This is a genomic window from Paenibacillus sp. FSL E2-0151 (assembly GCF_037993015.1).
GTDB lineage: Bacteria > Bacillota > Bacilli > Paenibacillales > Paenibacillaceae > Paenibacillus > Paenibacillus amylolyticus.
Map to the genome: position 1 here is coordinate 3,166,945 of NZ_CP150308.1, position 57,671 is coordinate 3,224,615.

Here is a 57,671-nt window from a genome sequence, read left to right on the forward strand (position 1 = left end):
CACGGGTCTGATTACTTCAATCTTCGTGAAGCGGGTCAAAGTTGGAGCTCAAGCTGGACAACAAGGTCCTATGCATTAATCCAATAACTAACAATAACAATTTGATATTGTATCTGAGCGATGTGTCCCTTAACTTTAAGGACGCGTCGCTTTTTTGCGTATTTATTCTATCTATTTTGGTGTTGACGTGAAATGGGTTACAGCCTTTAGAGTGTAAATGTAGCCGGAATACGGCGATTTAAAGAATGAATTTCAGAGCAAATACTTCATGTTCCGGCAAAATTGTATATGTTCATACTAATATAAAAGGGTAATATAGAATGTAATAGTACAATTTTGAACCAATTCGAAAACGGTTTATATTTTATTTTTAATCAAGGAGACTTCATTATGATCATCATCAATCCCATTGGTAATAACATTGAACAGATGCTGTTGCACTACGAAAAAAACGGCCATCTCACTCTACAGGCATCGCTTATTAGTAATAGCTCGGTTGTATATAGATTGCAAGACTATTGTCTCAAGGTATATGCTTCACGGGCAAGATTGGATGGGGAGATGGAAAGTGAGGCACTTAGGGCATTGCAGAGTAATCCTTATGCACCCAAATTGTATGCGTATTCACCAGGTGAGTACACCCTGACAGAGTGGATTGAAGCATTCAAACTGAAAGAGTACCGTGTAACCTATGGACACATTCCTCCCAACTTGATATACGATATGTTTACGACGGAACTTCAGCAGATTCATGCTGGATATTGGGACTGGGATGTCATCCGATATGAGAATTTGCTCTGGACCAAGACAGGTGATGTGAAGAGAACGAACTTTTGGTTGTGTGAGCCTGTAAAATCCAGACGTGAGAACTTATATAACCAGGTTATTCGAAGAATTGATAACATCTACAATGGCGATCGAACCGAAATGGAGGCGATGAAACAGTACTTTTATCGTCACCAGTTGACTTCATTAGAGATCGAACAAGCTTTCAGTGATTTCAGGTCCCAACGGCCAAGACTGGCGATAGCACAATAAATCACATAAAAGAAACCCCAAAGATATTAGAGAATCTTTGGGGTTTCTTTTATGATATAACATAGTCTTACTTTAGCAGAGTGTACGTTACTTCTTTACCAGGGCCAATATCTCATCCGCAACGATATCAGGGCGATATTGATGGATGTAATGATCGGTATCTTTAATGGTTACCTGTTTAGAATCATCTGACCAAGATTTGAATTCTAATTGTGATTTATCCCATTCGGGTTCACTTGCACCAAGGTAATCAGCCGTCAGTATGGTGAGTGGAAACGGTAAGGTTTGCTTGTGATCTACAACCACTTTGGCATTGGCAGCTATTTCACGTAATTCATCCAACGTGTTCACATTACCATAGTTGTGCAACAACGCAGTTGTATCCAATTTTTTCAGATCATCGGGTACAAGTTTCAGTTCATTACGATTGGCATTAGAAGTTTCGACAACCATGTCAGATTGCATGGAGAGGCGGAATAGTCCGGTTTGGATACGGAATTTATTCGCAAAACCACCAATTGTGTCTGCCAAAGAGTCATCGTCATTCGAATAATATTCGGGGCTTCCGCCATCAATCATGACGATACCCTTGACGAGATCAGGGTATTTTTGTGCGAAACGGATGGTTTCCAGCGAGCCGAGTGAATGTCCAACCAATACATAAGGTGGCTTCTGTCCAGATACCTGCAACAACTCGTGTAATTCTTCAGCTACGGTATCGACATCACGTTTCTTATTGGTCTGATCGCTATATCCATAGCCAAATCGGTCATATACAGCGAATTTTGTGTTGGGAGCAAGCTTTTCATATAATGGATAATAATCTACATAGGGATTAGCGGTCCCCCAGCCAGAGGCGAGTACGACTGTTACATCGCCTTCTCCACCAGTATATAGATGCATATTGTCTCCATGGACTTCGTACAGCTTACCAGGGGGGACGAGTGTTTTGGCATCCTGCCTTAAACCCACTTGTTGGTAGATCACGCCAGTACCCAGAAGCAACAGAACTATCGCCAGGTCGAATATCAAAAACTTAACTAATCTTTTGCGCCATTTCTTCATGTTCTCTCACATACTCTCCATGTATTTTCTCTATCATATATGCCCAATCTTATAGGAGAGAAAACAGAGTCTTAATTCTATCTTAATTGAGTTTATTTCCGATCATGGGGAATGGGCGTGTTCTAGTGAAAATTGTATATCAACGGCCAATGAATTAATATATAGCTACGATATGAATAGTTCTCATCCAAATATTGAATCACAGATTGATTATATAGAACAGAAGGTATGTATAATGACAAAATACGAAAATCAGCTCCCGACATCAGCAGGCATGAACTTCAAGTCCCTGATCAGTATATTGAGAGATTCCATGCGTGGCAATGTCCAGCGGAGGCCAGTGGGCGTAATGCCCATGGAGATATGTGAACCCGCTGAAACCTTCAGTGCATCCGATAATCCACAGGTTACATGGTTCGGACATTCGGCTTTTTTACTCGAAATTGAAGGGCACAGATTACTCTTTGATCCGATGCTGGGCAATCGTCCATCCCCCGTATCCTGGGTGGGCACCAAACGTTACAGCACCAATCTACCGATTCAACCGGAGGATTTCCCAACGCTGGATGCAATCATTATATCGCATGACCATTATGATCATCTGGATTATAACTCCATCCGCAGATTGAAGGATAAAACAAAGCGATTTATCGTACCGCTTGGCGTCCGTCGTCGGCTGATTCAACTGGGTGTGCCTTCGGAACAGATTACCGAGCATAACTGGTGGGATGAGTTATCGTTCAAAGGTTTAACATTGGCTTGTACGCCAGCAAGACATTTCTCGGGCAGAGGATTATTCGACCGTAATTCTACCTTATGGTGTTCGTGGGTTATCGCTGGACAACATACAAAGGTGTTCTTTAGTGGTGACAGTGGATACGGTCCTCATTTCAAGGAAATTGGCAGTAAATACGGTCCATTTGACCTCACCTTGATGGAATGTGGGCAATATGACGAGCGGTGGTCCAACATTCACATGATGCCGGAAGAGACGGTGCAAGCGCATTTGGATGTAAAGGGGAAGTTGCTTATCCCGATTCATTGGGCCGCATTTACGCTGGCCTATCATGCCTGGAATGAACCGGTTGAACGAATCACGAAGGCTGCACATGCTTTGAAAGTTAAGATTGCAACTCCCAAAATCGGCGAGAAGGTTGTGCTTCATACGGAGGAATACCCTACACATCCATGGTGGAGACCGGAATTAGGATAAATAAAATAAAAGCGTTCAGCTCATCAAATGAGTGGACGCTTTTTCTATTGCATTTTACATCAGGATTGATAATGCACTGTAAATTAACAACACACCCATGACGATATTAACAGGACGCTCGTATCTTAATAAAAAGCTCTGGAATAACATGCCACCAAACGCCCAGGTCATATTGGCACTAATACCAATGAAGGTGAGCAGCAAGGAAAATACAATTAATTGTACATGGGACTGCCCAAGAGGCAGAACAAAAACGGATATGGCAGTAAGTCCATACAGAATGACTTTGGGATTGATGAATTGCAGGGTGAACCCAAATAGAAATGAATAATGATTGACCTTGTTTTCTTGCGCATCTGCAGGTTTACTTCGCATGATTTTGATCGCCAGATAGAGCATGTACACACACCCTAACACGTTCAATACGGGTGCGATCCTGGGAATATATTGATGAAGAATAAGATTGAAATAACTGGACAGAAACATAATTAGCAGGCAGCCGGCTGCAACTCCACTAATAAACGGAAGGGTCTTGCGGAACCCCTGATTTCTGGCATGCGTCATGGAAATGATGTTGTTGGGTCCGGGTGTAAATGAAGCGATGATTGCATAGGTCACTAAAGGTATAATGTTCATGGTTCCTCCACGTCTTCTTAGTTGTGTGATATAATGACCTCAAATGTACGTTATAGCGTACGGTCTTTATCATTGTACAACATGTACGTTATATAGCACAACAAAATTATGAAATGAGGAGGATGGATTTTTGAAAAACATTAATAGTATTCTTGCTCAGAACCTGAAACAGCTTAGGGAACAAAGAAAACTCAGTCTGGACAAGGTCGCCGAAATGTCTGGTATTAGCAAGACCATGCTTGGTCAGATTGAACGTGGTGAATCCAATCCATCCATTGCAACCGTATGGAAGATTGCTAATGGCCTGAAAACTTCCTTTACTGCTTTGATTCACGAGCCGAAGTCAGATACAACCGTTGTAACGGGGGATGATATTCAAGTATTGATGGAGGATGAGGGAAGGGTTCGGATTTATCCGCATTTCCCTTTCGAAGAAGGACGCCGCTTTGAAATATATATGATGGAGATGGACCCCAAGTCTGAGTTGAAAGCTGAACCGCATATCGAAGGTACGGAAGAGTTTATTACGGTCTTTGAAGGTGAAGTTACGATTAGAGTAGGGGCGGAAGATTATACGGTGAGTTCAGGGGAGTCGATCCGTTTTGGAGCGGACAAGCCTCACGCCTACGTTAACTCCGGTGCTAAGACGAACAAATTCAACATGGTCATTCATTATTCGAAGTGAGATGCAAAGATCCATCTGTGAATGTAACGAACGATGAACGAATAAATGCATACATGAAAGGAATGACAATAAAGCAACCTGATGTAATGAACTGCAACTCCCTCGTTAGTCGTGTCTCACAAAGGGTTCAGTTCAAAACATTGGCTGCTTTATTGATGTGTGCACTATGGAGCCCCCAACCTCTAGCGAAGGGGACTCTAACTTATGGTTTTTCTTTGGCCTGACGCTGTATTTCCTTGGCTGTAAATGCTTTATCATACACTCTTACGTTATCCAGACTGCCTTTGTAGAACGGATCAGACGCATAACGACTCTTGCCTACATAAGCTTCCGTTACCTGCAGATCTTTCGGGTTAAAAGTAATCTCAGAGCTGCTTGCAACCGATGTACCATTCACATACAGAGTACCCACATCACCCTGAAGGGTTACAGCGACATGAACCCACTCTTTGGAAGGCAGTGGATTTGCTGCAATCAGGCTCTGATCCCGTCCCTCATTATGAATGGTGAATTGTAATGCTCCATTATGCTGGGAGGGCGTGAGGAACATATGCCTCGTTAAACCATTTCCAAAGTCGAAAATACGCTGCCAGGACCCGCCGCCATCCCAATTGACCCAGGCGCTAAACGTGAAATCCGTTGTATCTGTAATGAGTCCAGGTAACTGAATGTAACTGTCTGTCCCATTGAATGTAGCAGCCTGATTTTTGCCACTAGCAGCAGAACTGACCACGTTAAAGGCTTGTCCGTGATATTCGTTTTTGCTGTAATCCTGTGCGACTTTGCCAATTTTCTTGTGTTCAAAAGTATACTCCCCGAGCAATGGGCTTACCGCTTGCTGTGGAATGATAACGTTAAACGTTTTGGAGCTTACCGCAGTTCCTTTACGAATCGTTGCGGTTAATTTCACTTTGGCATCGCCCTTACCGGCGCGAGGTCGCTGTACTACACCTGTAGTGGATAGAACCGAAGCATTGGAGCTTTTCCACGTAATCTCTGCATCACTTGTTCCCTTGGTAGGCAGAGACAGATTGAAGAACACGTGATCCGTATTGCTAATGCTCAGGTCCTTTTGCACCGCATCTACAATGTCCTGATCACTCCGTTCAACACTTTGACTTCCCCAGATGGCTATCCCGGTGGAGGAGAGGGCGCTAAAGGTCAGAACCGTACTTTGAGATTCCGAATTCCATTCATGTGTGAAAACGCCTTTGTACACAACGTTATTCGATGTGATCTGAACCTTGTTGTCTGCACCAAGACTCCATGTTCCTGTCACGGCACCATGAATCTGCCCATCTGCCGTGAACTGAACGGTCTGGGATGGCTTGATGTCCGCCGTGATGTCCTTACCATGATTCACCCATTGGTACTGACCGGCGATCTCCTGAGTTGTCAGTTGCGTGGTATCTTCTCCCAAAGCCGCATAGCGATATGGAGAAACAACGGGCCAACCATCTGCATTCATATGCATCTCATGTACGCGAACTTCATGCTCTTCGCCACGCCCTGGAAAGCGGGTATGGAAGATGAGAAATTGTTTGCCAGTCTCCGGATCAACATAAGCAGAGTTATGCCCTGGCGATACATAGCCGCTACCTAGGCCTGTGCCCGGATCACCGATCTGTCTCTCGAACAGGAAGTTCCCCATCAATTTGACTCCAAAAGGCTCAATAGAACGATCATCAAACAATGGTTTATCCTTGTCCGCCTTAACGTTGATCATATCGTTTCCTTCCGCATCGAGGAAAGGTCCATCCGGTGTTTGGGAGCGAGCAACGCGAATGTTGTATCCTCCATCAGCACCTAGCCCACCGTAAGACAGGTACAGATAATAATAATCAGTTTCGGGACTGTAGAGCATATAAGGGGCTTCAATACGACTATGATTGCCTCCGGTCAGCTTTTTGCCATAACCTTGATTTGGCAGTGGTTTACCTGTCGTTGCATCCATCTCCAGAATGAAAATCCCTCCTGAATACGAGCCATACACCATCCATAACTTGCCGTTTTTATCATAAAAGACATCCGGATCGACCACATTGGGATGAATCGTTGCATCGTAAATGGTACCATCCTCACTGATCTGATCCCACATGCCGGATTTCAACAGAATGCCTTGATCCTTATAAGGGCCTTCGATATTGTCTGCGACAGCAATGCCGAGCGCTGATCGCGGAGAGTCCCCTTTACAAGCATTGTAGTACATATAAAACTTGCCATCCGCCAATTGAATGACATCTGCTGCCCATAACGTATCCGTCTGCGCCCACTCCAACGCTTCAGCGAATTCCTTGGTTACATTGGGGACAACAGGGTTGTTATCTGTAACGCCGGAGGCGACCAGATCCCAGTTCAGAAAGTCTTTGGACTTAGCCACTTGCAGATGTGAACCAAAAATATAAAACGTATCATCCACCTTAATGACAGAAGGGTCATGAACGGAAACATTTTTAAATGTTGGAGCAGGATTAGCGATAGGTGTGGTGGAACTCTGCGAGTTACCCACGGTTTCCCCTGAACCATTTGCGAACACCGAGACCGGTGCCAAAGTTGTTGCAGTAAGTAAAGTGGTGCTTAGTACAGAAATTTTAAGTACGCGAACCCAATAACGTTTCATACGTTTCCCCTTTCCTATTTCCCGGAATGAAAAATCAACCGATACTTGGCAACACACGATAAAAGGTTCGGCAGACCTCCTTTGAGTATTTCATTATATCAAGCGCTTTCATTTGTTATATTATCAATTGATTTATATGTTTGTAAACCATAAATCTAATGTTTATAAGAGTAAAATGAAAAATAAATAAGAGACGGGAAGAGTCGATAAAGGTCATTACATTCAAATAAACCAGTTGTCTTTCTCAAATTTAGGATTGAAATGGGGATCGATGATGCGATATTATTACGTTTAAGAAATGTGTTTAACTATTTATCAATCATTTTATATTAATACGAATCAAAAGCGTGAACCGACAATTCTCAACTACATAGGAGGTAAGAACATGAGCACATATCAAAATCAATTAATTGCACAATACACGTTCGAGGATAACGTTCAGATCGGGAAGGACAGCTCCGGTAAGGGACATGATGGTATAGCCAAAGGTGAGATTCTACCTGTGATATCCGAGTTGAAAGGTAGAACGGCGGTGACTTTCAACGGGGGAGCGAATGGAACTTCTTATCTGCAATTACCCTCGAATCTGCTTCGTGATGTAAGCGATAACACGGGAATTACGATTGCTACTTGGGTGTTTCTCGGCAAGGGGTCTAATGTGTGGGAACGCATTTTTGACTTTGGCAAAGGGGAGAAGGGGCCGTATTTATTTTTGACACGTCAGCTTCTGGGAACTTTATATGCCGGAGATAATCTGGTTGTCCACCCAAGTGGAGGAGTTGCAAGCGGAGAATGGTTGCATATCGCGCTCTCCGTAGCAGGCAGCCTAGGGGGAACGTTGAGCAGTGCGGGTCCGATTGTATATGTGAATGGGGAGAAGGCGGCAGACGGTTCGATCAGTCAGACGTCGAGCGGCAATTATGCCAAATTGCGCGAATGGTTTGATTCGTTCACCGATCCTGAGAATTATAGCCAGAATTATATTGGACGTTCCCAGTATGCAGCGGATGTGGACTTTGCAGGCTCGTTATCCGACTTTCGGATCTATGGGGCAACGCTCACCATGGATGAAGTCATTGAAGTGATGTGTGAATCACTGACAGATGAAGCGATTGTGAAGCTTGCGGCGGACAAGTACTTGTCCTTCCCCAACCGAATCATCACCAAGGATGTATCATTACCCGCAGACTTGCTGGGTGGTAAAGTGTCTGTTGAATGGAGTTCCAGTGCTCCAGAAGTTCTGTCTGAGAACGGAGAAGTTCAGGCAATCACATCAGCACAAGAGGTTACGCTCCGTGCGCTTCTGAACAGAGGTGATCGTAAGCTGAGCCAAAGCTTTGACGTGTCTGTTGTGCCAGCCCATCTCCCGCCTTATACGGTCACCATCCATGGAGATCAGAAGGTGGCTGACATCAGTGAAGTCATGTATGGGCTTTTCTATGAGGATATTAACAACGCGGCAGATGGCGGAATCTATGCAGAGCTTGTTCAGAATCGATCATTTGAGTCTTTTGCATTTGATACATACTCGCATGACTCTGGAGAATGTGGCTGTTCGACAGGACGAAATCGTGAACCTTTGTTTGCCTGGTCAGGCGATACGGAGAAAATGCGCGTACAGCATACGGATGGACTAAACGTTCACTTTAACGTGGAAGACCCTGAAGTAAATGCTTATTATGTAACGGTTCAGGATGGGGCTACGATTCGGAATCGTGGATTCTCAGACTCCAACCAGCATTGTGCCATGTCCATCAAGCAGGGTGAATCATATGACTTTACCGTATGGGCAAAAGCAGAATTGGCAGGAACGATCACTGTTCAATTGCAGGATGGAAGTGACACTTCTATCAGTGATTCGGTAACGCTGCATGTTGAAGGCGGGAACACATGGAAGAAATACGGTTTGTCTCTGATCGGAACGGAGACTGTACTTGGTCAACTGGCACTTACGTTTGCAGGTGACATCTCGATCGATATGGTGTCCTTAGTCCCTCAAAATGTATGGGGAGCTGATCCGACAGAAGAGGGAATATCGGCTACAGCACATGCCAACTACACAGGTAACCCGAACTATCGATTGAGAAAAGATCTAATTCAGGCACTCGCAGATCTGCATCCGAAGTTCTTGCGTTTTCCGGGAGGATGTATCTCGGAGGGATCTTTTATCTGGGATAACGTATATGACTGGAAGGATTCTGTGGGTCCGGTTGAGCTCCGCAAAGAAAATTATAATGTCTGGGGTTACATGATGACGATGGGCCTCGGTTATATGGAGTACTTCCAACTGGCGGAAGATCTCAATGCCGCTCCAGTTCCAGTCATGGCTTGCGGTGTGTTGTGTCAGGCACGCTCGGATTATGCTCACCCTGCGGGTGGCGCTTTAAGGGATTATTATATCCGCAACTTTACAGATCTGATTGACTTTGCGCTCAGTACAGACTTTGAACAAAACGAATGGGCGGCTGTACGAAGCCAGATGGGCCATCCTGAACCGTTTGATCTTCGTTATCTGGGCGTAGGCAATGAGAACTGGGGCACTGAATTTTTTGCCAACTTCGAAGTATTCAAACGTTCAATAGATGACTACATGGAGCAGAACTATCCTGATCATGAGTTGCACATTATCTCGACGGTTGGTGCTCAGGCGGATGATGATGCGTACCAGGAAGGATGGAAATTCCTCAGCGGGAATCTGACCGGATCGGCTCAAGTTGCTTTTGCAGATGGCACAGAGGTGATTGAGGAGACGGTAACCTGGTATGAAAACCAGGACAATTATATGGACACCATTGCAGATGAGCACTACTACCGCTCCAATGAATATTTGCTGAATAACGCGGATCGATACAACTACTATGACCGGGCTTATCTTGAAGACGGAAGTATCGATTGGAAAGAAACATCCAAAGTATTTGTTGGAGAATATGCTTCCACGGACAAAAACACGCTGGCAGGAGCGGTCGCAGAAGCTGCGATCATGACTGGATTTGAAAATAATGCAGACGTTGTTCGTTTGGCTGCCTATGCGCCATTGTTCAACAAAGTACTAACGGACGGTACTTACCGCTGGACGCCAGACTGCATCTGGTTTGATGATGAAACCGTGTGGTATACACCGAATTACTATGTACAGCAGCTTTTTGCAAAATATGTAGGGGATCAGGTGCTTGAGACTTCATTCTCCACCTATAGCAAAGGAAAACCGCTGAATCTCATTCCGCGTGGCGGCATCGAAATTGCAACAGGTCATGCAGATATCGTGGTGAAACGAGTTACAGTGACGTCCAATGTGGATGGCACCATACTGTTAGATGAAGATTTCAGGGAACGTACAGAGCCTAGTGAGGCATGGAGACAGATTCCCGGATCGGAAGGATATGCGTTAACCGCAGGAAAAGGACTCATTTTGAAGGCACAATCAAGCGGCTTAAATGGATTGTACCTGCTGAATGACGAATGGACCAACTACAAAGTTCACGTTGAGGCTGAAAGAATTTCAGGTGAGGATGGTTTTTACATCGGTGTGGGACTGACGGATATCTCGCCCGAGAACAAGGATGTCATTGAGTACGCAATTAGTTACGGAGGAAATGCCACGGGAGTGAAGGTGTACAAACAAGGGATTGAGGGTTACACCTTGGGAGACTATTCATCCAGTTCGGCAGCAGGTAACCTGAGAGCGGCCAACTATGAACCACTCGAGAATGGAACCCATTATACAATCACGGTTAACTATGGTGGAGATACAGGAAAGAATCTGGTTTGCTCCTATACAGACGGACGTAATACCAGCAAGGTTCTGGATTACAAGCTGGAAGCTTACAACCGGGAAGTATTCCACTCTGTTACGAAGGACGCAGGGCATGTGTATGTGAAACTGGTGAATGCAGATGGTGTAGATAAATCAACCCGGATTTGCCTTCAGGATCTGAAGGTGGACGCTCCAGCCAGACTGATCACACTTACTGGAGAAGATCATTTGGTGTATATTCCGAATGTGAATCAGAAGAATGATGAGAAAGTGGTTCCCCAAGAACAGGAGATCACACTGTCGGATACATCGGTGGTCGTTAACTTAACAGCTCATTCGGTGAATGTATTAGTTATGGATATTCTGAATTAAATTCATATCGTGAACAAGAGACCGCGTTTATCGCGGTTTTTTGGCGTTCGAAATCTGTTCATTGATGATCAAAGAACGAAAAAATGGTGCTCTCCTAAAGGAAGGCACCATTTCTTTGGGGTCTGATTATTTGCGTTTTAATAACAAAACGCCACTGATTGCTGAGGTTTTATGGCGGTAGACCACTTTGAATCCAATATCATTGTCCAGCAAACAGTTCAGTGCATTGATTAGCCGTGCACCGGGAACCAGTGTGAATGTACATGGAGACGTATTACCAATCACACGTACACTTTGGATTCTGCGCGCAGAACCAGGGACGAGCGGATTTCTTGACCAATAGATTAATACCAGATCCGGTTGCGGAACAGCATTGACACGAGCCATACTAATCATCTCTTTTCTATTAGATTCTTTATAGTAAATGACAATGTGATGTAGAAGGTGCTAGACAAAAGACGTCATGAGCAATAAATGGGGTTAACACCTTCCATTTATATCTAGTGCCTGTGGAATTCACATCAATTCATAGGTATAACAGATACTCATAAATGCATTTTCAATCCCATACATATATTCTGGAGGTGATTGGGATGAGCAAGGAACCTATGGATGAGAATAAAAAGATTGAGCAAAGAAATACCTTTCTACGGGATAATAACGGGAAAGAGATGTCTTCCAACGAAGGGGTTAAAATATCAGATGACAGCAACTCGCTAAAAGCGGGGGATCGCGGACCCACGCTGCTTGAAGATTTTCTGATGCGTGAGAAATTGTCTCACTTTGACCGGGAACGCATTCCGGAGAGAGTTGTGCATGCTCGCGGATATGGAGCTTACGGTGAATTTGAGTTATATGAATCACTTGAAGAGTTAACGATGGCTCATTTTCTTCAGAATCCAGGAGTGAAAACACCGCTGTTTGTGCGTTTTTCCGAAGTTGCTGGTTCCAAAGGGGTTAACGAGACGAATCGGGATGTACGTGGGTTCGCCGTGAAGTTTTATACTGAGGAAGGCAATTTTGACTTGGTTGGCAACAATATACCTGTTTTTTTCATTCAGGACGGAGTTAAGTTCCCGGATTTGATTCATGCGGTAAAGCCGGAACCTAACAATGAAATTCCACAGGGCTCTACTGCACACGACACCTTCTGGGATTTCATTGCGAATAACCAGGAGTCGGCTGCTATGGTCATGTGGATTATGTCGGATCGCACGATACCGCGAAGTTTTCGAATGATGCAGGGATTTGGAGTACATACCTTCCGACTGGTGAACAATGAAGGCAAATCCAGATTCGTGAAATTTCATTGGAGGCCCGTACTTGGCATGCATTCTTTTGTGTGGGATGAAGCTCAAAAGCTGGGAGGTGCGGATCCGGACTTTCATCGCAGGGATCTGTGGGAGAACATCAATGCGGGCAATTTTGCCGAGTTTGAACTCGGAATACAAGTTTTGGAGGAAGCGGATGAATTCAAGTTTGATTTTGATATTTTGGATGCAACGAAATTATGGCCTGAAGAAGACATTCCGGTGCGAATCATTGGCAAAATGACGATTAACCGCAATGTCGAAAATGTATTTGCTGAAACGGAACAAGTTGCTTTCCATCCAGGGAACATCGTACGTGGTATTGATTTTAGCAATGATCCGTTGCTTCAAGGGCGACTGTTTTCTTACACGGATACTCAATTGGCGAGGGTTGGCACGAATTATCAGGAACTGCCGATCAATCGTCCGATATGCCCTGTACATAACAACCAGAGAGACGGCGCTTCCCGGTATACGATTGATCGGGGAAGAGTTGCCTATCATGAAAATTCTCTTGCCAACAATTCTCCCTATACTGTGCCTGGTACCAAGGGTGGCTTTGTAACCTACCCTTCCACAGTGCAAGGTCTCAAGGAACGGAAAACCGCACCGAGCTTCCTGGATCACTTCTCACAGGCACGTTTATTCTGGAACAGCATGAACGGCTTAGAGAGAAGCCATATCATTCAGGCACTCACGTTTGAACTTGGGAAGGTAAAGGATGTTTCCATCCGTCAGGAGGTTGTGAATATGTTGGGTCATGTCAGCACAGAGCTGGCGACCATTCTGGCCGTTGAACTCGGAGTCAATGTACCTAACGTTCCTGAATCTCCAGTGACGAAGTCATCTCCTGCGCTCAGCATGGCGAATACTGTGTTTTCTCCCAAGACATTGCGTGTCGGAGTGATTATCGGTGAAGGATTCGATGGCCCGAGCACACAATACATTTTGGAAGAGCTTAAGGGAGCAGGACTTCAACCGGTTATTGTACATGAAAGACAGGGTGTGGTGCGTGGAACAGGGAATGTAGAGCTCAAGGTGGACGACAGCTTTTTAACCGGTTCATCCTTGGTATATGATGGTCTGTTCATTGTTGGAGGACAGCAGGAAAATGATTATGTTCAAAAATACACCCGATCCTATGCCATTGAAACGTACAATCATTTCAAACCGATCGGTGCTACACCGACGGGGGCAGCGGTGATCCAGCCTGTCGGCATTATAGGCAAACCTGGCGTCATTGTGGAACAGCAGCCTGCGGCGTTTGCAGAGCAATTCATTCAAGCGATGACCCAGCAGCGCTTTTGGGATCGGACATAGCCACGTGGGATAAACTGGACATGGGAAGTTCATGCGTCTAAACTAGATAGACCAGACACACTAAGAAGGGATGCGCCGATCCAAACCATGTTGCAGAAATTCGGATTTACACAATATGAAAGTCAGGTATACGAGGCTATATTTGCCCAGGATGAACCGCTTGATGCCACATCGATTGTAAATTACTCCAACGTTCCCAAAGCCAAAATCTATGAAGTGCTCAATCGCCTGATCGACAAGGGAACGGTGCTGACAACGATGGATGGGAAGAAGAAACTATATATGGCTGTGGATCTTCAGTCCATCATTCATAAGATCAAGGCTGATTTTGAGAAAGATATTGAGGAATTGAAGAGTTACAAAATCAAACGTACATTTACAGATGAGCATATCTGGACCTTAAAAGATGAGTCGTCCATCGCATCGAATATCGAACAGCTTATCGAGGAAGCAGATTCATCAATTCTTTTTCTGGCCTGGAATGAGCGTATGGAGAAATATCGTGAACTGCTGGAGCAGAAGGAAAAGCAGGGCGTGTACGTTGAAGTGCTTGCCGTTGGGGGAATGGAGACATCCTTAAACCGGATATACTCGTTGATTCCATTGCTTGATGCGCCAGAACCTTCACAGCTGCTTATTGTGGATCATGCGTATTTGCTGTTTGCCGGTGTGGAGCATGATTCATGGCGAGCGATCAAGACGATGTCCAAACCGATTGTTAAAGCGATGACTGATTATTTCTACCATGATGTTGCCCTTACTCAGATTACCAAAAAATACGGTGACCAACTGTTACAGGATGCTGAAATCGAGAAACTGCTCACCAGGTTGATCTATTAAAACTATTCTCTCGGAGGATAGTTTTTTTGTTATATCTTTGTTTGAAAACAATCATGAAAATAACTATTGAAACTTTCATTCTTATGGGTTACTATCGTAGTTGTAACTTTTTGAGGAGGATTCAAAATGAATAAGAAAGTATATGTGCTTGCTATCGCAGCATTTGTGGTCGGAACCGTTGAACTGATTTTGGGCGGAATTCTGGACCTGATTGCTACGGATCTTCATCTTTCCCTGGCGAAAGCCGGGTATTTAATCTCTATTTTCTCACTTGTCTATGCGTTGTCTGCGCCGATTTTATTAAATATGACGGCCAGATTCGAGCGTAAAAAAGTATATATGTGTACGCTGTTTGTATTTCTGATCAGTAATCTGATCTCTGCATTTAGTTCCAGCTTTTATATGCTGATGGCGGGCAGAGCACTCGGAGCCGCCACGGGTTCACTTATTTTTGTGCTCTCCCTGACCCTTGCAGCTCGCATTGTGGAACCACAGTATAAAGGACGCGCCGTGGGGATCATTACGATGGGAGGTAGTGCATCACTTATCCTGGGTGTACCTCTTGGAATCTTTGTAGGTAACTTGGCAGGCTGGCGTGAGGTGTTTATGTTGATCGCTATTCTCACAGCAGTGGTTATGGTGGCCATCTGGATTGCGATGGATCGTGTGCAGCCTATTCCTGCTGTATCCTTGAAGAAACAGCTTACGGCTCTGTGGAATCCAAAAATGTTGGCAATCCATGCTACGACTTTGCTTGTGCTTGCGGGTCATTTGACTTTATATGCGTATTTCACGCCATTCTTGCAAGAAACGCTGGGTGCCAGTGCGACGATGGTCACCTTTATCTATATGATGTTTGGAATCGCCGCTGTTGCAGGGGGAGGAATCGGGGGCATGTTATCCGATCGTCTGCATCCTGCTAAAGCCATTATCATTGTGCTGATTCCCTTTATCGTGAGTATGGCTGTCATTCCGTTCAGTGTGGGATTGCCTTTGATCGCCTTCTTGTTATTGTTAAGCATCTGGAGTGCACTGAGTTGGACCGTTACACCTGTACAGAATAGTCTCATTATCAAAACGTCGCCGGAAACAGCCGAAACGCTAATTAGCACAAACTCAGGTATTGCACATGCAGGTATTGCACTGGGTACCTATATCGGCGGCATGGTGATCGATCATTCATCGATTCTGAACACCGGATGGGTTGGTTCTGTTCTGATTCTGCTTGGTTTGGTGACTGCCATATATGCCATTAGCGTTAAGGAAAAAACCGTTCAGGCGGTTGCTTAGAATAAAGAAATTAGACAAAAAGCTTGAACCTCTGCATTCCCATAGTCTAATGGGTGTAGAGGTTTTTTTGCTGTTTCGCTAGAGCACGCGTCAGTAGAATAAACCATTTTCATATCGAGCAAAACTTGCTTTATTCATACTAATCTATATAATTAAAAGAGTTTTTAAAAGTATTATTTAATGTTGAATTACATGATGTGTAATGAGGGAGCGGTGATCATGACTACGAAGACGGAAAAACAAAAAATGCTGGATGGCGAGCTGTACATGGCTTCGGATCTTCAATTGTCTGAGGACAGAGAGTATGCAAGGAAAATGACGCGAATGTTCAATCAAACGACGGAAACGGACGGTGAGCTTCGCACCAAGTTATTGAAGGAACTGTTGGGATCTACAGGTGAACACCTGGGCATGGAACCTAATATTCATGTGGATTATGGATATAACATTCATGTAGGCAATCATTTTTATAGCAATTTTAACTGTACGATATTAGATGTGTGTGAAGTTCGTATTGGAGACCATTGCTTAATGGGACCAGATGTACATATCTATACGGCTACTCATCCACTCCATCCGCATGAGCGCAATACGGGTGCAGAATATGGCAAGCCAGTCACGATTGGCAATAATGTATGGATTGGTGGTAGAGCTGTTATTAATCCGGGGGTTACCATTGGAGACAACGTGGTCATTGCTTCCGGGTCTGTGGTAACAAAGGATGTTCCGGATAATATGATTGTGGGCGGTAATCCTGCTAGAATTATTAGAGAGATTGAGCTTTAATTTATTTTAGATAGAAGATGGGAAGTGCTTACGAAATGATGACTGAAAAAGAAAAATCTCAATTGGGGCTCTTATATAATGCCAATTATGATCAAGAGTTAATTGAAGAGCGTTTACATGCCAAAGGACTTTGTTACGATTATAACCAGCTCCATCCAGCCAAGATCAATGAAAGAGAAGCGTTGATCAAGAAACTGCTGGGGAAAACGACGGATCGTTTCCTGATTGAACAGCCATTTGTATGTGATTACGGCTATAATATTGAAATTGGTGAGAACTTCTACAGCAATCATAATATTGTCATGCTGGATGGAGGAAAAATCAGTTTTGGAGATAACGTTTTTGTTGCGCCCAATTGTGGATTTTATACTGCAGGCCACCCTTATGATGTTGAGCAGCGCAATGAAGGTCTGGAGATCGTTGGACCCATCACGGTGGGCAATAATGTATGGATCGGTGGCGGTGTGACAGTTCTTGCCGGTGTGACGATCGGAGATAATACGATCATCGGCGCAGGGAGCGTAGTGACCAAGAGTATACCGTCTGGTGTGATCGCTGCGGGTAATCCTTGCAGGGTCCTTCGCAAGATAACGGAAGAAGACAAAACAAAGTACAGCAGGGATGTAGTGAGGAACATCTAGTGAAGAATAAATAGTGAACAACGTGATAGTCGCTAATGGAGAATGCCCGATGTGTATCATCGGGTGTTTCTTTTTGAAAATAAAAATAAAATCCCCCAGACAGAAAACATGCCAAGGTATCGTATAACCGACACTTTTTTATGTGATATGTCTGGGGGATAGAAGAATGTATCTGTTACATTTGCTTAAAGAACCTTAACGTTGCAAACTTTTCCCGTTACCGCTGATCACTTCTTTGTACCAATGGAAGGATTTCTTGCGATAACGTTCGAGTGTTCCTGATCCATCGTCATGACGATCCACATAGATATAGCCATAACGTTTTTTCAACTGGGCAGAAGACGCACTTACAACATCAATGCAACCCCATGATGTATAACCCATAATTTCAACGCCATCTTCAATAGCTTCACCAACCTGAACCAGATGATCATTCAGATACTGGATGCGGTAGTCATCTTCAACTGTTTTCTCGCCGTCCGCACCCGTGATCAATTCATCAACAGCACCAAGACCATTTTCTACAATAAACAGTGGTTTTTGATAACGGTCATAGAACATGTTAAGCACATAACGCAATCCTTGCGGGTCAATCTGCCATCCCCATTCACTTGCTGGCAGATAAGGGTTAGGTACACCCCCAAGCAGGTTACCTTCACCTGCGATTTGTTTCTCCGGGTCTGCTGTCTGACAGATACTCATGTAATAACTGAAAGAGATAAAGTCTACTGTATTCAGTAACATTTCTTCGTCGCTAGCTTCCATCTGAATCTCGATTCCATTTTCACGGAAGTAACGTTTCATATAACCAGGGTAGCGACCTCTTACGTGTACATCGCCGAAGAAATAGTTGCTATGTTCGAATTCCATGACTTTAATCATATCGTCTGGATTTGGTGTCAGCGGGTAGGTCGGCATACTGAGCATCATACAACCAATCTGTGCCGTAGGAATGATCTCATGACAGAGCTTCACAGCGGAAGCACTGGCTACAAACTCATGATGGATCGCTTGATACAGATCTTGCTTGCTAAGCTTCTCCTTAGGCGTGTAGATACCACCGCTCATGAAGGGTGCTTCAAGAATCGAATTGATTTCGTTAAAGGTAAGCCAGTATTTCACTTTATTCTTATAACGTTTAAATACGGCAGTTACATAACGCTCATAGAATCCAACCATTTTTCGGTTAACCCAGCCGTCGTATTCTTTGGACAAGTGAAGAGGTGTCTCATAGTGGGATAGCGTAACGAGTGGTTCGATCCCGTATTTGTGACACTCGTCAAACAGATCATCGTAGAATTGAAGACCTTCTTCATTTGGTTCCAGCTCGTCCCCTTTTGGGAAAATCCGGGACCAGGCGATGGAAGTACGGAATACCTTGAAGCCCATCTCGGCAAACAGTTTCACATCTTCCTTGTAGCGATGATACAGATCGATACCGATCAGTTTCATGTTATCTTCAGTGGGTTCTTCCGTGATTGGACCCATGATGCCTTTGGGAGCTACATCCTGAGTAGATAATCCTTTGCCGCCTTGATTGTATGCACCTTCAGCCTGGTTGGCTGCAATTGCGCCACCCCACAGGAAATTTTCCGGGAATTGATAAGTATGATTACTCATGTGTATCGCTCCATTCATCAAATTGATATTAAGATGATTCATGTATGACATAAAAAAAGCTTAAACGTTGTAACGGGTTACACGTCAAGTTTTACTTTTGACCCAGATTTGATGCATACTATTATTCTATAGTTCGTTAGCAAGAAGGGAGTCTCCGATGTCCAAGTTTGATGAAATTATGAAGCGGTCCGGTTACTCAAAAGCGACGGTGTCACGCGTGATTAATCATTCTCCGCATGTTAGTGATGAAGCAAGACAGATCATAACGGATATTATGAAACAGTTGAATTATATTCCCAACCGGAATGCGATATCGTTATCTACAGGGCAAACAAAGCAGATTGGAATTGTGACCTCTACCACAGGTGAGATCATTCTTACATTCATGAATCAATTCATTGATACAGCCATGGATTTTGGGTTTCAGACGATTATCTATACATCCCGTGGAGATCCGGAGATTGAATTGCAGGCTTTCGAAGATCTGCGCAGTAAACGAGTCGATGGGCTAGTTATTATTGCTTGTGTTAATGATCCTCGGAAATTAAAGGCGTATTTGGAATACGGTCCGATTGTCTCCTGGCAGCGAATGGGGAATGACGAGATTCCGTCTGTTGCTATGGATCAGGCAGAAGGGTATAAGTTAGCTCTGGAGCATCTGGTTTCGAGAGGATACACCCGAATTGCAAATGCATTTGGCAGGGCTGAAAGTTTGAATACCCAGAGCCGCCGTGAAGCCTATGAATCTTTCATGAAGAGCAGAGGGTTGCATGTGTGGACTGAAGCGTATCAATATTCAGTATTTAGCTCGTCCGATGGCGAAGAAGCGATGCGAAGAATGGCTGAGGGGCCAGAACTTCCACAGGCCGTATTATGTTCCAATGATTATGCGGCCATCGGCATTCTGAGTGAAGCACGCAGACGGAATATTCAGGTACCGGAACAACTCGCCATTGTGGGGTTTGATGATATCGAGCTTTCCCGTGTTCTTGGAATCACGACCATACACAATCCGATTGCAGAGCAAGCCACCCAGGCTTTCCATCAATTGTGGGCCGTATTGGGTAAAACAGAGTTGAAGACAGAACAGCTAACATACCAGCTGATTGAGCGTGAGACGACTTGAATCCGTAAGACTTGATGTGGGAATCTGGTTTTATGGATTCAATAATTATTCAAATTTGAAACATCTTTGAATCGGAGTCATACGTTATACTGAATATGAGCTTCAGAACGACATATTTGTACAGAGATGTGGCGTGAGGTTTTTGTATCATGTTACAAGTTACATATTTCACAAACGATTAGTGGGAAAGGTGAGAATGGACTTTATGAAAACAGTGACAGGCCGATTCAGAATTGCGGGCATATGGGAGGGCATATCCTTACTTCTGTTGATTTTTATTGCTATGCCTCTGAAATATTTTGCAGATATCTCTTCCGCTGTAGCCGTAATGGGCATGATTCATGGTATTTTATTTCCTTTGTACCTTATTGCCCTTGTGCATTTGGCTCTGGTCAAAAAGTGGAAGATAACACGCTGGCTGATGGGTGGACTCGCCGGTCTACTGCCGTTTGGAACTTTTGTATTCGAATCTTATCTTCGGAAGAGAGATTGGAAATAAAAATCAATAAGAATAAATGAAAGCAGGCGACTAATTCAGATGTTATCCGAATTGTCGCCTGTTACTTTCTGTACAAGTTCTACTTTACTGTACCTTGCTGACGATCGGACAATAAGCTGACTCCAATATCGCCTGAGGCATTCGACACAGGTGTATACGCCGAGAAGGAAGTAACAACAACCAGGGTAGTGAACAGAAATAAGAATGATTTTTTCATACCATAACCTCTTTCATATGGGGATATATTCCATTTGATTCTAACGCACATAGGCTATACTTGAAAAGAAAAAGTTTAAATGAGCAAGCTATTGAATGATCGAAAGGGTTGAGCTTCTATGAAAGATATTCATGAGTTAACATCCATAGAAATGGTTGAAGAAGTTATTCAACAACATGAATTGGTTTTTTTGTATGTATCTCGTCCAGAGTGCAGTGTATGTCACGCTTTACTCCCCAAGATCAGGGCGTTGCTTGAACCTTATCCATCAATATACCTCGGTCACATTAATGCTAACGACGTGGAAGAAGTTGCTTCCAAGTTTCTTATTTTTACCGTTCCAACAATGATCATGCTTGTGGAGCAGAAGGAATATATTCGAGCGGATCGTTTTGTTCGCTTGGAACGTCTGGAAGAGCAGCTGCAACAGATTCACTCCATGTATATCCAGGATGAGGAATAGAAAGCTAAAGCTTCATGAACGGCGGCTCATACATGAGCCGTTTTTTTGCGCCCGCAGTGGCATATAGCTATGAATAAAGTACATGATGCCTGAACTCGCAAATTAAAGTGTTGCCATGAAAACGGTTTTATGATAATTTAAACATTATAAAAACGTTTTTATAGTAAAGGAACAAAACTTATGGCAAAGATAACGATTAAAGATGTAGCAAGGGAAGCGGGCGTATCCATATCTACGGTCTCCAACGCCTTAAATGGTGTGGATGTCTTGAACCCGGAGACAAAATCACATGTTCTTAAGGTGGCAGAGCGTTTAAATTATGTGCCCAATCTGAATGGCAAGCTGTTGAAGTCCGGTCAAACCAAAATGCTTGGTTTTTTCACTACAAGTGTATCGGGTCCGTATTTTTATAAGCTGGTTGAATCAATGTCTCGCGAATGTGATCGTCTTGGGTATGGTTTGAATGTATTTGTGACCAAGGATAAACACGTTATTATGAGTAATATTTTGGGTCGGCGGGTGGATGGTGTCATTATCTACGAAGAGCTTCGGATTGATGAGCAAGATATTATCGCCATGGAGAAAGACAAGATCAAGGCGGTTTTTCTGGATCGGGTCTATCAGAGTGATACGATGGGAAGTGTCATTTTTGACTCGTATGTGGCTGCTTATGAAGCAACCAAGTATTTAATTGGGCTGGGGCACAAGAAAATTGCTTATATTTCGGGTGTGGACACGATGTTTGACAGTGTGCAGCGTAGAGACGGCTATTTGGCTGCCTTGCATGAATACCAGCTTCCAATCGATGAAGATTACATTATACAAGGGTATTTTGAGGAGGAGAGCACGTATAGTGCGATAAAATCTTTTCTTCATTTGCACCCCGGCAAGCGGCCTGATGCATTTCTTGCAGGGAATGACTTGAGTGCAATTGGCTGTATGCATGCGTTGAAGTCTGAGGGCTTTGAAGTGCCTCAAGATGTTAGTGTCGTGGGTTTTGACGATATTGATATCGCACAGTATTTTTCTCCACCGCTTACAACGGTAAGAAATCAAATTGCAAGACAGGGTATTCTGGCAATCAATCAACTGGTGGGTATGATCAAGGAGAAAGAACAAGGGGCTGCACAGAAATTGACGGGTGAGCTGGTGGTGAGAGGTTCAAGCCATGTGAAGATCGACCGGAAAGACTACCGCACATAAGTTGACTCAGCTTCTTCTCCGGTCTTTTTTTACATAAATAAAAACAAAGGGGTTTTTTATGTCCAAAAATAAAAACGTTTTTATAAACATGTATGCATGATGGAGGGGAGTAAAAAAACGTGGATAAATTAGCCGTAGAGACTTCAACCGGTAAAAATGCGATCAGTCCCAATGGGAAGAAACCCATCGGGCAACGGATTAAAGAATTCATAGTCGATTATCGGAGACAATGGGAGATTCAATCGATGATTATCCCAGGCATTATCTTTATGATTATTTTCTGTTACATCCCGATTTACGGTTTGACAATTGCCTTCAAAAATTACACGGTCATTGATACGCTTGCTACCGCTCCTTGGGTAGGGCTCGATAATTTCAGAATCATTTTATCAGATAAATACTTCTGGGATGCAGTAGTGAATACGCTGGGGATCAGTTTTTTGAAATTAGGTATCGGGTTTGTCATTCCGATCATTCTCGCAATCATGATCTACGAGTTAAACAGCGGACGATTCAAGAAGTTTGTGCAAACGGTTTCATATTTACCTCACTTTTTGTCCTGGATCGTACTTGGGGGAATGCTGATCACCTGGTTTTCGACAACGGGCTTATTTAATCAGTTGTTACTTAGCCTGGGAGTGATCTCGCAACCGCAGAACATCTTGCTGGATGCAGGAAAGTATTGGTGGATTGCTACGTTATCGGATATTTGGAAAGAAGCAGGTTGGGGAACGATTCTGTATCTGGCGATCATGGCAAAGATTGATCCTACGTATTATGAAGCGGCCAAAATTGATGGTGCAAGCCGTCTTAGACAGATCTGGAATATCACATTGCCTAATATGAGATCCATTATCAGCCTAAATCTGATTTTAACTGTAAGCGGTTTATTAGGGTCCAATCTGGATCAGACACTGGTCCTCATGAACTCCCAGAACCGCGACAAAGCAGAAGTCATTAATTCGTACGTCTATCGTATGGGGATGTCTCAGGGCGACTTTTCATATGCAACGGCCGTTGGCTTGGGTGTCTCCATCATCTCTGTCATTCTACTCGTCACGGCAAACAAAATCACAAGCAAATTAAACGATAATCAATCTGTGTTGTAGAAGGAGGCATCCCGCGTGAATGGAAAGGTGGCAAAAGAAGATCTCGATAGTCGGATCTTTGATACCTTAAATATGATTTTGTTAATCATCTGTACGATCGTTATTCTGGTCCCGCTCTGGAATGTCATCATCTCTTCCTTTAGCTCAGGCAAAGCGTTGGCGGAAGGTGGGTTCATCTTCTGGTCACCGGAATTCTCGCTGGAGAATTACAGAGCTGTATTCAATGATCAGGGCATCTGGCAGGCCTTCTTCATATCGGTGTCCAAAACAACGATTGGCGTTGTTACACATGTGTTCTTCTGTGCCATGGTTGGTTACGGTCTGAGCAAAAAGTACATAAGAGGCCGTAAATTATACGTTGCCATGGGTGTTATTACCATGTTCTTCTCGGGCGGCATGATCCCGACATACCTGTTAATCAAATCACTTGGATTGTTAAACAGCTTCTGGGTGTACATTATTCCGGCGTTGTTCAGCTTCTATGATGTCGTAATTCTGATGAATTTCTTCCGGAATGTCCCGGATTCGCTGGAAGAATCGGCCAAGATTGACGGTGCAGGCGATTGGCATATTTTCCTGAAAATCTTCATTCCACTCTCCATGCCTGCCATGGCTACAATTGCGCTATTTAATGGGGTGGGGCAATGGAACGACTTCATGACAACCAAGTTATACATTACCGATCAGTCACTGTATCCACTTCAGATGATGTTGTATGAGATTATCGTTCAGTCCCAGACACAATCCATGCAAAATGTCGGGGGTTCGGCTGTGATAGAAACAACGACCAAAGGCGTGCAGCTAGCCACCATTGTCATTACGACACTCCCTATCGTGCTGATCTATCCCATCGTTCAGAGATACTTTATCTCGGGAATGATGCTCGGAGCAGTCAAGGAATAGGAGCAACCAATACCCCATTTTGAGGAGGAACAAAAATATGTTGAAGTTGAACAAGGCAGCAGGCAAAAAAGGGATTAAATTGCTCGCAACACTGCTCACAGCCGTACTTATGATTACAGGTTGCAGTGGTGGATCGGGGGGCTCTAGTGAAGGGAACTGGGTATCCATTGAAGATCGTTATACGGTTGACCCGGAAAAGCCAGCTTGGCAGTTGGATAAAAAGGAAGAGGCTACCGACCTGACATGGTACGTCAATGCGGACTGGTGGAACACTGATTTTGGCAAGGACATTGTTACCAAGAAAATCAAAGAGGATCTGAACATCAATATTAAATTTATCACAGGTGATGATACCAAGTTAAACACCTTTTTCGCCGGTGGAGATATGCCTGACTTGCTGACCGTATTTGACTCCAATTCTCCTGTGGTACAAAAAGCTGCAACCTGGGCGATGCCGCTGAACGATCTGGCGGAAAAATATGATCCTTACTTCAATAAGGTAGCGGCTGCCGATACGTTGAACTGGTTCCAGTTGGCAGACGGTAAAACGTATGGTTACCCGAACTATTCCAATACACAAGAGGATTATGATAGCGGTAACATTCCTGCCAAAACGGCATTTATCATTCGTAAAGATGTGTACGAAGCATTGGGCAGCCCTGTTATTGGAACGCCAGAAGAATTCCAGAGTGTGATGAAACGAATTAAGCAAGAGTTCCCTGCGCTGATTCCGTTTGGATTCAACTCCATTGGTGAAGGAACAGGTTCACTCGGGGATACGTTGCAAGATTTCATCGGTGTTCCGTTGGAGACCGAATCAGGAGAATTCTATGATCGTAATCTGGATGAAGATTACCTCACGTGGTTGAAAACATTGAACACCGTGTATAGAGACGGCAATATCAGTGATGACAGTTTTGCCGATGATGGAACCGCTTTTGAAGAAAAAGTGAAGTCCGGTAAATATGCAACCATGCTGCTTGACGGTACACCTCAACAAGGAGGAAACTTGCAAATCTACATGAGTGCGAATCCAGGCAAAGAATATGTTGCTATCGATGGACCACAGAGCACCAAAGGAAATGCACCAACATTGAATCAATCCGGAATTACCGGGTGGATGATCAATTTCATTTCCAAAGACTGTAAAGATCCGGCCAAGGCCATTCAGATATTCACATACTTGCTGAGTGAAGAAGGACAGACGCTTATGAATTACGGGATCGAGGGGGAAACCTACCAAACCAAAGCCGACGGTAGTGTAGAACTGCTGCCAGCAGTGAAAGACCTGCAACTCAATAATGCGGATCAATTCAAAAAAGATTATCGGATGGGTGAATTTATGTTCTTCGGTCATGACCGCCACAAAGCACTCAGTGCAGATGCTTTTCCAGAAGCGATTAAACAGATGCAGGAGTGGGGCAAAGGCAAGCTGAAACCACACTTTATTCTGGAGAATATTAGCCCGGATCAAGGTACACCTGAAGCTCGTGCGTTGTCAGCAATCAATACGAAGTGGAATACAACATTGGTCAGTATGGTACGTTCCAAAGATGATGCCTCGTATGACAATGCACTGGCTTCTTACAAGTCATTTTTAGGTGAGAACCGTTGGGAAGAGATTGTGAAGGTACGCAGTGAAAAGATGAAATTGAACAAAGAGAAACTAGGTATTCAATAATTGAAATACAAAGGAGAATCCTATGACGACATTCAAAATGTACAAATCTACGGGCGAAGAAGATTTATTCGTATCTCTATCCCAAGAGCAATTGAAACCACGGGATGCTGATAAGGAGACAACGACCATCCATCTGGATGATCAGTTAACGTATCAGGAGATGGACGGATTTGGTGCTTCTTTTACCGATTCTTCCGCCTATCTGATTAATCAAATCTTGAATGATGAACAACGGGATGAGGTCATGACCCGACTATTCCATCCGGAGAAAGGGATCGGGCTGTCAGTCATCCGTAATCCGATGGGCGCTTCGGACTATGCGAGAACGGTATACAGTTATAATGATATGCCAGAACAGCAGACAGACCCGGACTTAACCCAATTCAGCATTGCACATGATGAAGGGGACGTTATTCCTTTAACGCAAAAGGCGTTGGCATTGAATCCTGAACTGAAGCTGTTTGCTTCACCATGGAGTGCACCGGGATGGATGAAAACGAGCGGCTCAATGATTACCGGACAATTAAAGGCTGAATGGTATCCCGTTTATGCTGAATATTTCGTGAAATACATTCAAGCGTATGGCAAGCATGGATTACCGATCCATGCCATCACACCACAGAATGAGGCGCTCTATGAACCGGGACATTATCCTGGTATGTTGATGCCAGCCGAAGCTCAAGCAGATTTTATCAAAAACCATCTCAAACCAGCCTTTGTGCAAAACGATATTCAAACCAAGATTCTCTGTTACGATCACAACTGGGATCAACCGGACTATCCTCTGACCGTACTTGAACAAGCGGGAGAGGAAGTGGATGGCGTAGCCTGGCATTGGTACGGGGGCGATGCTTCTGCTCAAACGAAGGTTTATGAAGCTTTTGCAGGTAAAGAAGTGCATTTCACTGAAGGTTCGGGTGGAGAGTGGATCCCGCCATTTGAGCAAGCCTTCTCAAATGTGATGCGAACGGGAATTCAGATTCTTCGCAATTACAGCAAGTCCTTTGTACTTTGGAATATGGCACTTGATGAGAACAACGGGCCAACCGTTCCGGGATTTGGCCGCAGTACGTGTCGTGGGATCGTCCAGGTGAATCAGCAAACAAAGGAACTTACGTATACACTTGATTATTATGCCCTGGCACATTTCAGTGCTGTGATCCGCCCGAAGGCTGTTCGGATCGAATCAACATCCAGTGATGATGGAATTTGTTCTGTGGCTTGTAAAAATGCCGATGGTTCCGTAGCGTTAGTCCTCTTCAATGATGGGGAGGAGACGGGCAACATACAGGTTAAGCTGTGCGACGATGTATTAATGAAGTTCCAGCTGGAAAGCAAGAGTGTCTTGTCCGTATTAATCACAGATTTTTAAATGGATGGAGTTATAACCAGGTTTCATCAGAAAAGAAACCAAAAGAAGCGATATCCGGAGTGTACACGGATATCGCTTCTTTTGGTGAAACTCATCTGATTCAGGGTTATCTTATACGGGTTGAATGGCGAGATGGGGTGTCCCGCTACTTTCATCAACGAACAGTATATATTGATTGCCAGCAGTCCCTGTTAAGACCAGACCGGGTTGACCTGCAACACCAGGATTGTAATATCTGAGTTGTTGCAAAACGGGTAGGGAGAGTGGAAGAGTAGGTTGATTAAGTGCCATTAATTGTGTAGCGGCCTTAACGCTATCTCCAGCTTCAATCACTCCGCCTACACCCAAATGGTTGACAATCGAGGAGCTGGCGTTGATTTGAAGGCTTCCTGTTATGGTCTGACTGCCATTGACGTTTAGATCGACACCAACGGTTTGATTACCATTAACTTGCAGATCTTGGTTAATGGTCTGATTACCGGTGACAAGGATGCTATCAAATGTTGGCAAAGATATCATCTCCTATATAGTATTCTTATATTCTATGAGGACAAGATCTGGAATGATCCGGGTGGCTACACATTATATACTTGGGATAAAGCCCCTTTTGCAGATAAAGAGTTAGCGAAACACTATTTCGTGCATATTGTAGGCAGAGAATGTTTTCGCATGGAACAGGAGGGTTTGTTATCCAAAAGAAGTCAAGAACGCAGGTTAAGTCCGCGAAAAAGAAACGTTCAGTTCATGATGCGAACCGGTTATTCCTGAGACAGATGAATGTGGTTCTGAACAGGAAACTCAAATCCATGCGTAAACATATGGAAGTACAGCAATTGGAACTGAATCAGCAATGGCTGAAAATGATGCAGGTGGGAAGCATACCTACCCGAGAAGTACCAAAAGTGATCTATAAGGAGTTAAATGTGCTTCTTATCACTCCTTGTAATGACCGAGAAATGTCATCACATTGCGTCCTGATTGAACAGAGTCTGAAACATCTCGTGAGAAATGTGAATGAGATTAAATATATCGAATCCGTGTCAGCCTGCTTGTCTTCTAATGATGTTGACCTAATTATGGTCATCGGAAGCGAAGAAAACTTGCCGGATGAGAATATTACAGCATTAAGGACATCAACCGTGAAGAAGGCCATCTGGTTGTCTGCCGATCAACATGTGAACCAAAGCGAAACTATTCTACCGATTTTTGATCACGTGTTTACACAACATTCAACCCAAATAAGCGATGATCAGCATCATATGGGAAGCACTGGTAGTCATGAACTGTTCATGCCGCCTGATCCACATATATTCTGTCCGCAAGCTGTTCCCTCGGAGTACGAATCGGATGTTTATATCATCGGGGATGCAGAATCGGATGGCATCGTCACCGCTGTTGCCAAATCGGGTCTTTTGGATAACAAAAAGGTTCGGGTAGATGGAAAGGGTTGGGCACAGATCGGGGATTTCAAGCCTGTTCATACGAATGAAGCTCGTCAGATGTTATATAACGGAAGTAAACTGGTTATTCAAAGTGGCGAATCAATCAAAAACGTGATGGAAATTGCCGCATGTGGGACGTTTCAGCTCATAGGACCATCTGTGAATCAGAGCAACGGGATTGACCTTAGTAACTTTCAACAATACAACTCTTGTGAAGAACTCACTCAGAAGTTTGAACATTACTGGCAGAGTGTTGATGCAAGGAGACTGGCCGCTAGCCATGCTCTGGCATACATGAAATATAATCAATCCCATCTACAAAAAACATTGCGACTGCTGGATATCATTTTCATATAAATCATCCCAAAATCACAGGAGCGTAGGCTGCATCATGTTGCTGCATTGGAGGAGTTCTGATTGAAGGTAATTGCTCTGCATCTGCCCCAATTTCACCGGATTGAGGAGAACGACCGATGGTGGGGGGACGGTTTTACCGAATGGACGAATGTAAAAAAAGCCGCGCCTTTATATTCGGGTCATCATCAGCCTAAACAGCCATTTCAGGGGAAATATTATGATCTTTCCGATCCAGATGTACGAAAATGGCAAGCGGAAACGGCTAAACAGCATGGCATTTATGGATTTTGTTATTATCATTATTGGTTCAAAGGCAAGCGTTTGCTGGAAAAACCAGTGAATGAAATTTTGGATAGTGGGGAGCCTGATTTTCCTTTTTGCTTGTCCTGGGCCAATGAGACATGGACAAGAAAATGGGATGGGCAAGAATCCGATATTCTCATGGCCCAGAATTATGGGGATCGAGAGGATTGGGAAGAACATTTTAATTATCTGGTAAAAGTATTTAAGGACAAACGATATATTCGAGTGGAAGGTAAGCCATTATTTCTGATCTATCGACCAGCCAGTATTCCGCAATGTGAGGAAATGATTCAGTTTTGGCGTGAATTGGCTTTGAAACATGGCCTGAATGGGATTCATTTTGTTCAGACCATTGGTGGATTCCCTACATTTAATGGTCAGATCTTTGATGCGAGTATGGAATTTGAACCGCATTATACGTTTGCACATGGACATATGAATGGAATCTGGATCGAAATGAACATCAAGGGACAGCAGCATATTGCTGTGAATTACGACAAGGTATGGTCCTCCATTCTCGAACGAACACCACACCGTAACGGAGAAATTGTCTATCCAGGTGCTTTTGTCAATTGGGATAATACACCGCGGAGAGGTGTTGACGGACAGAGTACGCTCGGGGCCACCCCAGAGAAGTTTGGGCTGTATCTGTCCAGACAGATGGAACGAGCGAGGACGCTGTACAAAAGTGAATATCTTTTTGTTAATGCCTGGAATGAGTGGGCGGAAGGGGCATATCTTGAGCCGGATCAAAACTATGGTTATGCTTATTTGAGAGAACTCAAGAAAGTAACTCAGCATGAATCGAACAGAAACAAGTCTATAGGAGGGAGTTCCGAATGAGGGAACTCTCTCTTTGCTTTGAGTTTATTTATAGACCATGTTTCGTTGTAAGTACCGTTTGTTGTTTGCGGTACTCCGTTGGAGTTAACCCTGTATGCTTTTTGAACTGTCTGGAGAAATAATACAAATCACTGAAACCGAGATGCTCGGCGATGGTGGTTATTGTGTTCGGGGTGCAGGCCAGCAACTCCTTGGCCTTATCGATTTTTTTGCCAGTAATATAGAGGATCGGAGGAACACCGATCTGCTGCTTGAAGAATCGAATGAAATAATTCGGATGCATGTAGGCGATCTGGGCCAGATCCTGAACCGAAATATTCTCTTCGATGTTGGAATCAATATAAGCCAGAATGGTGGACAGTTTCTCCATGACAGGCACGTTAATAAAAGAGATCTGATCCAGATCCAGATTCATTATATAGTGGGACAGTAGCTCGGTTAGTTTGCTCTTGGCCATCATATGGCCATAGACTTCATCGGATTTTGCATATGTAAGGATACTGCTGAAGATTGCTTGAATCAACTCAGGTTGATCTATCGTACAGATGTGTGGGAATTTCAGAATTTGGAACAGATTGATTCCCCCAACCTTTGCGCTAAAGTGACACCAATATTTGAGAAAAGGACGGTCATTAATGGCAGAGTAGGACTGTTGGATCCCCTCTGGCATTAAAATAATCTGATTAGGTGCAGGGTAATACTCCTCATCCCCAATTTTGAGCCAACCTTCACCTTCGCATATGAAATAAAACTTGCTGTAATCGGGCGTGTAATCCAGATCCCGCCAATCCGTATCGCACCGATTGTAATTGACCATGAATAATTCGACTTGGAGATTGGACAGGTAGTTCGTAAGCAAAGTTTGATGATTCATACTTTTCATCTCCATACAAGGTTATTATTGTCCATCTAAAAGTTAGTGTTCTGCATGTCTATCTTTCAGCCGTAGCACTACAATACAACTACAGACAATAACAGAAGGGATGAGAACATCTCATGGACAAAAACGAATATTTGCAACATATTGAAGCAACGATTGAGAGCGGTAAATTCAAGGACAACTGGAGTTCGCTTAGCACCTTCCAAGTACCCGAATGGTACCCAAAAGCGAAATTCGGCATATTCATTCACTGGGGGCTATATTCTGTACCGGCCTATGATAGCGAATGGTATTCGCGAAATATGTACATACAAGGCACCAAAGCTTATGAACATCACCTTGAGGTGTATGGACCTCATAAGGACTTTGGATATAAAGACTTCATTCCGATGTTTCGTGCAGAGAAGTTCGATGCAGACGAATGGGCAACGTTATTCAAACAGGCTGGAGCCAAATATGTTATGCCTGTGGCTGAGCACCATGATGGTTTTCAGATGTACAAAAGCTCTATCTCTCACTATAACACATATGAAATGGGCCCCAAACGGGATCTTCTGGGTGAGATGAAGGTTGCATACGAGAAGCAGGGGCTGACATTATGCGTGTCGTCTCACCGCGCCGAGCACTGGTTCTTCATGTCTCACGGGAAGGAGTTTGATTCAGATATTAAGGAACCTCTGGAGCGTGGGGATTTCTATTGGCCTGCCATGCCTGAACCCAAGGATCACTTCGACTTGTATGACTCACCTCCAACCGAGGAGTATCTGGAGGACTGGTTGATTCGATGCTGTGAACTGGTCGATCAATACCAGCCAAAGGTCTTTTATTTTGATTGGTGGATTCAAACGGTTGCGTTCAAACCCTATCTTAAAAAATTTGCTGCCTATTATTATAACAAAGGCGAAGAGTGGGGCGTGCCTGTAGCTATCAATTATAAACATGAGGCCTACATGTTTGGTAGTGCCGTTCCGGATGTGGAGCGGGGACAGTTCGCTGAGCTCAAGCCCTATTTTTGGCAAACGGATACAGCTGTCGCTAAAAACTCATGGTGTTATACAGAAAATAATAACTATAAAACGGCTGAGGAGATCATTCGGGATCTCGTCGATATTGTAAGCAAAAACGGGAATTTACTGCTGAACATTGGGCCCAAAGCAGACGGCAGCATACCGGAAGAAGATCGTGAGATTTTGCTGAGCATTGGCAAGTGGCTGGAAGTGAATGGGGAAGCGATCTATGACACGTCATTCTGGCGTACGTTTGGCGAGGGTCCGACAGAGGTGAAGGAAGGGCAATTCACGGATGGAGATACGAAGATATTTACGAGTGAAGATATACGGTTTACGTTAAAAGAAAGCAATCTGTATGCCACGGTTCTTGCCTATCCAGATAACGGGGTGGTGCAGATTAAATCCCTGAAGGAAAATTCTCATCATTTTCAAGGGGTCATTCAAGATATTCAGGTACTTGGTTACGAGGAACAACCGAAATGGGAGAGAACAGCGGACGCACTGATGATCACAACGACAACTGTGAAAAGTAATGCACCTATTGTTTTCAAAATTAAATTGGACTAATCAACAAAGATGAATTAAATACTGTAAATATAAAAAGGGCGCATCCAGGAGTATTGTACTCATCGGATAGCGCTCTTTTGGTTGGGCTATACATAGGGCTGACTTCCATGCAAAATCCTCTCTATGATAATGGAGGTTCCTCCAAGCTGAAAACTGTAATTCGGAAATTTACTTATATAATAATCACGAAATTCTTGCTTGCTAATATACTGATATCATCAAACCAGTGATGTTCGCCTGTAATGGATTGATTGAGACTCACTAAGGAGGATCTGCAAAAAGATGAAACCAAAGAAACGCATCAGATATGGTTGGAGCGGATTTAAGAAAAAAAAAGCTGAGGACTGTGACCATCCCCAAGAGCAGCACAAAGAACACCACCACGAGCACCATCATAACCACCACAATCATCATCACAATAACCACCATCATAAGTGTTTTGACAAAGAAGCCGAATTCCTTCTCAAATTAATTGGTGAGTTGAAGGGAGCAATTGTACAGGTTTTTGCCAATCCCACGCCTCACAATGTTTCACTTCTGATTGAGGTACTGCGTAAATTACTGGCTCTGGTTCATTGCTCGGATTTGAAAAAGGGAACCAAGGCAGATCTCGAAGCGATCTTGGAGCTTACCATTGTATCTGCAGAGGCCGTTCCATTTTCTCCGATCAGTGTGGGAACCAATTTGCAGCAATTGCTGGATGTGCTCCTATCTGTCATTTTACAGGGGAATATCGATTCGGCTGAGAAAGATCAACTGGTCATTTTGATCCGGGCGACCGAATTGGCTATCACAACAGGGCTTAGAAACATAGGGAGTCAAGGTCCCGCAGGACCTGCAGGACCAGCGGGTCCTCAGGGCGTACCTGGTCCACAAGGCCCGGCTGGCGCTGCTGGTGCTCAGGGTGGTGTAGGTCCAGCTGGTACACCGGGAGCTGCTGGTGCCCAGGGACCAGCAGGTGCAACAGGTGTTACTGGAGCAACGGGTGCGGCAGGCCCAGCAGGTGGCGCAACAGGAGCGACAGGTGTAACGGGGAGTACAGGAGCTGTTGGGGCAGCGGGCGTTACAGGAGCAACAGGTGATCCTGGTGTAGCAGGAGCCACCGGAGTCACCGGGGCAACGGGTGCAGCCGGAATTGCTGGGGTAACCGGGGCTACCGGCGCAACTGGGATTGCGGGAGTAACTGGCAGCACTGGTGTTACAGGAGCTACGGGTTCGGGCGCCATCATACCGTTTGCTTCTGGCGGACCTGCCATATTAACAACGGTTCTTGGTGGACTGGTCGGAACGACAAGCCTTATCGGTTTCGGCAGCTCGGCAACAGGAGTCAGCATTCTGGGTGGCACCATTGATTTAACGGGAACGATTGTCGGACCACTCATTAATTTTGCGTTCTCTGTTCCACGAGATGGCGTTATAACTTCCATTGCTGCCTATTTTAGTACCACAGCAGCCTTGGCCTTGGTCGGTTCAACAGTGACCATCACTGCGCAATTATTCAGTTCACCTACTCCTGATAATGCATTTACTGCGGTTCCGGGGGCGGTCGTTACACTGGCACCTCCACTCATCGGTATTATTGCATTGGGTAGTATCTCCAATGGTATAACAACCGGATTGACTATACCTGTGACTGCACAGACACGTCTGCTACTGGTGTTCTCGGCAACGGCAGCCGGACTTTCTCTTGTGAATACGGTTGTCGGGTATGCAAGTGGCGGCGTGAACATTACATGATGAGATATAAATTTTGAGATGAACGACATGAGAGTTCTCATGTCGTTCTTTTTCTTGATTTGAAATTTTGATTATGAGGTCTTGGTTGTATAGAACTACTACAAACTATTATTCATCAAAAAAAATGCATGAATACGAAAAATAAGCTGAAATACGTAAGCGACATGAGACACATAAAAGCATTAAATAGACTTATTTTCTATAATTTTCAATAAAGTGCTTGTATATATCGAATAATGATTTTATACTATACCAATAAAATCCAATTAAATTCCTAATCGACTATTATATGTAATTAAAATGTTTAACTACTCACTCGAATCACGATCGAAAGTCATATCCACCACTCCTTAGCAAGCGTTCTGCTAACGCTCCAGATTACCCTTCCACATGAATGCTTACAGACATTCACTCTCATTGGATTATTCAAACACCCAAACTATTCACTCACATGGTTTAATCCGATTCATTCAATCTCCTAAACTTCCAAGTAAAAAATCATAGACTGATCTGTTATCTCTTCTGACTCATATTGTTCCCTAACCAGACCTGTAAAGGAGGTGAGGCTTTATGTGAAATCCAGGGTATCTATTTCGTACGCAATAAAGGTTATTTTACCGTTTCATTCTGCAGAGAAGGGCATATGTACCAGACTAAATTAAAAAACCGGGTAAAAGGAGTGGAAAAGTTTGATAAAGATTAATCGGTTACGCAAGCCCATCTCCATGGGGCTCTCGCTTCTCCTTGCATTTTCGATCATTCATCCGGTTTCAGCTGAAAACTCCACATCATCCAAATTGGATATGAAATCTGGACTTGCCAAAGTTACGGAGTCCAAAGTAAACGCCAAGTTAACCAAAGAATTTGATGGTAGTGAATATGTGACCTATCTGGTGAAAATGAAGGAACAGGTGGATACAGCAGCAGTCTCCAAACAGGCCCTTGAAAAGGCGACCATCGCCAAACAAACGGCTTCAGCCACAAAGCTGTCCGTTCGTAATTCGGTCGTCAGCTCTCTGCGGGAAACGGCCTCGCGTACACAATATCCATTGGAAACTTATCTGGAAAAGGAAGTTGACCTGGGTAAGGTCAAAGAATATAAAAGCTATTTTATCGTCAATTCACTGGCAGTAACGAGTACGAAAGAAGTCATGGAACAGATTGCGCTGCTGCCTGAGGTGGAGAAGATTCTACCGAATGAGACGAGATACTTACAGAAAGCCGAAGTGAGTAAAGAACCGGCGAATGCGGCACCAGGCAAAGATGCTGTCCAAACGCCAGCTAAAGACTCTTCAGTCGGTGTCAAAGACAAAGACAAAGAGCCTGCTGCAAAGGACAAGCTTGCGACAGAGAACGTGGAATGGAACTTGGATTACATCAATGCGCCAGCCGTGTGGGATCGGGGCATCGATGGAACAGGGATTGTTGTTGCCAATCTGGACAGCGGTGTGGATTATACTCACCCTGCGCTTCGCAGCAAATGGCGGGGATTGGATGCCTCGGGCAATATCGTTGATCCCGAACTGAGCTGGTATGATCCGCACAGTAATGCTTCCCTCCCTGCGGACGAAGACGGACATGGTACGCACACGATGGGTACGATGGTTGGCTCCGAAGCAGATGGTACCAACCAGATCGGGGTTGCTCCCGGTGCAAAATGGATTGGTGTGCGGATATTCAATCCGGAAACAACAGATGCCATTATTCTGGATGGCGGACAATGGTTGATCGCTCCGGTGGATGCGGAAGGTAATCTGCATCCTGAACTTGCACCGGATGTTGTTAACAACTCGTGGGGCGGAGGCGCAGGATTGGATGAATGGTTCCGTCCTATGGTCCAAGCTTGGCGTGATGCTCAGATTTTCCCGGAATTCTCCGCAGGAAATGTGAGACTGGGTAACCCGGGCGGACCTGGTTCTGTTGCTAACCCAGCCAACTATCCTGAAAGTTTTGCTACAGGAGCAACCGATATCAACGGAAATCTGGCTTCGTTCTCCCTGCTGGGCCCATCCCCGTATGGTGAGATCAAACCGGAAGTATCTGCACCTGGTGTGAATATCCGTTCATCAGTTCCGGGCGGAGTATATGAGGGAGGCTGGAACGGAACATCCATGGCAGGCCCGCATACAACTGCACTTGCTGCACTGCTGCTTCAGGCCAATCATTCCCTTACGGTGGATCAGCTGGAGCAGATCATTACAGATACAGCCACGCCGAGAACGGATAGTCAGTATCCGACCTCTCCTAATAACGGCTACGGTCACGGCATTATTAATGCCCTTGATGCTGTGGGTTCTGTACTCGAAGGAATTGGCACAGTATCCGGCAGAGTGGTTACAGCCGGAGATGATCTGGAAGAGCCAGTACTGGCACATACCCCTGTCAATTCAGCCTTTACAGGCATTGATATACCATTAACCGCTCATGTGACAGATAACGTCGCGGTAGTCTCCGTCGAGGCTTTTGCCAAAACGACAGGTACCAACCAGTACGTTTATCTACCGATGAACCGGATTGCTGGAGATAACAAAGATGGTACGTACACAGCGACCATTCCGGCATTTCTGATTGAGCCACAAGGTGTGGAGTATTATATCCGTGTGAACGACTACGGCAACAACGGATTCGAAAGTCAGGTATATAAAGTGGCTGTCTCCAATGGCGTTCAGCCAGGATATCTTCAGGATTTTGAAGAAGATCAGCTGGGCTTCACAACTGGCGGAACCGGAAGTACCTGGGTATGGGGAGCGCCTAGCAGTGGTCCTGGAAGTGCATACTCCGGTGACAAGGTGATTGCAACCAATCTACAAGGAACTTATGTGGCGAATAGCAATGCATATCTGCTTGCGCCGCCTATTGATCTAACCGAGAGTCCAGAAGGGGCGTTATTATCCTTCAAGCACTGGTATGACCTGGAGAATAACATCGACTTCGGCAAGGTATACATCGCTTCCGAGGATAGCGATTATGTGTTCCAAGAACTGTTAACCTTCACGGGTACAGGTGGCAATTGGAAGACACAATATGTGGATCTTCGCGAATACGCGGGACAGCAGGTGTTCATCAAATTCAATCTGACGAGCGATAATTCATTGCAAAAGGCTGGCTGGTACATTGATGATTTCGCTGTAGAAGAACTGGATGAGATTGCTCCGGGTGCGCCTGCCGGATTATCTGCGACGGCCGATATTCTTGGTAATGTAGCCTTGAGCTGGACGGGTCCGAGCGATGAGGATCTCGAATCCTATATCGTATATCGCTCCACAACCGCAGGTGCAGGTTATGAATCCATTGGAACTGCAACAGGAACAACGTTTACAGATACGGCTACGGTGACAGATTCGACGTACTATTATACCGTTGCCGCACTTGATTATAGTGGCAATGAAAGCGACAAATCGAATGAGGTCTCCATTACAGTAGAGGTGCCTCAGGATATCTACATCGATCATTTCGATGGCAGTGATGATAATGGCTGGACTCATTCAGGAACCAAAGATGAGTGGGAACGGGGGATTCCGGTAACGGGACCTGCCAGCGCGGTTTCTCCACCGAATGTCTGGGCGACTGATCTCGACAATACGTACGAGAGTGGCTCCAACTATTCACTCGTATCTCCGGTCATTGATTTGACGGATGTCTCCGAAGGAACACTCACGTTTAATCATTGGTACGAGATTGAGAGTGGATACGACTACGGGTATGTGGAAGTCACCAAGGATGGTGGAACCACATGGTCAGAACTGGGCAAATTTTCACATAGTACAAACGGTAAACAATGGACACCCGTATTTTATGATCTGGATGCACTTACCGGTAATGAAGTTCAAGTCCGGTTCCGCCTGACCTCAGATAACAGTGTTGTGAAGACAGGCTGGTTCATTGATGATTTCCGTGTACTGGGTGTTGCTGCGGAGACGTTAACGGAGGACAGTGCGATTGTGCTTAACAATGACAAACCGAAACCGTCCTATGATAATCCATGGTACAAAATTTCGCGGACAGACAAAGCGGAATTTAACAAAACGAAACAGCAACAACCGGAAGTTGAAAAACCAGAAACAGGTTCGGTTAACCCACAAAGCCTGCCTGCAAGTGCAACGGTTACCGTACTGGAAACCGGACGTTCGGTGAAGACAGATCCAGCTACAGGCAAGTATAACTTCACACACGTAGCAGGTGATTACACGTTAAAAGCTGAAGCATATGGATATTATCCTCGAACTCAGCAGGTGACGATTACAGATGGCAATGGAGCCAAAGCCAACTTTAATCTGGAGGCAATCCCGCATGGACAGATTGAAGGTGTAGTAACGGATGAGCGGACAGGACAACCACTGGCTGATGCTTCCGTTCTCGTGGTGGAAGATGCCAAGGTAGGTGAAGTTCGCACAGGTTCAGATGGCAGCTTCGATATTCAGGTATTGGAAGGAAGTTATACCCTGTCCATCCGGGCTACGGATTATTACAGTAAAACCGTAACTGTAACTGTACCTGGTAATGGGACAGCAGAGGCAAATGTTGCCTTGAAACCATTCATCGGTTTCCCAGGGGAAATTGCTTATGATGATGGATCAGCAGAGAACGCACGAGCTTTTAACGCTGCGGATAACGCTTGGGCAGTTCGAATGACACCAGAGCTGGAGACCGCTCAACTGACAGGTGCATCGTTCCGATTCTGGAACACAGAGTGGCCTGTGCCTGGAGGTACAACGTTCCAATATGCCGTATATGATGCATCGGGTGCGGGTGGAGCTCCAGGACGACAGCTGGCTGGACCATTCGACGGTACTGCACTTCGTAACGATCAATGGACAACCGTTGAATTCCCAGAACCGGTCATTGTAACGGGTGACTTCTATATCGTGTATGTACAAAGCGTAGCCGGAACAAGTGCTCCGGGACTCGCTACCGATGAGAATGGTACGAATGCTGGTCGAAGCTGGCAGCGTGTAAGCGGAGCATGGAGTACTTCACCGGTAGAAGAAGGCAATTACATGATTCGTGCAGTCGTGAGATATCCGGTAAATGCACCTGTGCTCACAGTACCTGCAAACACGTATACGAATCAATCGACCTTCACTGTGTCGGGAACGTCTCCGGCATCTGGAGCTCAGATCAAGATCTACAACGGCAAGGATCTGGCTGGCACCACAACGGTGGCAAATGGGAAGTTCTCATACGGTGTGAAGCTCCGTTCTGGCATTAATGCGATTACTGCGGAGGCAGTGGTAGACGGTAAAACAACGGACCGTTCACTCCCCGTAGTCATTATTCTGGATCAGACCAAACCGCAGTTGACCATTGTTACGCCAACTCAAGGAGATCGCATCAATGCGGAAGTTGTTCACGTAACGGGTAATGTCGTGGAACAATTCCTCGATAAGTTGACTGTTAACGGACAAACCGTACAAGTGGGCAAAGACAGAAGCTTCAGTCATCGCGTATTGGTTAACGAAGGCGAGAACACGATTACCATTACAGCAACCGATCTCGCTGGCAACAAAACAACGGTAACCCGCACCGTATACGTGGAAACGGCGTTGCCAGAACTTACGAATATTACGCCAGCTGAAGATGTTCGAATCACATCAGGAGAAAGTGTCACCGTATCTTTTGACAGTAAACCTGGTCTGCAAGCATCTTTCCGGATTCAGGTACCGCTGAATCTGAATGCCCAGGGGGCAGGAGAGGTTCCATTGGTGGAGACTGAACCTGGTCGTTACACGGGGACGTACACAACACCTTCATCCCTTGTTCTGGAGGGTGGAGTCATTGTGATTCGTGCTCAGGATGCAGCAGGCAACAAAGTAGAGTCGGAAGCAGCTGGACGATTGTTCGTCAGCGCAGCACAAGAACAATCCGTTCCAGAACCAGATTCGAGCCCTGAAGAGAATGGAACGGAAGTGAGTCCACCGTCCGCTGAGGGTCTGCAACCTTAATTATGCAAAGTATGACTTGGATGATAACTGCGTTTTGACCATCTAAGCAAGAAGCCGATAAGCCGAGGTATCAGGGCTTGTCGGCTTTTTGTTGTCTCGATTCATAACTGACGCCTAAGATTAATGAAGCATCCATCGGGATGCTTTTTCTTTTGCTCTCATATGACAGCAGGTGAGTTGTCTCCTTTCTTCACATTAATGATATAACATGATATATTAGGATGTAGAACATGAGAAGTATGGGTATTTATGGAGGTGCTTGTATTGGGGAAAGATTCGGCATCCAAGCCGATGTATGAACAGATCTTTGAATCCTTGCGTGAACGGATACAGCTTCATCAATATCAAGTGGGTGAGCGTGTTCCTTCGGAAAAGGAATTATGTGATGAATTCGGAGTGAGCCGGATTACAACTAAAAAAGCACTTGAGATGCTGGCGAGTGAACAATTAATTGTTCGTCAGCCGGGACGGGGTTCTTTTGTAGCCGACACAGCAGAAATGTTACAAGAAAGATCTAACAGACCTGCTCCGCTTGCTTCGGTTAAAGATCCAGAGAAGAAGCTGCTCATTGGTCTGGTCATTACTAATTTCAGTGATATGTATGGTACAGAACTGTTATATGGTATGGAAGAAGCTTCGCGAGAGCATGATTGTTTTCTCGTACTTAGACGTTCCTTCGGGATTCCCGAGCAGGAGGAACAGAGCATTCAGGAACTGCTGGAACTGGGTGTGGATGGATTGATTATTTTCCCGGCACAGGGTGAATATTTCAGCGATGAGATTCTTAAACTGGTCGTTAACAAATTCCCGTTTGTCCTGATTGACCGGTACTTGAAAGGAATTCCGGCTTCATCTGTCAGTACGGATAATGTAGGCGCGGCGCGAGAAGGGACGAATTATCTGTTCAACCTCGGTCACCGACACATCGCTTTTCTGACGCAGCCTCCGGCGAACACTACACCGATTGAAGAACGAATTGAAGGAATCATTGAGGCTCATCATGATCAAGGGGTGCTGGTGAACAGGGAACTGTGGTTAGAATCTTTTCTTTCGACACTGCCAAGTGTGTTTGATCCTCAAGTCGAGGTCCGTGATGTGGAGACATTGGTGGAACATTTACAGAAATACCCCCAGATTACTGCACTCTTTGCTGCGGAGTATCATATTGCTTTACTTGCAGAACAGGCAGCGGATCGGCTTGGTCTGAGAATCCCGGAAGATATGTCCATCATTTGCTTTGACAGTCCAAACGCTGCCGAAGGAAGCCGTGTAACCCATATGAGACAAAGCCAGTTTGATATGGGAAAACAGGCATTCGAGATGGTGCTTCAAAGTATGCAGAACAACGAAATGACAGTGAACAGAGTTGTTTTACCTGCCCGATTGGTGAAGGGTAAGTCAACGAGTATGGTGAAACAAAAGGGTTAAGTATAACAACTTAATATTCATTGTGTTCAATCAGGGGCTTCGTATAAACGAGGCCTCTTTTTGGTGCGGATAAAATGGGGAGAATTGCTTTAAATGGTATATTATTTGGTGTCTTCAAATTAAAATAACATGCTAATATACAAATAAATATATTGACATAACATTATATTCGTTTTAGGATGATGAAAGCGGTTAACAAACTGGATTACATAAGGAGGACAACATGCTGACACCCAGAGATAATCAAGAAATTTCCCCCTCGATATACGACATGATTGATCAGGTTAAGCAACGTATGCCGGACCATCCGGAACTCAATCAAATGTTCAAAAATTGTTTTACCAATACGATGGCGACTACAATTCAGCGCAAAGAAGATGGAACAACTTTTGTGATTACGGGAGATATTCCTGCCATGTGGTTACGTGATTCTGCCGCTCAGGTCAGACCTTATCTGCTTCTCGCTTCAGAGGATGAAGATATTGCCGACATGATCGCTGGACTGGTTGAACGTCAACTGAAATATATTCTCCTGGACCCTTATGCAAACGCTTTTAATGAGACGGAGAGTGGAAAAGGACATCAGGAAGACCTGACGCAGATGAATGATTGGATCTGGGAACGGAAGTATGAGATCGACTCACTGGCTTATCCGATTCAGCTCAGTTATCTCTTGTGGAAGAACACGGGAAGAACAACTCAATTCAATGATACGTTCCGTAAAGCATCCCAGATCATCATGCAGTTATGGCAAGTGGAGCAACATCATGAGACGAAATCACCCTACACGTTCCAACGTCTGGATGCTCCCGAAACCGATACGCTCACCCGAGAGGGACGAGGTACTGAAACAGCCTACACAGGCATGACCTGGTCGGGATTCCGTCCCAGCGACGATCGTTGTGAATATGGTTATCTGATTCCATCCAATATGTTCGCTGTTGTGGCGCTTCGATATCTTCAGGAAATTGCTGAAGCGGTGTTCGAGGATGAAACGCTGGCAGCGAATGCTAAGCAGTTGGAGGAACAGATCAACAAAGGTATTCAGGATTATGGCACCGTTGAACATCCGGAATATGGAACCATATATGCCTACGAAACGGATGGGAAAGGCAATCACAATCTGATGGATGATGCCAATGTGCCGAGTCTGCTGTCTTTACCTTATCTCGGATATGTGGAGGAGAACGACGAGGTGTATCAGAATACACGCCGTTTCATTTTATCCACGAACAACCCGTATTTTTATGAGGGAACAGCTGCAGCGGGAATCGGTAGTCCGCATACACCGGAAGGGTACATCTGGCATATCGCGTTATCGATGCAGGGGCTGACTACAGAGGATCGCAATGAAAAACTACGATTGCTTCAGCTCATCCATAAGACGGATGCGGATACCGGACTGACCCATGAAGGCTTTTCGGCTAACAATCCACATGAATATACACGTCCATGGTTTTCATGGTCCAACATGCTCTTTAGTGAACTGATTATGGATTATTGCGGATTCCGCGTACAGAAATAGATAGGGAAGCAAGAGATAACCTGCGAGTACATCATAACGTTCGGAGTTCGTTGAATTCCGACAAGAGGAGAGCGAATCATGAGAAAAATATCATTGAAAATGCCGGTAGCAGCAGTTATGACATCCTTGCTAATTCTTACTACAGCCTGTTCGGGCGGAAGCTCAAGCACAGGCACAACCAGTGACGGCAAGAAGGAAGTAACTGTATCGTTCCGTTCTTCAGGATCTGAAGATACACTTACGAAATTCTTCCAATCAGGTTTGGTGGATCAATTTGAGAAAGAAAATCCGGATATCAAAATCAACATTGCGCCTGTACTGGCAAGTGAAGGCGATTATACGTCCAAAATGGTTCTGCAAATGAAATCCCCGGATACGGCACCGGATGTCATTGCCGAAGATACATCCATCATCAAATCCGATGCTGCTGCGGGATATCTGGAGCCGCTGGATACACAGGTTCAGGGATGGCCCGATTGGGAAGAACACATCATCGACAACCTGAAGGCAGGGGTTACCGGCGAAGACGGCAAAGTGTACGGCGTTCCGGCTACCTCGGATACACGCGGAATCTGGTACAACAAGGAACTGTTTCAACAGGCAGGACTTGAAGTTCCGTTCAAACCTGCAAGCTGGGCAGAAGTACTCGAAGCAGCACGTACGATCAAGCAAAAACTGCCGGGTGTGACACCACTTAATATGATCGTGGGCAAAGCAAACGGTGAAGGTGTCACCATGCAAACACTGGAAATGCTGCTCTATGGTACGGCGGACACGCTGTATAACGACACCAGCAAGAAATGGATCGTGAACAGCCCGGGGCTGCTGGATTCCTTCAAATTCATAGATCAAGTGTTTAACACGGATAAAACAGGTCCAACCATGCAGGTTGCCCTGAATGGACAAGCTGGCAGTATTGCATTCCAGCAACAGTTCCCGCAAGACAAACTGGCGATGGCTGTAGATGGTAGCTGGGCAGGTTCGACATGGGCCGAGAACGGTGCTGCTCCAATCGCCAACGTTGAAGAAAAAATAGGTTTTGCACCATTCCCAACACAAAATGGGGAAGAACCTGGAGCAACTACGATGTCTGGAGGATGGGCATGGTCTGTTCCTGCACAAGCGAAGAACAAGGAAGAAGCTTGGAAATTTATCGAGTTTCTGATGAATAAGGAAAATGCGACTGCTCGTGTAGTAGCGGAAGGCAGCCTCAGCCCACGTAATGATTCCACAGAAGTTGAAGGTTATACGGATCGTCCTTATACCAAAGAAGCACAGGAACTCTTGAATGTGGCCCACTTCCGTCCAGCGAACGATCAATATGCAGCGGTATCCGCACAATTGCAAAGCATTGTTGAGAGTATTGCCTCTGGCAAGCTGACGCCGGAAGAGGGAGTTACACAATTGAAGGACAACGTATCTCGTTCCCTTGGCGCGGACAGCATCGAAGAGAAATAAGGATATCGATATATTCGGAGGGGGAGGCACAATCTCCCCTTTTTCCGGTTCGAATGGAGAGTGACTTATGAAAAGGAAAGCACCAGGTTCATTTCTGTTTCTAATGCCTTCCGTACTGTTATTACTTGTGTTTTTCATTGTTCCCATCATTCTGACGATCTGTTTTGCCTTTACGAACATGGCTCTGACCGGGGCGGCAGCCAAGAGTTTGGAGTTTGTCGGATTCCAGAATTTCATTAATATGTTCCATGATCCGGATTTCCGGATTAGTGTTTGGCGCACGCTGGTTTTTCTCATCTTCTCCGCAGTGATTGGTCAGGTATTGCTTGGGTTCATTCTGGCTCTTCTAATGAAGGAGAAAAATGTGACCTTCCGCCGGGTCATTGGCATCATCGTCATTGCCGGTTGGGTGACACCCGAGATTGTTGTGGCATTCTGTATGGTCGCCTTTTTCAGTGACAATGGTTCATTGAATCAGATCCTCGGCTGGTTTGGAGCGAATCCAGTCTCCTGGTTGTTCAGTTTCCCTATGGTGAGTGTCATTATCGCAAATATCTGGCACGGCACAGCCTTTTCAATGATGGTCTATCAGTCGGCACTGGATGATATCCCGAAGGAAGTTGAAGAAGCTGCGATTATTGACAGTGCCACCGGGTTCCAGATTGTCAGACACATTACGATTCCAATGGTAAAAGGGTCCATCGTGACCAACATGATGTTGGTCACCCTACAGACACTGGGTGTGTTCACGCTGATCTATACGATGACCGGTGGTGGCCCGGGTACTTCAACACAAACCTTGCCGATCTTCATGTACAATCAGGCCTTTGTGAACTATCAGTTTGGATACGGCACAGCCATATCTCTGGTTCTGTTGTTCATCGGTATTATCGCCAGCCTGTTCTACATGCGATCCATGAAAGTGAAAGTGTAACCATGAAGGAGGTTCGATCCCTATGGTCAAACATGGGCTTCAACGCAAAATCCAGTACGGGATTCTAGTCTTTCTAGGGCTCTGTTTTTTATTGCCGCTGCTCTGGATCATTCTGGCTTCATTTGACCCGAATGCGCAACAGGGCATCAAAATGCCCAGTACCTGGACCATTCAAAATTTCAAGGATGTACTCGGGGATTCGAGCAATCTTCGTTCATTCGGTGTAGGCCTGATTCTGTCGGGAGGACAAGCGATACTGGTTGTTCTGGTATCTGTCCTTGCTGCTTATCCTTTATCCCGTTATGAAATGAGATTCAAAAAAAGCTTCTTGTTATCCATTCTGTTCATGACAGCTCTACCGATTACTGCCGTGATGGTTCCGGTATTTCAGATGTTTCTGTTCTTCAAAATGCAAAATAGCATCATCGCCACGATGTTGTTCCTGACCGCATCCTCACTTCCTTACGGCATCTGGATGATGAAAAATTTCATGGATTCGGTGCCCATTGATCTGGAAGAATCGGCATGGATTGACGGAGCGTCCGTATGGAACGGATTGAGACGAATCGTGGCTCCGCTGATGTTGCCAGGTATTGCAACGATAGCGATATTTACCTTTTCGGGAAGTTGGGGCAACTTCTTCGTGCCATACATCCTGCTCCAGACACCGGAGAAACTCCCGGCATCAGTCACGATTTATCAGTTCTTTGGCAGCCACGGTATGGTTGAATACGGCAGATTGGCTGCATTTTCACTACTTTATACAATGCCTTCGGTTGTGCTATATATTTTCTCCCAGCGTTACATGTCCAAGGGCTTCAGCATGGGCGGGGCAACCAAAGGTTAATGACAGGAGGTACGCTACATGACAACCAAAAAGACGGCACATCTCATCTCGCATACCCATTGGGACCGCGAATGGTATATGCCTTATGAACATCATCACGTATTGCTCATTGAGCTGATGGATAAACTGCTGGACACGCTTGATCAGGACCCGGAATATCATTATTTCCATCTGGATGGGCAGACGATTATTCGTGAAGATTATTTGCAGGTTCGGCCCGAACAACAGGAGAGGCTCGACCGTTATATCCGCGAAGGACGCATCCATTTTGGTCCATGGTATGTGTTACAGGATGAGTTTCTGACCAGCAGCGAGGCCAACTTGCGTAATCTGCTCATCGGTCATCGTGATGCTCGACCTTTAGGTGTGATATCCAAGACGGGATACTTCCCAGACTCCTTCGGAAATATGGGACAGGCACCGCAGATTCTTCAACAGGCGGATATTCATAACGCGATCTTCGGGCGTGGGGTGAAGCCTACGGGATTCAATAATGCGGTGGTTGATGCAGACAGTTATGAATCTCCCTATTCGGAGATGATCTGGCGTTCGCCGGATGGTTCGGAAGTGCTCGGCATTTTGTTCGCGAATTGGTACTGCAATGGGATGGAAGTTCCGGTTGATTCGGAGAAAGCCCGAGCCTATTGGGATAAAAATCTGGCGGATGCCGAGAAGTTTGCCTCGACTCCACATCTGTTGTTCATGAATGGTTGTGATCATCAGCCGATCCAGACGAATCTGCCAGAGGCTTTACGCACGGCGGCTGCATTGTATCCTGATGTTGAATTTATTCACTCCAATTTTGACGATTACATTGAGGCGGTTACGAAGGACGTGCCTGAGCATCTGGCGACCATCGAAGGCGAGCTTCGCAGTCAGCACACGGATGGTTGGGGAACACTGGTGAATACGGCATCCGCACGGGTTTATCTGAAACAGTTGAACCAGCAGGGGCAGACGTTGCTTGAAAAAGTAGCCGAACCACTGGCAGCCATGGCCCATATAGCCGGGGTAAAAGATTATCCGCATCATCTATTGACGCATGCATGGAAGATGCTGATGCAGAACCACCCACATGATAGCATCTGCGGATGCAGTGTCGATGAGGTTCATCGTGAGATGGTGACCCGCTTTGCCAAGAGCAGACAACTTGCAGAGAAATTGGTTTCCCAGAGAGCGCAGGCGATTGCTGAGTCTATACTAGTGCAACCTGCTGAGGCTTGGGGAGAGGAAGCGGTGCTGTTCACCGTGTTCAACACGAGTGGGTGGAATCGAAATGGAATCATTGAGATGGATCTGATTGTGGACAAAGCATTTTTCCCAGAAGGTCCTAATCCTCAGGCGCTTGCGCAGAAGGTGGAAAAAGATGCACTGCCAGTGTATCAGCTGGTCGATTCAGATGGACGCACGTATTCGGCAGAAATCAAGGATCTGGGTGCGCATTTTGGCTATGAACTTCCGAAGGATCGCTTCCGACAGCCTTATATGGCTCGTAAAGTAAGAGTGACTTTCCAAGCGGTGGATGTACCTTCGCTGGGATATAAGACATATGCTCTCATTCCAGTAGAGAAGCAAGCAGAGATTGCTGAGATTGCTGAAGTGCCCGATATGAGCGAACTCATCCAGGTTCAGGGAATGATGATGGAGAACGGTCAATTGCGGGTGACGGTTGAAGAGAATGGTACGGCAACAATTGAAGATAAGGTCTCCGGTGCTGTATACAGGGGATTGAATTCATATGAGAATACCGGTGATATCGGCAATGAATATGTCTACCGTCAACCTGAGGGAGAGACAACGCTGACCACGGAGCATCTGAAGGCAGACCTGCGGATTGTGGAGCATTCTCCGTACCGGGCAGTTATGGAAAGTGTATTACGCTGGGATATTCCTGCTGGAGCAGATGAACTGTTCGAGCTGGAGAAGCGCCAAATGGTTCCTTTTACAGAACGGAAGGCACAGCGAGTCGAGAACACTGTTCCCCTGGTGATTACGACAACGTATACATTGGAAGCAGGCAGTAATATGGTCAAGGTAAAATCTGACTTTAACAATCAGGCCAAGGATCATCGACTGCGGGCACTCTTTCCATCCGGACTGGTGACAGAGGATCATTATGCAGATTCCATCTTTGAAATTGCCAAACGTTCCAATACACCGGCCAAAGAATGGGTGAATCCGAGTAATGCGCAGCATCAGCAAGCGTTTGTACATGTGACCGATGGTGATCATGGCTTGATGATTGCAAACAAAGGGCTGAATGAGTACGAGATTTTACAGCATGAAGAGGGCAGTACGATTGCGGTTACGCTGCTGCGTGCCTCTTCGGAACTGGGAGATTGGGGTGTGTTTGAAACACCTGAAGCCCAATGTCTGGGACCTCAGAGTGTGGAATATGCGATGATTCCATTTGCGGGCGATGCTGCACAGTCAGGTGCATGTGCATCCGCATACGTGTATCCGATTCCGTGGACGACTGTACAGCAAGGGGCACTTGCGTATACATTTGAGCGAGAAAGTCATGCCGGTGCTGATGGGAAAAAGGTTGAACTGCCTCTGTCGAAGCAATGGCTGGCATGGAATGCACAAGGTTCGTCACTAGCCTTCTCCACATTGAAGATCGCAGAGGAAACTGGAGATTTGATTGCTCGCTGGTATAATCTAAACTCCGAACCCGTTGAGTTGAACGTACAAACTGGATTCGAAACTGCCTCCGTTTATGAGAGCGATGTGCTGGAACGGGTTAAGGACACATTGAAGGGGCAAAGCCAGACGGTATCCGGGTACAAGATTGTTACACAAGGTTATGCGTTACTTTGAGTTGATTATTGAATATCATAATTATAGAAACCTCCTGGTCACGGTAGCGTGGACAGGAGGTTTTTGTTGTGTGCTCCGTTATGTAAAATATATCAGGGATTTGGGCAAGTGTATAAATGTCTAATACCATTCATGTCGTGATTTTATACATTTATTGTCGTGAGTTTCTATTAAAAATAGATTAAGTCTGTGATAACTTATAGATAAATGTCAGAATATTATATAGTATGGAGGTAAGACAACAGTGACCATTCGAATTGGAAAAATTAGCTTGTGGCATGTTCACGCATGGGATTACATCAAGCAGGCACAGGAACATGAGGATACAGTCATCGCCGCTGTGTGGGATGACGATGCCAAGCGGGGGCAGGGTGCGGCTGAACGCTTAAACGTACCATTCTATGCTTCACTCGAAGATATGCTGGCCAAGGATGACATCGATGCCGTTATTGTAGATGCGCCAACTCGCATCCATGAAGATGTGATCACCGCTGCTGCAAAAGCAGGTAAACACATCTTCACGGAGAAGGTTATTGCGTCGACACAGGCGGAATCCAACAGAATCCTTAATGAGGTAAAGGCAAACAAGGTCAAGATGACAGTCTCCTTACCGCGTCTGAATGCAGGATATACGCTAACGATACAGGATGTGCTTAACCAAGGATTACTTGGTAAAATAACTTATGTAAGAGCGCGTTTATCGCATGATGGAGCGATTTCCAACTGGTTACCTGAACACTTCTATGATCTGAAGGATTGTCAGGGCGGTGCACTGATTGATCTGGGCTGCCATCCAATGTATCTCGCCAAACTGTTTCTGGGTCAGGAAGTAACAGCGGTTAGTGCGAACTTTGGATATATTACAGGCAAAGAAGTGGAAGATAATGCAGTTGCAACCTTGTTTACGGATTCTGGAGCAGTCGGCGTTGTTGAAGCCGGTTTTGTGAACAGCCATTCTCCGTTTACGATTGAGGTTCATGGAACGGAAGGTACACTTCTGTATGGGACACCTGATGAAAAGTTATTGATTCGCACGAAAGCAGTACAGGGACAGTATCAAGAGTGGACTGAACTTCCTTTGGCAGACCAAAGAGAAAGCGCATTCAATCAATGGGTTGCACATATACAGAATGATACGGATGCAACAGAAAACGTGCAGATCGCTATGGAGCTGACCCGTTTGATGGAAGCAGCGAATCTCTCTGCCAAAGAAGGGCGCAGAATTACTCTGAAAGAGTTGAAGGGTTAGTTTTTATTAAGGAGGTGTGCAATCTTGAGCCTGTATCCTTATGAGAAAATGCTTGAACGGCAGGATCTCTTGGAGAGACTGGATATTCTAATGGTTTGGGGACATTATGAGATTCGCGTGATGCGATTTCATCTGACTTCTTTTCCAGCGGGCCGAGTTGTGGATTTCCATAATCATGCGGAGTTTGAGTTTCATTTTATCCCGAGAGGTAAAGGTAAAGTTATTCTGGATGATCAGACACATGCACTCTCGGAAGGTATGCTGTATTTGACTGGACCGGGTGTCGTTCATTATCAGGAGGCTGATGCCAAAGAGGACATGGATGAACTATGTCTTCATGTAGATATCGTTCACAAGCCAAGGGAACATGTCGATCCCTGGGAAGCAGCAGAATCCGAGGAAACGATTGAAAAGCTGAGAACGCTTCCGCTTACTCCGGTGAATGATTATCATCGTGCAATGCATTGTTTTTTGGAAGCCTACGAGGCATGTGATCTAAAATTGTTAGGTTATTATACGTCGATCAAGCAACTGGTTATCAGCATATTACTCAAAACCGTGCGAGCATACGACACCGGGGGGAATCGACCGGAAGCCCCTGTGCGGGATATGTCGGTATATCGCTATGAGTATGCACTACAGTATATGGAGGCGAATCACCCTTCGGTGGTCACGCTGGAGCATGTAGCTGAGAAACTTCATATTAGCAGCAGACAATTGCAGCGAATCTTCTACCAAGTACAGCCGGAGATGCCGTTCAGCCGTGTACTGGAGGATATTCGTCTGCGCGCCGTGTGCCGCAATCTGGAGGAAAGTAACGTATCCATTGAACAGATCGCACTTGCTTCAGGATTCAATAATGCCAACTATTTGCATGCTGTATTTCGCAAACGTCTGGGGATGACCCCGTCGGCTTTTCGTAAAATGAAACAACCAATACTTAAGTGAGGGTGAATATATATATGAGTAAAGTATATCGTATCGGAATTATTGGCTGTGGTGGAATCGCGAATGGTAAACATCTGCCGAGTCTGAGTAAATTGGATAATGTTGAACTGGTGGCTTTCTGTGATATCGTTCAGGAACGTGCGGATGAAGCCAAACAGAAATATGGCGCTACTGAAGCCAAAGTCTACACGGATTATCAGGAATTGCTTAAGGATGAGTCTTTGGACATTGTGCATGTACTTACGCCGAATATTTCTCATGCCGAGATTTCTATTGCTGCCCTGGAAGCGGGGAAACATGTCATGTGTGAAAAGCCAATGGCGAAGACATCTGCTGAAGCACAGCTCATGCTGGAAGCGGCAGAACGTACTGGCAAAAAACTGACTATCGGATACAACAACCGTTTCAGAGAAGACAGTCAGTACTTGAAGAAGGTGTGCGAAGCGGGTGACCTGGGTAATATTTATTTTGCCAAAGCACATGCAATTAGACGTAGAGCAGTACCAACATGGGGTGTTTTCCTGGATGAGGAGAAGCAAGGTGGCGGTCCATTGATTGATATTGGTACGCACGCACTTGATCTGACGCTCTGGATGATGGATAACTATCAACCAAAAGTTGTGCTGGGTACGACCTATCATGAGCTTTCACAACGTGAAAATGCGGCCAATGCCTGGGGCCCGTGGGACCCGAAACAATTCTCCGTAGAGGACTCGGCCTTTGGCATGATTGTAATGGAGAATGGGGCAACGATCATGCTGGAATCCAGTTGGGCACTGAACTCACTGGATGTGGATGAGGCGAAATGTAGCTTGAGCGGTAGCGAAGCGGGTGCGGATATGAAGAACGGACTGCGCATCAATGGTGAGAAATTCAGCCGTCTATACACCAATGAGATTGAACTGAGTGCAGGCGGGGTAGCTTTCTACGATGGTAAGAGCGAGAGCGCACCGGATGTTGAGATGAGAAAGTGGATTGAAGCGATTGAGAACGATCAGGAGCCAGTCGTTACACCGAAACAAGCGCTGGTTGTATCTCAAATCCTGGAAGCACTCTATGAATCTGCTCGCACAGGCAAGGCTGTGTACTTGAATAACGGTAACGAAGCATAGAAAAGGCTTAAAACAATAGATTACAAAACCCTTTGTCCTGTTATTTGGGGCAGAGGGTTTTTGGTGTTTTGGATGCTAGGGCGTATCTGAAAACTCCGAAGGAAGCAGATTTTGCCGAATTTTCGTTCCAAGCCAGGAAGTTTTCCGCAGGCGTGCCGGGGCACGTCAAGGGGAAGTGACGCAGCAGGGGGCGAAAAGGCGGTAAAAGATGCACTTCAGCGAGTTTTGAGACACGCCCTAACTATTGGTCCATACCAGACTCTGTTTCGGCACATATGATGAGAGAAAAATGAGCTGAAAAGAGGGTATGTCTTGACTAAACACAAAACGGGTCATGGTGTTTCCATTGTTGTATGTACCAATCGGCCGCAATTTTTTGATAACATCCTGCAAAATTACAGTTGGCAGCGTTATAAAAGCAAAGAATTGATCATTGTCCTGAATCATGACAGTATGAATCTGGCATTATACCAAAACCGGGTTCGAAATCTTGCCAATGTTCATGTATATCAAGTTCCGGAGAGCATTTCCCTAGGACAAAGCCTGAACGCTGGCATGACAAGGGCACGCTTTTCGCTGATTGCCAAATTTGATGATGATGACTACTATTCGCCGTATTATTTAACAGAGCAGGTGAGAGAACTTAGACGGACCAAAAGTGATATTGTGGGTAAACATTCGTGCCTGGTCTATTTGGGCGCATCCAAGACATTGTTGGTCAGATCTCCGGCTGAAAAAAATAAACCGGTTGAATTTGTTCAAGGGGGCACTATTTTATTCAAAAGAGAGATCTTGAAAAAAGTCCGCTTCACGGACCGTTCAATAGGGGAAGATGTGACCTTCCTGAGACAATGCAGGAAAAGAGGATTCAAAGCGTACGCGACCTCTCCTTATAATTATGTCTATCACCGCAGACAGAACAAAAAGAGTCATACCTGGAGAGCGGATGACAGCTTTTACCTGGAGGGAAGCAAAAAACTTGCGGTTACAGAGGATTTCAGACCCTATGCTAATAAAAAGTTATAGTCTGTAATCGTAGTGCCCGTATGTCGTCAAATATCGAAAGCGAAGATGCATCTGCTGCGTGTAGATGCGTCTTTTTTGTGCCAAAATGCTTAAATTTGGAGGTGGTCAGAAAAAAATATGAATTTACTTGAAAAAAAAGTATTGCATATAAGTTTAGTCGGAATTATATTAATGGTATAAGGTCTAGACCATATACAGATCGGAGTGTTTAGATGTCCAGTACGTTTTCATTTCGTTTTGAGAAAGTATCTACCAAAAAGGTTAGTGAATTCATTAGGGAACAACTGGAAGAAGCCATTATTTTGAAAGAATTAATGAGTGAAGAACAGCTTCCAGCCGAGCGAGATCTGGCAGAGATTTTTAACGTAAGCCGGATTACCGTTCGCGAGGCACTCTCTTCATTGGAAGAGAAAGGCTTGATAGAGAAAAGGGTGGGTGCCAAAGGCGGAACATTTGTACTGCCTCTGACAGCCAATTCGCATAAACGGACCAGAGAAGAAATTAAACGGGATTGGTCACAGATGCTGAAGGTGTTTGAATTTCGAACCATCATCGAGCCAGAGGGAGCTTTTCTCGCTGCTGAGCGGATCACCGCAGGCGAACTGGAGCTGCTTGAGGGTTACATGGAACAAAGTATAGAGCCAGACTGCACAAGAGAATGGTTCAGGGCGCTGGATGTGAAATTTCATCTGACCATCGCCAAGGCTTCGGGGAATCCATACTGTGAGAGAGCCGTCAGACAGATTCGGACGAAAATTAATCCGGCGCTCGACTTGATGCCTTATGATGACCGGATCCGTACCGTCAACCACGGTGTACATATGGAGATTCTTGAAGCATTGAAAGCCCATGATAGCATCAAGTCTAAGGAGACGATGAAAAGGCATATCGAATTCTCGGCGGATGCAATCTATGCCCGTTTGGTTTCTGAATCGGACAAAAATGAAGGGAATGACAGCGAATGAATCGTTCAGAACTAATACAGCTGGCTCAGCCACTACAAGCCCAGTTAAGCGCTTGGCGCAGAGATTTACATCAGCATCCGGAGATCGGTTATGAGGAGCATCGCACATCCGCTATCGTAGCTGAGCATCTGGAAAGCCTGGGGTTGGAAGTTACACGCAATGTCGGACAGACCGGGGTTACAGGCCTGCTTCGCGGAGAGAGCGATGGACCAACCTTTGCCTTGCGCGCAGACATGGATGCTCTGCCAATCCAGGATCAAAAAGCGGTGGAATACCGCTCGCAAGTGGAAGGCAAAGCGCATCTGTGTGGACATGACGCTCACACCTCCATCCTGATGGGAGCCGCCCAACTGCTTACTGGTCTTGGAAGACCGAAATCAGGCAACATCAAATTTATTTTCCAGCCAGCAGAAGAGGGACTTGCAGGTGCAAGAGCCATGATCCAGGACGGTGTTCTGGAGAATCCAAAGGTTGATGCCATCGCAGGATTACACATGACACCTGGACAGGACACAGGAACCTTGGGTGTAAGTCAGGGCGTTGCGTTTGCATCAGCTGATCCCTTGGTTATCAAGGTGTTTGGCAAGGGTGGTCACGCAGCTCGTCCACATGAGGGTATTGATGCAATCGCGGTATCCGCTCAGGTCATCACCGCATTGCAAAATATCGTCAGTCGGATGGTTGATCCACTTGAACCGGCAGTAGTCACGATTGGCAAAATCACGGGAGGTTATATGGGAACAGCCATCGCCCCCGAAGTGGAGATGATCGGTACGGTTCGTACACTCTCACCTGCCATTCGTGAGCGGATGCCAGCTTTGATCGAGCAGGTTGTTAAAGGGGTCTGCGATTCTTTTGGAGCTGGATACGAAGTCGTTTACGGTGATGGATACCCTGTTGTCGTGAATGATCTCGGCATGGTTGACCTGCTAACAGAGACTTGTGATCAGGTTAATGCGGAGAAGGGATGGACTTATATCAAACCTTCTACAGGGGGCGAGGATTTCGCGTTTTATTGTGAACAGATTCCGGGTGTGTTTTTCAGACTAGGATCTGGGAATGATGAGGAACGTACTCGTTATCCACTCCACCATCCCATGTTTGATCTTGATGAGACAGCGATGCCTTATGGTGTGGGTATGTTGTCCGCAGTAGCACTTGAATTTTTGGCACGGAATACATCTTCTGAGGGGGAGCAATCACAATGAAAAAAAGACAATGGACAGGCTTGTGGATCACGTTACTGGCAGTCGTAATGGTACTCAGCGCTTGCGGAGGAAAATCGACAAGCACGAATGATAGTTCCGCAACAGAAGGAACGGGCAGTGGAAGCGCAAGTACAACACTGACTGTTGCTGCGGCAACCGATATTGAGAGTTTCGATCCGCACAACAACAACAACACTTCCAGTGAGGCGGTTCTGGTCAACGTTTTTGATTATCTGATCAAAAATGACAGTGAACAGAAAAAAGTTGCGGGACTTGCGACATCATGGGATCAAGTCGATGATACAACGTGGAGATTTAAGCTGCGTGAAGGTGTTACCTTCCACAATGGCGATCCATTCACTTCAGCAGATGTAAAATACACGCTGGAGCGCGTAGCCAAGGACGAGACACTGAAACAAAACAGTTATTTCAAAAATATCGTAGAAGTTAAAGTGGTGGATGACTATACCGTAGATATCATCACGGATGGTCCAGATCCGTTGCTCCTGAATCGTCTGTCCAAAATGGGAGCAGGCATTCTGCCAGCAAAATATATTGCAGATAAAGGATTCGATGCTTTCCTGAAACAACCGGTAGGCACAGGCCCTTATAAGTTCAGTAAATGGACCAAAGATGATCGTGTGGAACTGGTGAAAAACGAGAACTACTTTGACGGTGAACCAAAATGGAATGAGGTGGTATTCCGCGTTATTCCTGAAGCCTCCACACGTGTATCCGAATTGCTTGCTGGTGGTGTGGATGTGGCTTCTTCCATTCCGTCCACTGACATTGCCCGGATCGAAGGCGAAGCAGATAAAAAGATTGTCAAAGCGCCAATCCAACGTGTGCTTCAGTTGATATTCCGTCAGACAGAAGGCAGCATCACAGCTGATCCGAAAGTACGTGAAGCGATTGACCTGGCTATCGACAAACAAGGGATCGTGGACAGCATTGCCGGCGGAGCAGGTATTGTAACCCGCACATCCGTAACACCAGGCAACTTCGGTGCTGATCCTTCATTGTACAAAACATCACTTTATGATCAAGAAAAAGCTAAACAGTTGCTGCAAGAAGCTGGCTATGCGGAAGGTGAAGCCGAGATGACCATCTCCGTTTCCGCACAATACAAAGAACAGGCTGAAGTTGTTGCAGCAATGCTGGAACAAGCCGGATTCAAAATCAATCTGGATGTCCTGGAAGCAAGTGCATTCAGTGAACGTTACAGCTCCAAATCATTCAAAGAAATCTTCATGATTGGTATTGGTAACTCCTTGTTTGATGCTTCGAATAACTACAATCGTTATATG

At 45.3% G+C, this 57,671-nt stretch carries 44 protein-coding genes (2 of these 44 only partly in view); 36 read left to right on the top strand and 8 right to left on the bottom strand.

The window, feature by feature from the left end:
• On the top strand, positions 1-79 hold the 3' end of the coding sequence (locus MHI55_RS14480) for a DHA2 family efflux MFS transporter permease subunit (protein ID WP_076249950.1). It extends 1,403 nt beyond the left edge of the window; only the last 79 of its 1,482 coding nucleotides appear in the window; its start codon lies beyond the left edge, outside the window; the stop codon is at positions 77-79.
• Positions 80-390: 311 nt separating this feature from the next.
• The gene (locus MHI55_RS14485) at positions 391-1,038 is read left to right on the top strand and encodes a hypothetical protein (RefSeq protein ID WP_340390425.1); all 648 of its coding nucleotides are present in this window, start codon (positions 391-393) and stop codon (positions 1,036-1,038) included.
• Positions 1,039-1,125: 87 nt separating this feature from the next.
• Here MHI55_RS14485 and MHI55_RS14490 read toward each other — a convergent pair whose 3' ends face one another.
• Complete coding sequence (locus MHI55_RS14490) at positions 1,126-2,103, bottom strand: alpha/beta hydrolase (RefSeq protein ID WP_340390427.1); 978 nt, start codon at positions 2,101-2,103, stop codon at positions 1,126-1,128.
• Positions 2,104-2,338: 235 nt separating this feature from the next.
• Between MHI55_RS14490 and MHI55_RS14495 the strand changes: the two genes are divergently transcribed.
• Positions 2,339-3,316 (top strand): MBL fold metallo-hydrolase, encoded by a 978-nt coding sequence (locus MHI55_RS14495; RefSeq protein ID WP_340390430.1) that lies wholly within the window; start codon positions 2,339-2,341, stop codon positions 3,314-3,316.
• 54 nt (positions 3,317-3,370) lie between these two features.
• On the opposite strand, the gene MHI55_RS14500 is transcribed toward MHI55_RS14495, so the two are convergent.
• The gene (locus MHI55_RS14500) at positions 3,371-3,952 is read right to left on the bottom strand and encodes a LysE family transporter (RefSeq protein WP_340020263.1); all 582 of its coding nucleotides are present in this window, start codon (positions 3,950-3,952) and stop codon (positions 3,371-3,373) included.
• Between the two features lie 130 nt (positions 3,953-4,082).
• Between MHI55_RS14500 and MHI55_RS14505 the strand changes: the two genes are divergently transcribed.
• Positions 4,083-4,637 (top strand): XRE family transcriptional regulator, encoded by a 555-nt coding sequence (locus MHI55_RS14505; protein WP_036608360.1) that lies wholly within the window; start codon positions 4,083-4,085, stop codon positions 4,635-4,637.
• Between the two features lie 202 nt (positions 4,638-4,839).
• Here MHI55_RS14505 and MHI55_RS14510 read toward each other — a convergent pair whose 3' ends face one another.
• A complete protein-coding gene (locus MHI55_RS14510; protein ID WP_340390431.1) occupies positions 4,840-7,257 on the bottom strand; it encodes a family 43 glycosylhydrolase in 2,418 nt (805 codons plus the stop codon).
• A gap of 385 nt (positions 7,258-7,642) precedes the next feature.
• Between MHI55_RS14510 and MHI55_RS14515 the strand changes: the two genes are divergently transcribed.
• A complete protein-coding gene (locus MHI55_RS14515; protein WP_340390432.1) occupies positions 7,643-11,383 on the top strand; it encodes an alpha-L-arabinofuranosidase C-terminal domain-containing protein in 3,741 nt (1,246 codons plus the stop codon).
• 126 nt (positions 11,384-11,509) lie between these two features.
• On the opposite strand, the gene MHI55_RS14520 is transcribed toward MHI55_RS14515, so the two are convergent.
• Positions 11,510-11,770, bottom strand: a complete 261-nt coding sequence (locus MHI55_RS14520) for a hypothetical protein (protein WP_036608353.1) — start codon at positions 11,768-11,770, stop codon at positions 11,510-11,512.
• A gap of 221 nt (positions 11,771-11,991) precedes the next feature.
• Here MHI55_RS14520 and MHI55_RS14525 point away from each other — a divergent pair, with 221 nt between their 5' ends.
• From MHI55_RS14525 to MHI55_RS14545, 5 genes are all read left to right on the top strand, one after another.
• Complete coding sequence (locus MHI55_RS14525; RefSeq protein WP_340390605.1) at positions 11,992-14,013, top strand: catalase; 2,022 nt, start codon at positions 11,992-11,994, stop codon at positions 14,011-14,013.
• An 87-nt stretch (positions 14,014-14,100) separates the two neighbouring features.
• A complete protein-coding gene (locus tag MHI55_RS14530) occupies positions 14,101-14,853 on the top strand; it encodes a helix-turn-helix domain-containing protein (RefSeq protein ID WP_036670754.1) in 753 nt (250 codons plus the stop codon).
• 126 nt (positions 14,854-14,979) lie between these two features.
• A complete protein-coding gene (locus MHI55_RS14535; RefSeq protein WP_076211793.1) occupies positions 14,980-16,143 on the top strand; it encodes an MFS transporter in 1,164 nt (387 codons plus the stop codon).
• 219 nt (positions 16,144-16,362) lie between these two features.
• Positions 16,363-16,929: a sugar O-acetyltransferase gene (locus tag MHI55_RS14540; protein WP_339199382.1), complete on the top strand. Its 567-nt coding sequence runs from the start codon at positions 16,363-16,365 to the stop codon at positions 16,927-16,929.
• 38 nt (positions 16,930-16,967) lie between these two features.
• Positions 16,968-17,570 carry a sugar O-acetyltransferase gene (locus tag MHI55_RS14545; RefSeq protein ID WP_143781004.1) on the top strand — a complete coding sequence of 201 codons (603 nt, stop codon included), beginning with the start codon at positions 16,968-16,970 and terminating at the stop codon, positions 17,568-17,570.
• A 195-nt stretch (positions 17,571-17,765) separates the two neighbouring features.
• On the opposite strand, the gene MHI55_RS14550 is transcribed toward MHI55_RS14545, so the two are convergent.
• On the bottom strand, positions 17,766-19,190 hold the full coding sequence (locus MHI55_RS14550; RefSeq protein ID WP_340390433.1) for a glycoside hydrolase family 1 protein: 1,425 nt from the start codon (positions 19,188-19,190) through the stop codon (positions 17,766-17,768).
• 157 nt (positions 19,191-19,347) lie between these two features.
• On the opposite strand from MHI55_RS14550, the gene MHI55_RS14555 reads away from it, so the two are divergent.
• Both MHI55_RS14555 and MHI55_RS14560 read left to right on the top strand, forming a co-directional pair.
• Positions 19,348-20,316, top strand: coding sequence for a LacI family DNA-binding transcriptional regulator (locus tag MHI55_RS14555; protein WP_076317997.1), 969 nt, complete (start codon positions 19,348-19,350; stop codon positions 20,314-20,316).
• A gap of 196 nt (positions 20,317-20,512) precedes the next feature.
• The gene (locus MHI55_RS14560) at positions 20,513-20,815 is read left to right on the top strand and encodes a DUF3817 domain-containing protein (RefSeq protein ID WP_340390434.1); all 303 of its coding nucleotides are present in this window, start codon (positions 20,513-20,515) and stop codon (positions 20,813-20,815) included.
• A 79-nt stretch (positions 20,816-20,894) separates the two neighbouring features.
• On the opposite strand, the gene MHI55_RS14565 is transcribed toward MHI55_RS14560, so the two are convergent.
• Positions 20,895-21,032 carry a hypothetical protein gene (locus tag MHI55_RS14565; protein ID WP_179086465.1) on the bottom strand — a complete coding sequence of 46 codons (138 nt, stop codon included), beginning with the start codon at positions 21,030-21,032 and terminating at the stop codon, positions 20,895-20,897.
• 118 nt (positions 21,033-21,150) lie between these two features.
• Between MHI55_RS14565 and MHI55_RS14570 the strand changes: the two genes are divergently transcribed.
• From MHI55_RS14570 to MHI55_RS14595, 6 genes are all read left to right on the top strand, one after another.
• Positions 21,151-21,495: a thioredoxin family protein gene (locus tag MHI55_RS14570; RefSeq protein WP_036670761.1), complete on the top strand. Its 345-nt coding sequence runs from the start codon at positions 21,151-21,153 to the stop codon at positions 21,493-21,495.
• Positions 21,496-21,675: 180 nt separating this feature from the next.
• On the top strand, positions 21,676-22,698 hold the full coding sequence (locus MHI55_RS14575) for a LacI family DNA-binding transcriptional regulator (protein WP_076317996.1): 1,023 nt from the start codon (positions 21,676-21,678) through the stop codon (positions 22,696-22,698).
• 119 nt (positions 22,699-22,817) lie between these two features.
• A complete protein-coding gene (locus tag MHI55_RS14580) occupies positions 22,818-23,807 on the top strand; it encodes an ABC transporter permease subunit (protein WP_206099103.1) in 990 nt (329 codons plus the stop codon).
• A gap of 15 nt (positions 23,808-23,822) precedes the next feature.
• A complete protein-coding gene (locus MHI55_RS14585; RefSeq protein WP_017688674.1) occupies positions 23,823-24,710 on the top strand; it encodes a carbohydrate ABC transporter permease in 888 nt (295 codons plus the stop codon).
• A gap of 37 nt (positions 24,711-24,747) precedes the next feature.
• A complete protein-coding gene (locus MHI55_RS14590; RefSeq protein WP_340390435.1) occupies positions 24,748-26,391 on the top strand; it encodes a sugar ABC transporter substrate-binding protein in 1,644 nt (547 codons plus the stop codon).
• 22 nt (positions 26,392-26,413) lie between these two features.
• On the top strand, positions 26,414-27,763 hold the full coding sequence (locus MHI55_RS14595) for a glycoside hydrolase family 30 beta sandwich domain-containing protein (protein WP_340390436.1): 1,350 nt from the start codon (positions 26,414-26,416) through the stop codon (positions 27,761-27,763).
• A gap of 111 nt (positions 27,764-27,874) precedes the next feature.
• Here MHI55_RS14595 and MHI55_RS14600 read toward each other — a convergent pair whose 3' ends face one another.
• On the bottom strand, positions 27,875-28,282 hold the full coding sequence (locus MHI55_RS14600; RefSeq protein ID WP_235200735.1) for a hypothetical protein: 408 nt from the start codon (positions 28,280-28,282) through the stop codon (positions 27,875-27,877).
• A gap of 287 nt (positions 28,283-28,569) precedes the next feature.
• Between MHI55_RS14600 and MHI55_RS14605 the strand changes: the two genes are divergently transcribed.
• Complete coding sequence (locus tag MHI55_RS14605) at positions 28,570-29,562, top strand: hypothetical protein (protein WP_340390437.1); 993 nt, start codon at positions 28,570-28,572, stop codon at positions 29,560-29,562.
• A gap of 60 nt (positions 29,563-29,622) precedes the next feature.
• Complete coding sequence (locus tag MHI55_RS14610) at positions 29,623-30,708, top strand: glycoside hydrolase family 99-like domain-containing protein (protein WP_101314021.1); 1,086 nt, start codon at positions 29,623-29,625, stop codon at positions 30,706-30,708.
• 28 nt (positions 30,709-30,736) lie between these two features.
• On the opposite strand, the gene MHI55_RS14615 is transcribed toward MHI55_RS14610, so the two are convergent.
• On the bottom strand, positions 30,737-31,582 hold the full coding sequence (locus MHI55_RS14615; protein WP_340390438.1) for an AraC family transcriptional regulator: 846 nt from the start codon (positions 31,580-31,582) through the stop codon (positions 30,737-30,739).
• A 122-nt stretch (positions 31,583-31,704) separates the two neighbouring features.
• Between MHI55_RS14615 and MHI55_RS14620 the strand changes: the two genes are divergently transcribed.
• The 16 genes from MHI55_RS14620 to MHI55_RS14695 all read left to right on the top strand — a co-directional run.
• Positions 31,705-33,165 carry an alpha-L-fucosidase gene (locus tag MHI55_RS14620; protein WP_340390439.1) on the top strand — a complete coding sequence of 487 codons (1,461 nt, stop codon included), beginning with the start codon at positions 31,705-31,707 and terminating at the stop codon, positions 33,163-33,165.
• A 282-nt stretch (positions 33,166-33,447) separates the two neighbouring features.
• Entirely contained in the window at positions 33,448-34,902 is a 1,455-nt protein-coding gene (locus MHI55_RS14625; protein ID WP_340390440.1) for an exosporium glycoprotein BclB-related protein, read from the top strand.
• A gap of 689 nt (positions 34,903-35,591) precedes the next feature.
• On the top strand, positions 35,592-40,844 hold the full coding sequence (locus MHI55_RS14630; protein ID WP_340390441.1) for a S8 family serine peptidase: 5,253 nt from the start codon (positions 35,592-35,594) through the stop codon (positions 40,842-40,844).
• Between the two features lie 255 nt (positions 40,845-41,099).
• Positions 41,100-42,272, top strand: coding sequence for a GntR family transcriptional regulator (locus MHI55_RS14635; RefSeq protein WP_340390606.1), 1,173 nt, complete (start codon positions 41,100-41,102; stop codon positions 42,270-42,272).
• 223 nt (positions 42,273-42,495) lie between these two features.
• Positions 42,496-43,797 carry a glycoside hydrolase family 125 protein gene (locus MHI55_RS14640; RefSeq protein WP_340390442.1) on the top strand — a complete coding sequence of 434 codons (1,302 nt, stop codon included), beginning with the start codon at positions 42,496-42,498 and terminating at the stop codon, positions 43,795-43,797.
• Between the two features lie 78 nt (positions 43,798-43,875).
• Positions 43,876-45,255, top strand: a complete 1,380-nt coding sequence (locus tag MHI55_RS14645; protein WP_340390443.1) for an extracellular solute-binding protein — start codon at positions 43,876-43,878, stop codon at positions 45,253-45,255.
• A 67-nt stretch (positions 45,256-45,322) separates the two neighbouring features.
• The gene (locus MHI55_RS14650; protein ID WP_036608294.1) at positions 45,323-46,189 is read left to right on the top strand and encodes a sugar ABC transporter permease; all 867 of its coding nucleotides are present in this window, start codon (positions 45,323-45,325) and stop codon (positions 46,187-46,189) included.
• Positions 46,190-46,211: 22 nt separating this feature from the next.
• On the top strand, positions 46,212-47,036 hold the full coding sequence (locus MHI55_RS14655) for a carbohydrate ABC transporter permease (RefSeq protein ID WP_076211825.1): 825 nt from the start codon (positions 46,212-46,214) through the stop codon (positions 47,034-47,036).
• An 18-nt stretch (positions 47,037-47,054) separates the two neighbouring features.
• The gene (locus MHI55_RS14660) at positions 47,055-49,856 is read left to right on the top strand and encodes an alpha-mannosidase (RefSeq protein WP_340390444.1); all 2,802 of its coding nucleotides are present in this window, start codon (positions 47,055-47,057) and stop codon (positions 49,854-49,856) included.
• 244 nt (positions 49,857-50,100) lie between these two features.
• Positions 50,101-51,105: a Gfo/Idh/MocA family oxidoreductase gene (locus MHI55_RS14665; protein WP_340390445.1), complete on the top strand. Its 1,005-nt coding sequence runs from the start codon at positions 50,101-50,103 to the stop codon at positions 51,103-51,105.
• Positions 51,106-51,129: 24 nt separating this feature from the next.
• Positions 51,130-52,053 carry a helix-turn-helix domain-containing protein gene (locus tag MHI55_RS14670; protein WP_235193807.1) on the top strand — a complete coding sequence of 308 codons (924 nt, stop codon included), beginning with the start codon at positions 51,130-51,132 and terminating at the stop codon, positions 52,051-52,053.
• 14 nt (positions 52,054-52,067) lie between these two features.
• Positions 52,068-53,165 (top strand): Gfo/Idh/MocA family oxidoreductase, encoded by a 1,098-nt coding sequence (locus MHI55_RS14675; protein WP_340390446.1) that lies wholly within the window; start codon positions 52,068-52,070, stop codon positions 53,163-53,165.
• 312 nt (positions 53,166-53,477) lie between these two features.
• The gene (locus MHI55_RS14680; RefSeq protein WP_340390447.1) at positions 53,478-54,191 is read left to right on the top strand and encodes a glycosyltransferase family A protein; all 714 of its coding nucleotides are present in this window, start codon (positions 53,478-53,480) and stop codon (positions 54,189-54,191) included.
• A 212-nt stretch (positions 54,192-54,403) separates the two neighbouring features.
• A complete protein-coding gene (locus tag MHI55_RS14685; RefSeq protein WP_036608273.1) occupies positions 54,404-55,156 on the top strand; it encodes a FadR/GntR family transcriptional regulator in 753 nt (250 codons plus the stop codon).
• The gene (locus MHI55_RS14690) at positions 55,153-56,364 is read left to right on the top strand and encodes a M20 family metallopeptidase (RefSeq protein WP_340390448.1); all 1,212 of its coding nucleotides are present in this window, start codon (positions 55,153-55,155) and stop codon (positions 56,362-56,364) included. Before MHI55_RS14685 ends, MHI55_RS14690 begins: the two co-directional genes overlap by 4 nt.
• A protein-coding gene (locus MHI55_RS14695) for an ABC transporter substrate-binding protein (RefSeq protein ID WP_340390449.1) crosses the window boundary here: on the top strand, positions 56,361-57,671 show its 5' portion. 255 nt of this gene lie beyond the right edge of the window; the window shows 1,311 of its 1,566 coding nt (coding positions 1-1,311); it begins with the start codon at positions 56,361-56,363; its stop codon lies beyond the right edge, outside the window. Before MHI55_RS14690 ends, MHI55_RS14695 begins: the two co-directional genes overlap by 4 nt.

Coding starts and splice junctions, on each gene's coding strand:
- MHI55_RS14540 (WP_339199382.1), top strand. CDS start 16,363: ATGACTACGAAGACGGAAAAACAAAAAATGCTGGATGGCGAGCTGTAC.
- MHI55_RS14535 (WP_076211793.1), top strand. CDS start 14,980: ATGAATAAGAAAGTATATGTGCTTGCTATCGCAGCATTTGTGGTCGGA.
- MHI55_RS14605 (WP_340390437.1), top strand. CDS start 28,570: ATGCGTAAACATATGGAAGTACAGCAATTGGAACTGAATCAGCAATGG.
- MHI55_RS14600 (WP_235200735.1), bottom strand. CDS start 28,282: ATGATATCTTTGCCAACATTTGATAGCATCCTTGTCACCGGTAATCAG.
- MHI55_RS14570 (WP_036670761.1), top strand. CDS start 21,151: ATGAAAGATATTCATGAGTTAACATCCATAGAAATGGTTGAAGAAGTT.
- MHI55_RS14615 (WP_340390438.1), bottom strand. CDS start 31,582: ATGAATCATCAAACTTTGCTTACGAACTACCTGTCCAATCTCCAAGTC.
- MHI55_RS14555 (WP_076317997.1), top strand. CDS start 19,348: ATGTCCAAGTTTGATGAAATTATGAAGCGGTCCGGTTACTCAAAAGCG.
- MHI55_RS14500 (WP_340020263.1), bottom strand. CDS start 3,952: ATGAACATTATACCTTTAGTGACCTATGCAATCATCGCTTCATTTACA.
- MHI55_RS14560 (WP_340390434.1), top strand. CDS start 20,513: ATGGACTTTATGAAAACAGTGACAGGCCGATTCAGAATTGCGGGCATA.
- MHI55_RS14525 (WP_340390605.1), top strand. CDS start 11,992: ATGGATGAGAATAAAAAGATTGAGCAAAGAAATACCTTTCTACGGGAT.
- MHI55_RS14690 (WP_340390448.1), top strand. CDS start 55,153: ATGAATCGTTCAGAACTAATACAGCTGGCTCAGCCACTACAAGCCCAG.
- MHI55_RS14485 (WP_340390425.1), top strand. CDS start 391: ATGATCATCATCAATCCCATTGGTAATAACATTGAACAGATGCTGTTG.
- MHI55_RS14530 (WP_036670754.1), top strand. CDS start 14,101: ATGTTGCAGAAATTCGGATTTACACAATATGAAAGTCAGGTATACGAG.
- MHI55_RS14685 (WP_036608273.1), top strand. CDS start 54,404: ATGTCCAGTACGTTTTCATTTCGTTTTGAGAAAGTATCTACCAAAAAG.
- MHI55_RS14490 (WP_340390427.1), bottom strand. CDS start 2,103: ATGAAGAAATGGCGCAAAAGATTAGTTAAGTTTTTGATATTCGACCTG.
- MHI55_RS14645 (WP_340390443.1), top strand. CDS start 43,876: ATGAGAAAAATATCATTGAAAATGCCGGTAGCAGCAGTTATGACATCC.
- MHI55_RS14565 (WP_179086465.1), bottom strand. CDS start 21,032: ATGAAAAAATCATTCTTATTTCTGTTCACTACCCTGGTTGTTGTTACT.
- MHI55_RS14620 (WP_340390439.1), top strand. CDS start 31,705: ATGGACAAAAACGAATATTTGCAACATATTGAAGCAACGATTGAGAGC.
- MHI55_RS14515 (WP_340390432.1), top strand. CDS start 7,643: ATGAGCACATATCAAAATCAATTAATTGCACAATACACGTTCGAGGAT.
- MHI55_RS14655 (WP_076211825.1), top strand. CDS start 46,212: ATGGTCAAACATGGGCTTCAACGCAAAATCCAGTACGGGATTCTAGTC.
- MHI55_RS14590 (WP_340390435.1), top strand. CDS start 24,748: ATGTTGAAGTTGAACAAGGCAGCAGGCAAAAAAGGGATTAAATTGCTC.
- MHI55_RS14650 (WP_036608294.1), top strand. CDS start 45,323: ATGAAAAGGAAAGCACCAGGTTCATTTCTGTTTCTAATGCCTTCCGTA.
- MHI55_RS14495 (WP_340390430.1), top strand. CDS start 2,339: ATGACAAAATACGAAAATCAGCTCCCGACATCAGCAGGCATGAACTTC.
- MHI55_RS14640 (WP_340390442.1), top strand. CDS start 42,496: ATGCTGACACCCAGAGATAATCAAGAAATTTCCCCCTCGATATACGAC.
- MHI55_RS14660 (WP_340390444.1), top strand. CDS start 47,055: ATGACAACCAAAAAGACGGCACATCTCATCTCGCATACCCATTGGGAC.
- MHI55_RS14510 (WP_340390431.1), bottom strand. CDS start 7,257: ATGAAACGTTATTGGGTTCGCGTACTTAAAATTTCTGTACTAAGCACC.
- MHI55_RS14625 (WP_340390440.1), top strand. CDS start 33,448: ATGAAACCAAAGAAACGCATCAGATATGGTTGGAGCGGATTTAAGAAA.
- MHI55_RS14575 (WP_076317996.1), top strand. CDS start 21,676: ATGGCAAAGATAACGATTAAAGATGTAGCAAGGGAAGCGGGCGTATCC.
- MHI55_RS14545 (WP_143781004.1), top strand. CDS start 16,968: ATGACTGAAAAAGAAAAATCTCAATTGGGGCTCTTATATAATGCCAAT.
- MHI55_RS14520 (WP_036608353.1), bottom strand. CDS start 11,770: ATGGCTCGTGTCAATGCTGTTCCGCAACCGGATCTGGTATTAATCTAT.
- MHI55_RS14595 (WP_340390436.1), top strand. CDS start 26,414: ATGACGACATTCAAAATGTACAAATCTACGGGCGAAGAAGATTTATTC.
- MHI55_RS14550 (WP_340390433.1), bottom strand. CDS start 19,190: ATGAGTAATCATACTTATCAATTCCCGGAAAATTTCCTGTGGGGTGGC.
- MHI55_RS14675 (WP_340390446.1), top strand. CDS start 52,068: ATGAGTAAAGTATATCGTATCGGAATTATTGGCTGTGGTGGAATCGCG.